The organism is Kitasatospora sp. NPDC088548 (assembly GCF_044753005.1).
GTDB lineage: Bacteria > Actinomycetota > Actinomycetes > Streptomycetales > Streptomycetaceae > Kitasatospora.
On sequence record NZ_JBIVMI010000011.1, the window covers coordinates 121,887 to 179,365 of the forward strand.

Below are 57,479 nucleotides of genomic sequence, written 5' to 3' on the forward strand. Positions count from 1 at the left end.
GGGGGGTGGGGGTTGGGGTGGTGGCGGTGGGGGGGGTTTTTGGGGGGGGGGGGCCGCCGGCGGGGGCGCCCCGCGGGGGGGGGGGGGGGGGGGGGGGGGCCCCCCCCCCCCCCCCCCCCCCCCGCCGCGCTACCTCATCAGGGCGGCGAGCAGCGGCCGGAAGTGCTCGAAGCCGGGCGTCCCGGCGTCCGCCTCCTTGGCCTGCTCGTCCCAGCGGCGGACGGCGACCGCGTCCGCCGCGCCCGGCAGGGCGGCGAAGGCGGCGGCCTGTTCCGCGCTCATCGGGCCGCCCTGCACCCGGAGGGTGTACTCGGAGGCCTCCGACAGCTTGGCGCGGTAGCCGGGCTCGACCGCGCAGAGGTAGCGCTTGGCGGCCACGTGCAGCCGGACCGGCTCCGTCACCTCCGGGCCGAACCACCGCTCCAGCCACCGGGCCCCGGTGTCGCTGTGCCGGTTGTCCTGACCCAGCATCAGATCCCGTCCGTGCAGCGCCCCCTGGAAGTGGCCCACGTCGTGCAGCAGCGCGGCGGCGACCAGGTGCGGGGCGGCCCCGGCGGCCTCGGCCAGCGCACCCGCCTGGAGCATGTGCTCGGCCATGGTGACCGCCTCGCCCAGGTACTCCCCGGCGCCCTCGCCGGCGAACAGCCCGGCGAGCTCGTCCAGCGCGGCGGCCTGCCGGTCCAGCACCGCGAGGGTGCTCGTCAGCGAGTCCAGGTCGGCGTAGCAGCCCTGGAGGTGGCGCGAACCGTCCTGCTCGAAGGCGGTCCTGGCGTGCAGCAGACGGACGTTGTCGAAGATCAGGCAGTCGCCCCGGTCGAGCCGGAACTCCAGCCGCAGCTCGGGCCGCAGGGTGATCGCGGCGAACCGCCGGTACGCCGCGTAGAAGGCGTCCAGCTCCTCGGCGGGCCCGCGCAGGGTGCCGATCGAACGGTTGTTGAACCGCACCTCCCGGATCCGGCCGAGCGGGTCCACACCGATCAGCGGCCGGTCGGCGCGCAGCTCGGTGGCGCGGTCGCGGAAGACGAACGGGACGGGCGTGCGGGTCAGGACGGCGAAGTCCTCCGGCGCCTCGGCCCGCAGGACGGCCGCCGCCTTGAAGCCGTCCACCAGCCCGGAGTCGCCGCCCGGCGCGGAGTTGTCCAGGCAGTGCAGCAGCTGGAGGGTGGGCACCGGGTCCCGGTACGGGTTGTCGGTGTGCGGGGCGATCGCGACGCTGGTGAAGGCCAGGTTGTTCGGGTCCGGCTCCACGCGGACGTCGAACAGCTCGCCGTAGTTGGTCACCCGCACATACCCGAAGGTCCCGGCGACCGCGAGCACCTGCCGCTCGACCGCCGGCACCCCGCGCAGCACCGCGAAGCCCGACCGCCGTACGGCGCCGAGCACCGCGGCCCGCTCGGCCGGATCGGCCAGGTAGGCCTCCCACGACGCCTCCGGGACGCCGTGCCGGAAGTCGGCCGCCGTCCAGGGCCGCTTGTCCGCCTCGGTCCGGCCGTCGCCCCCGCCCTGCTGCTCCAGCCACTCCAGCGGGTAGCGGGACCGGTGCCCGTCCGACCAGAGCACCTCCAGGCCGCCGTCGGACTCGGTGCGCGCGGCGATCGCGAGACCGTCCGGCAGGTCGGTGATCTGGAACAGCTTCTGCCCGTTGCGCTGGTCGCGGCACTCGGCACAGGGGCAGTTGTCGCGCAGCCAGTACGGCGACAGCTGGGACATGGGGTCTCCTCCTCGGCGACTGGCAAAGTTGTATAGCCAACTTCGCCTCGGTGGGAGCCTGCCGGGCGCCGGTGAGGTCCGGGTGCCGGGCAGATGAACGATCCGCGAACTGTCCGGCGTCCGGAGAGACAGGACCCCCGGGCCATCGGCCCGGGGGTCCTGTCAGAGCCCGACCGGGGTGACCCGGCCGCCGCGGAGCCCGGTCAGGTCATCCGCGCCGGAAGCCGGCGGGCCGCTGATGACCGCCGCCCGGTCCTGCCGAGCCGAACCTTCCTCACTCGGGCGAGTGGCCGGCCTGCCAGGCCGCCTCCGCCGCCGCCAGGGCCGGGCCGGCGTCCGCGCCGGTGGCCTCGGCCAGGGCGGTCAGGCAGGCCCGGACGGTGGGCAGGGTGGCCGCGGCGCCGTAGTGGTTGACGCGGAGCATCTCGGCGGCCAGCGCGCCGCCGCCCGGCTGGACGGGGAGGGCCGGGTCGAGGCGGGCGGCGAGCTCGGCGGCGTGCAGGCCGGGCGGGGTGCGCAGGGTGGTGGCGACCGGGGCCGCGTCCTCGTCGCGGAGGACGAACGGGGTGAGGGTGCCGAGGGCGCGGACGCCCGCGCGGGTGGCGGAGGCGGCGGCGCGGTGGCGGGCGATCACGGCGGGCAGGCCGTCGGTGCTGATCCGGTCCAGGCAGGCGCCGAGTGCCAGCATCTCCAACTGGGCGGGGGCGTGCGGGAGTACGGCGCGGCCGGCGTCCGTCCAGCGCTCCTTCCAGTCCAGCAGCGAGAGGTAGGAGCGGCGCGGCGCGGCCGGGTTGGCGGCGATCCGCTCCCAGGCGCGCTCGGAGACCGAGACGGCGGAGACCCCGGCCGGGCCGCCCATCGCCTTCTGCCCGCCGATCACGCACAGGTCGATGCCCCAGGCGTCGGTGAGCAGCGGCTCGGCGGCCACCGAGGCGACGGCGTCCAGCATCAGCAGCGCGCCGTGCTCGCGGACGGCGGCGGCGATCCCGGCGACCGGGTTGGTGTTGCCGGTGGCGGCCTCGGCGTGGACGAGGGAGACGAAGTCGATCGCCGGGTGCTCCCGGAGGGCGGCGGCGACCTGCTCGGCGGTGACCGCGCTGTCGAACGGCACGGCGAGGTCCACGACCTCGGCCCCGCAGTCGCGCAGCCAGTTGCCGAAGGTCTGGCCGTACGGGCCGGTGACGATGTTCAGCGCGGTGGAGCCCGGGTGCGCGGCGCTCCGGATCGCGGCCTCCAGCGGCAGCAGCGCCTCACCCTGGGTGACGATCACGTCGGCTTCGGTGTGCAGCAGCGCGGCCACCTGGTCCTCGATCGCCGCGAAGTCGGCGGCACTGAGCGGGGGCAGGTCGAGGAAGGGGCTCACGGTGGCGGCCGGCCTTTCGGGGATGGTGGTGACGGGTGAACACGGGCGGTACGGGCGGGAACGAGTCTGCACCATTGTCACTGCTTACAGGGAACGGCCTCCTCGGTAGAGTGCGGCCATGAGCGATGGTGCGGTGCTGCACGTCAGGGGACGGGTACTGGTCGGCCCGGAGGACGTCCGGGACGAACTCTGGGTGGTGGACGGGAAGGTGACCTTCGTCCGCCCGCTCGTCGCGGGGGACGTCCGGACGGTGACCGGCTGGGTGCTGCCCGGTCTGGTGGACGCGCACTGCCATGTCGGCCTGGACGCGCACGGCGCGGTGGACGCGGCCACCAGCGAGAAGCAGGCGCTCGCCGACCGTGACGCCGGCACCCTGCTGATCCGCGACGCCGGTTCGGCCGCCGACACCCGCTGGATCGACGACCGCGCGGACCTGCCCCGGATCATCCGGGCCGGCCGCCACATCGCCCGGACCCGCCGCTACATCCGCAACTACGCGCACGAGATCGAGCCCGGCGACCTCACCGCGTACGTCCGCGCCGAGGCCAGGCGCGGCGACGGCTGGGTGAAGCTGGTCGGCGACTGGATCGACCGTGACCGCGGCGACCTCGCCGCCTGCTGGCCGGGCGACGCGCTGGCCGAGGCGATCGCGGCGGCGCACGAGGAGGGTGCCCGGGTCACCGCGCACTGCTTCGCCGCCGAGTCGCTGCCCGATCTGCTGGCGGCCGGCATCGACTGCGTCGAGCACGCCACCGGGCTCACCGAGGAGTTGATCCCGGTCTTCGCCGAGCGCGGGGTGGCGATCGTCCCGACCCTGGTCAACATCGCCACCTTCCCGGGCCTCGCGGCCGGCGGCGAGGCCAAGTTCCCGGCCTGGTCCGCGCACATGCGCCGGCTGCACGCGCGCCGGTACGACACCGTCGGCGCGGCGCACGACGCGGGCATCCCGGTCTACGTCGGCACGGACGCGGGCGGCTCGCTGGCCCACGGCCTGGTCGCCGAGGAGGTGGCCGAGCTGGTGAAGGCGGGGCTCACCCCGGCCGAGGCGCTGTCGGCGGCCAGTTGGGGGGCGCGGGAGTGGCTGGGCCGGCCCGGGCTGGAGGAGGGCGCGTCGGCGGACTTCGTGGTGTACGACGAGGACCCGCGCGCGGACGTCCGGGTGCTGGCGGACCCGCGGGTGGTGGTGCTGAGGGGGCGTCCGGTGGGGTGATCCTCTCCGCGCCCCCCGTCATGATCCTTTCGGTGGCGTGCAGGGGAACGACCTGTCGGTGTAGGCCGATAGGGTGGCGCCCATGGCACCGCGTCCACTGAACGAGATCGTCGAGCCCGGTTGGGCCACCGCCCTGGAGCCGGTCGCCGGGCGGGTCGCCGCCATGGGCGACTTCCTGCGCACGGAGCTGGCCGCCGGCCGCACGTACCTGCCCTCCGGGCCGAACGTCCTGCGCGCCTTTCAGCAGCCCTTCGCCTCGGTGCGGGTGCTGATCGTCGGGCAGGACCCGTACCCGACGCCCGGGCACGCCGTCGGGCTCAGTTTCTCGGTGGGGCCCGAGGTGCGGCCGATCCCGGCCAGCCTGATCAACATCTTCCAGGAGTACGGCAACGACCTCGGCCTGCCGCAGCCGTCCAACGGCGACCTCACGCCGTGGACGCAGCAGGGCGTGCTGCTGCTGAACCGGGCCCTGACCACGGCTCCGCGCAAGCCCGCCGCGCACCGGGGCAAGGGCTGGGAGGAGGTCACCGAGCAGGCGATCCGGGCGCTGGTGGCCCGCGGCGGCCCGCTGGTCGCGATCCTCTGGGGGCGCGACGCCCGCAATCTGCGCCCGCTGCTGGGGGAGGTGCCGGCGATCGAGTCCGCGCACCCGAGCCCGTACTCGGCGAACGGCGGCTTCTTCGGCTCGCGGCCGTTCAGCCGGGCCAATGAGCTGCTGGTGCGGCAGGGGGCGCAGCCGGTGGACTGGCGGCTGCCGTAGCGCGTCGGCGGGGGCCGGCACTGAGCGTCAACCTGGATTCTCACTCGAACGAGTGAAATGACTTTCTGTGTGACTCATGTGACGGATTGTTCGAGAAGACTGGCGGCTCGTCGTTCGGAGCGCCGACCCCTTTCCCCGCCCTGTCGTGGGTGACGTCGGAGGCGCGCTCCACCGCATCGCCATCCGTGGGGGTACCGCCATGTCTTCTTCGCGTTCCGTCTCCTTCTCCGCCTCCGTCGCCGCCGGGGTGGTGGTCCCGGCCCTGCTCGCCGCGCCGTTCGCGCACGCTGCCGAGCCCACCGCCCCGGCGGCTGCCAAACCCGGCAGGGCGCGCGCCGTCACCGCCGAACTCGACCTGCACGTCAGCCTGTTGAACAAGACGGTGGACGTCCCGGTGAACGTCGCGCTCAACAAGGTCGAGACCCCGGCCCAGCGCGACGGCTCGGTGCTCACCGCCACGGTGGACGGCGTCGACCAGCGGGGGCCGATCACCCTGGTCAAGGCCGACATCGGCAAGTCGGTGACCAGGGCCGACGCCAAGGGCGCCACCGCCTCCGTCCAGCTGGTCAACGCCGACGTGCACGCACCCGGCCTGCCGCTCACCACCCTGCTCGGCCTGGAGGCGCTCAGCTCCGAGGTCACCTGTCCGGTCGACGGGCAGCCCACGGCGAACGTCACCGCGCCCGCCCGGCTCACCGTCCTCGGCAAGCCGGTCACCCTCAGCCTGTACGGTCCGACCGCGGTGGACGTCCCGCTGGTCGGCAGCGTCTCGGTCGAGTTCTCCAAGCGCACCACCACCTCCACCACCGCCGCCGCCTCCGCACTGGAGGTGCGGGTCGAGGTGAACCCGCTCAACCTGAACGTCGCCAAGGTGACCGGGAAGATCACCGTCGCCTCGGTGAGCTGCGAGAAGCCGACCGCCCCGCCCGCCTCCGCCACCCCGACGGCGACCCCGACCGTCCAGCCCGTCGCGGACGGCACCGCGACGACCGCCGTCACAGCGGCCACCACCCCGGCCGCCACCCGCCCGGCCACCGTCCCGCAGGCCGCCACCGGGGCCGCCGCGGCCCCCGGGGAGCATCTGGCCGCCACCGGCGGCAGCGACGCCACCGGCCCGCTGGCCGCCGGAGCCGCCGCCCTGGTCGCGGGCGGCGGCTGCGCCCTCTGGGCCACCCGCCGCCGCCGGGCCGCCCACGCCCGCCGCCGCTGACGCCACCGGCACCGGCGCCGCGGTGCGGGGGTGCCCGGCGGCGGCACTCTCGCACCGTGACCGCACCAATGCGGACGGTTGGTTCACCTGCGTGTTACATGAGAGGAACAACCGGGAAACGGCGGCTTGCAACGCTACGCGGGCACCCACCACTCAGTTTGCGAGGTTCACCGCCGTGGCAATCAAGGCCGAGTACATCTGGATCGACGGCACGAAGCCGACCGCCAAGCTCCGCTCCAAGACTCGGGTCCTGCCGAACGCCGACAAGATCCCCACCTGGGGCTTCGACGGTTCCTCCACCAACCAGGCCAAGGGCCACGCCTCGGACCGCGTGCTCGACCCGGTCAGGGTCGTGCCGGACCCGATCCGCGGCGGCGACAACATCCTCGTCCTCTGCGAGGTGCTGGAGACCGACGGCACCCCGCACGAGTCCAACACCCGCGCGCTGCTCCGCTCCGTGGCCGAGCAGTACGCCGCGCAGGAGTCGATCTTCGGCATCGAGCAGGAGTACACCTTCTTCAAGGGCGCCCGCCCGCTCGGCTTCCCCGACGGCGGCTTCCCGGCCCCGCAGGGCGGCTACTACTGCGGCGTCGGCGCCGAGGAGGTCTTCGGCCGCGAGATCGTCGAACTGCACCTCGACCGCTGCATCGACGCCGGCCTGGCCATCTGCGGCATCAACGCCGAGGTCATGCCCGGCCAGTGGGAGTTCCAGATCGGCCCGGTCGACGCGCTGACCGCCTCGGACGACATGTGGATCGCCCGCTACCTGCTCTACCGCACCGCCGAGGAGTTCGGCATCGACGCCACCCTCGACGCCAAGCCGGTCCGCGGCGACTGGAACGGCGCGGGCGCGCACACCAACTTCTCCACCAAGGCGATGCGCGAGGGCTACGACGCGATCATCACCGCCTGCGAGTCGCTCGGTGCCTCCCAGGAGACGGTGCTGGAGCACGTCAGCCAGTACGGTGACGACATCCAGTCCCGCCTGACCGGCAAGCACGAGACCGCCCCGTGGAACGTCTACAGCTACGGCGTCTCCGACCGCGGCGCCTCGGTCCGCATCCCGTGGCAGGTCGAGGTGGACCAGAAGGGCTACATCGAGGACCGCCGCCCGAACGCCAACGTCGACCCCTACGTCGTCACCCGGCTCCTGATCAACACCTGCTGCGCCGCCCTGGAGAAGGCCGGCCAGGTCTGATCCGCCCCGCTCCGCCACGGCCGCCGGCCTTCCCCACGGGGAGGGCCGGCGGCCGTGTTCGTGCCGGGCCGGGCCGTGTTCGCGCTGGGCCGGGTCGTTCCGGGCCGGGTCGGGCATAATCGCCTGCATGACCGCTCCCGCCCGCCACCCCCTCGTGCGCCGTCTGCACGTGGACCTGGTGCGGGTCTGCGCGGCCGCCTGTCGTCCCTGAACCGTCCTTCGAGTTCACCCTTCAGGCACGCATGCCCGGCACAGGAGCGTACGCCCATGTCCCTCACCTTCCACTGGTTCCTCCCCACCAACGGCGACAGCCGGCACGTCGTCGGCGGCGGGCACGGCTCGACGCCCGGGACGGCCGGGTCGGACCGGCCGCCGAGCGTCGCCTACCTGGGACAGATAGCCCGCAGCGCCGAACAGCTGGGCTTCGAGGGGGTGCTGACGCCGACCGGCGCGTGGTGCGAGGACGCCTGGCTGACGACGGCGATGCTGACCCAGGTCACCGATCGGCTCAAGTACCTGGTGGCGTTCCGGCCCGGGCAGCTCAGCCCGACGCTGGCCGCGCAGATGGCGGCGACCTACCAACGGCAGTCCGGCGGACGGCTGCTGCTCAACGTGGTGACCGGCGGCGAGTCGGCCGAGCAGCGGGCGTACGGGGACTTCCTGGACAAGGACGCGCGCTACGCCAGGACCGGGGAGTTCCTCTCCATCACCCGGCGGCTCTGGGCGGGGGAGACCGTCGACCACGACGGCCCCCATCTGCGCGTCGAGCGCGCCACGTTGAACCGGCTGCCCGACCCGGTGCCGCCCGTCTACTTCGGCGGCTCCTCCCCGGCGGCCGGCGAGATCGCCGCCCGGTACGCCGACGTCTACCTGACCTGGGGCGAACCGCCCGGCCAGGTACGGGAGAAGATCGCCTGGATCCGTGAACTCGCCGCCGCCCGGGGCCGGGTGGTCCGCTTCGGCATCCGTCTGCACGTCATCACCCGGGACACCTCCGCGCAGGCCTGGGCCGAGACGGAGCGGCTGCTCGCCGCGATGGACCCGGGACGCATCCGCGCGACCCAACGGGCCCTCGCCGAAAGCGAGTCGGAGGGCCAGCGGCGGATGCTCGCGCTGCACGGCGGCTCGGCGGAACGGCTGGAGATCCACCCCGGCCTGTGGGCGGGCATCGGCCTGCTGCGCGGTGGCGCGGGCACGGCACTGGTCGGCAGCCACCGCGAGGTCGCCGACCTCGTCACCGAGTACCACGAGCTGGGCATCGACGAGTTCGTGCTCTCCGGGATGCCGCACCTGGAGGAGGCGTACTGGTTCGGCGAGGGCGTGCTGCCGCTGCTGGCCGCCCGCAACCTGTGGAGCCGGCCGTGACCGACGCCTTCCACCCCGACCTGCCGCCCGCCGCCGCCTCCAGTGTCCACCACATCCCGGCCGGGAACCTCGACGCGGGCACCGCCCAGACCGGCGGCATGCGCCGCTTCGCCGCCGTCAGTGGTGCGAGCGTCGGCGCCGAACGCCTCTGGATGGGGCAGACCCACGTCGCCCCCGCCACCTCCTCCGGCGACCACCACCACGGCGACTCCGAGACGGCGATCTACGTGGTCAGCGGTCGGCCCGAGTTCGTCTTCCTGCGGGAGGACGGCGCGGAGGAGCGGATCCGCACCGCTCCCGGCGACTACGTCTTCATCCCGCCCTTCGTCCCCCACCGGGAGGAGAACCCGGACGGGGAGGAGGCCGTGGTCGTCATCGCCCGCTCCACCCAGGAGGCGATCGTGGTCAACCTGCCCGCCCTGTACGTCCACCGGCCGCAGGGGTAGCGCTCCGCCGCCCGGCGGAGTGCTACCCCTGGCGCGGCGGCGAGGGCCGTCCACCAGACCTCCCGCCTACGAGCCGGCCCTCCGGCGGGACCTCGATTCGTCATGGACTCCCGGGTGTGTCCAGTTCCAGGCGCCGGGCGTCGCGTTCGGGGCGGATGGCGATGAGGGCGAGTGTTCCCGCCACCGTCATCACGAGGCCGGCGATGAGGAATGCGGTGCGGTAGCCCGAGGCGGGATCGTCCGCGGTGTCGAGGAGGCGGCCGGTGAGGAAGGGCGCGAGGAGGCCGGGGAGGGTGCCGGTGGCGGCGACGATACCGAAGAGGGCGCCTCGCTGGGCGGTGGGGACGACCTCGGCGGCGGTCATGTAGTGCAGGGGGATCGCGATGGCGACGGTGCCGAAGGCGAGCGCGATCAGGAGCAGGCGGGGAAGGGCGGCGTCGGCGAGCGGGAGGGCGGCCATCGCGCAGCCCGCCACGCAGACCGCGCTGCCCTGAGCGGCGCCGCTCGACCAACGGCTCGACACGCCACGGGACTTGAGCGCGTCCATGAGCGGGGAGACGGCCAGCAGCAGAACGAGGCTGAAGGCGGAGACGGCGCTGATGGTGGTGGCGGCGGCCTTCGGGCTCATCCCGAGTTCGGTTCGGAGGTAGGCGGGAAGCCATGACTGGCTGAGGGAGAGGGCCCACGCGGCACCGAAGGCACTGGAGATGCTGCCCAGCACGGTGCCGGTGGTCAGCAACCGGCGGTAGGGGAGCCTGGCCCCCGGCGTGCCACCCGTGACAGGAGTGGTGCGGGCGTGGTCGAACGGGCCGTCGTGGCCCACCCGCCACCAGAGCAGGCCCCAGATCGCGCTGACGACGGCGAGCGCGGCGAAGGCCGCCCGCCAGCCGAATCCGGTGATGACCCAGGTGAGGACGGGCGCCGCGATGAGCGTGCCGAGGGCCGCACCGCCGATCTGCAGGGCCGAGGGCAGGCCGCGGCGGTTCGGGGGAAACCACTTGTACAGCGCGTGCATGGACATGGACGCGGCGGGGCCCTCCGCGGCGCCGAGGAGGGCGCGGCCGGCGATCAGCGCGGGCACGGTGGCGGCGAGCAGGACCGGCAGCTGTGCGACGGCCCACAGCATGGTCATGGCGAACAGGAGCGTTCGGCTGGATATCCGGGTGGAGAGGAAGCCGACGACGAGGCCGGAGAGGCTGAAGAGCAGGGAGAAGGAGCTGGAGACCAGGCCGTAGGTGCTGTTGTCGATGTGCAGCTCGTCCATGATCGGGAGGGCGGCGAGACCCAGGACGGACTTGTCGGCGAAGTTGATGACCATGAAGGTCACGATCATGGCGGTGATCAGCCAGGCGCGACGGCGGTCGTACGGGGGATCGGTGGCCACGGCGTCGGTCCGGCCGAGCGGGGGAGCGGTGGGGTGGGGTGCCATGGGTGACTCCTGCGGGTGGGGGTGGAGCAGGGGGTCGTGATGCCGACGGGCCACCGTGGTCGGGCCGGGCGGCCCCGGACAGTGAGGGGGCAGAGTTCCGGGGAGGCGGGCTTGCGTGTGTCGGGGCCGCCGGGCGTACGGGTGTACGCCCGGCGGCCTCTGCTTCCCGGGGTGGGGAGTGCCCGGTCAGACAAGTGCCTTGACGATGGCGTTCTTGTGGATCTCGGTGGTTCCGGTGACGATCCGGAACATCCGCAGGGTGCGGAAGATCTGCTCGACCTCGTGACCGCGGGTCAGACCGGCCTTGCCGTGGATCTGGACGGCCTGGTCCGCGACGCGGAAGCACGCCTCGGAGGTGAACAGCTTGCACATGTTGGCCTCCACCGCGATGTTCGCGCCGAGGTCGGCGCGGGCGGCGGTGGCCGTGACCATGGAGCGGGCCGCGTAGATGTCGGTGGCCATCTCGGCGAGCTTGTGCTGGATGGCCTGGAGCGCGAGCAGCGGTTGCCCGAACGCGACCCGGCTCTTGGAGTGGGCCACGGAGAGGTCCCAGGCGCGCCGGGCGGCGCCGATCAGCGAGGGGCAGTGGAGCAGCCGGTTGAGGGTGATGCGGCCGATGCCGATGCGCAGGCCCTGGCCGATCTCGCCGAGCAGGTTGGCCGCCGGGACGCGGCAGTCCTCGAGGAGCAGGTCTCCTTCCATCTGCTGGCCGGACATGGGGACTTCTCCGTCGAGGACCTGGCAGCCGGGGCTGTCGAGGTCGACCAGGAAGGCGCTGTACGCCTCGTCCGTGCCGGCCATGCGGGCGACGACGATCGCGAAGTCGGCGAAGGGGGCGGCGGAGCTGAAGACCTTGTGCCCGTTGAGGACGTAGCTGTCGCCGTCGGGGACGGCCGTGGTGGTCATGCGCCGCACGTCGGAGCCGGCGTCCTGCTCGGTGAGGGAGAAGCAGCAGGCGCGTTCGCCGCGGATCACCGGCAGGAGGTAGCGCTCCAGCTGGTATTCGGTGGCGTACTTCACGATGGCGCCCACCCGCAGCGGCCCGCCCAGGTCTCCGAGGACGGAGTGCGACAGGGCGGCTCCGGAGGCGGTCAGTTCCTCCTTCAGGGCGCACAGTTCGGTGAAGCCCAGGCCCTGGCCGCCGAGTTCGGGCGGCAGGCTGATGCCGTAGAAGCCGAGTTCGCCGCTGCGCTTCCAGACGCGTTCGAGGGTGGCGCGGTCGAGCCTGCTCTCGGGGGTGATGCCGTGCTCGCGTTCGTAGGGGATGAGTTCGTCGGCGAGGTAGCCGCGCAGCCGGACGACGAGGTCCTGGAGGCGGGGGTTGTCCTCGTAGGAGGGTTCGAGGGTGTAGGGCATGGGTGCGGTTCCTGTTCCTGGGGGTGCGTCAGGCGGGCTCGGAGGGTCAGTGGACGCGGCGCTCGGCGCCCGCCCAGTACGGCTCGCGGATCGCGCGGCGGTCGATCTTGCCGTTGGGGTTGTGGGGCAGGGCCGCGACGAAGTCGACGGAGCGGGGCTTCTTCATGCGGGCCAGCCGTTCGGCACAGAACCCGACGAGTTGCGTCTCGGTGAGCACGGCGCCGGCGCGGGGGACGACCACGGCCTTGACGGCCTCGCCCCACCGGTCGTCCGGGACGCCGACGACGGCGGCCTCGTAGACGTCCGGGTGCTGGTGAAGGACGGATTCCACCTCGACGGCGTAGATGTTGAACCCGCCGGAGATGATCATGTCCTTCTTGCGGTCGACGATGAAGACGTAGCCGTCGGACCGGCGGCGGGCGAGGTCTCCGGTGAGGAACCAGCCGTCGCGGAAGGATTCGGCGGTCAGCGCCGGCTCGTTGTGGTAGCCGGGGACGACATCGGGGCCGCGGACGGCGATCTCGCCGATCCCGCCGTCGGGCACCTGCGCGCCCGCCTCGTCGACGATCCGGACGTCGGCCTCGGCGAGCGGGCGCCCGCAGGACAGGAGCAGTTCCTCGTCCTCGCCGTCGATCGCCCGCCGATGGTCCTCGGTGGAGAGGAACAGGACCCCGGAGGTGGTCTCCCCGCAGCCGTATCCCTGGGAGAGCACGGGCCCGAACAGGTCCCAGGCGGCGCGGATGCGGGCCGGTGACATGGGCGCGGCGCCGTAGATCAGCTGACGCAGGCTGGAGAGGTCGTAGTCGCGGGCGTTCGGGAGCGCGAGCACCGTGTTGACCATGGTCGGTACGACGAAGGCGTGGGTGGCGCGCTCCCGCTGGACGGTGGCGAGGAACTCCTCGGCGTCCCAGCGCGGCAGGACGACCGCGCAGCCGCCGGCGAAGAAGACGCCCATCAGCGGCATGCCGGAGGCGTGGGTCACGGGGCCGGCGAGGATCTGCCGCTCTCCCGGGCCGATCCGGGTGTCCGCGTTCATCACCGACTTGCGTATCAGCGCCAGCCGGTTGCCGTACGTCTGGACCGCCGCCTTGAGCCGGCCCGTGGAGCCGGAGGTGAAGTGCAGGACGGCGATGTCCCTCTCGTCGCAGTCGACGTCGACGGCCCCGCCGGCGGCGTCGGCCAGCGTGTCCGCGTAGCCCGGGCCCAGATCGCCGGGACCGTCGTAGCCGAGGACGGTCTTCACCTCCGTGCCGGGCACCGCCGCGCGGGCCGTGTCCAGATGGCCGGCGTCGGTGAGCAGGACCCGGGCTTCGGACTCGCGGAGCAGATGGGCCACTTCGGCGTCGCCGAGGCGCGCGTTGACAGGTGCGCGGGCCAGTCCGGCCTTGTACAGCGCCACTTCGGTGACGACGAGTTCGGCACGATTGGCCGCGAGCGTCGCGACCCGGTCACCCCTGTTCAGCCCCAGCTCGCGCAGCGCGGTCGCGAGCCGGTCGCTGTGGTCGTCGAGTTCCGCGTAGGTCAGCCGGACAGGCCCGCAGACCACGGCTTCGGCGTCGGGGTGATGGCCGGCCGCCCGGCGCACGTATCGCCCGAGATTCATCGCACCTCCACAGAGATTCCGAACTCTTTGTTCGGTAACTAGTTTGGTGTCCGGCAACCTAAGGGCAGCGTTAGGGTCGGGTCAACGGTCCGGACCAGAAGGAAACGATGTGGACATGAAGCCAGCGGGAGACCGCCGCGTTCGCCGGACACGCGCCGCGTTGCGCCGAGCCCTGGTGGAACTCGCCCTGGAGAAGGGGTTCCAGGCGATCACGGTCGAGGAGATCACCGAGCGCGCGGACGTCGGCCGCGCCACCTTCTACGCGCACTGCCGGGACAAGGAGGACCTGCTCGTCGGCATCGTCCGCGACCTCGCCGAAGACCGCGAGCGCCTCCTGCCGGCGGTCCGGCAGGCGCACGCCCAGGGCTTCACCGGACTGCCGGTGAAGTACATCTTCGAGCACGCCGCGCAGGAACGGCCGGTCTACCAGGTGATCCTGCGGGGGGAGGGCGACGGGCGGGCGCTGCGCGAGTTCACCGAGCTCATCCGTGCGCACGCCGAGGCCGCGTTCCGTGAGCGGGTCGCACAGCTCGGAGTGACGCCGCGGATCCCGCTCGACCTCGTCGCGCGGGCCTGGACCGGCGAGCTCATCGGCGTGCTGGCCTGGTGGGTGGAGAGCGACACCGGCTACAGCGCCGCCGACATCACCGCCCACCTGCGCGACCTGTCCGTCTACGGGCGGGTGTGGGCCACGGGGCTGGCGCCCTCGGATGCTCCGGGGGCCCTGGACCTGGTGCCGTAGGGCCCGCTCATCTCACCGCACCCTTCCGTCTCTCACCGCACCCTGCCGTCCCTGGTCGATTTACCAGACGCGATGTACGGTAACGAGCCCGGAAGGCACGCATGAGAAGAGCGGAGCTGCCGCATGCCCGTCATGCCCCCACTGTCCGACCTCGCCTGGGCCCGCGGATTCACGGACCCGTCCTGGGCCCGCCGCCATACGACGTCCGGCCGGGAGACCGTTCCCAGCCGTGGTGTCTGGCGGGGCCGAGGCCCGGCCCGGGACCTGCCCGGCGCACCGTCCGGCGCGCTCGACGGTCTCGCCTTCGCCGGGCCGCAGGGCCGTACGCTGACACTCGCGCGGCTGCTCGCCGAGGCCGAGACCGACGCCCTGCTCGTCCTGCACCGGGGCAGCGTCGTCCACGAGCAGTACCTGCACGGCTACGAGCCCCACGTACCCCACTTCAACGCCTCGGCCGCCAAGTCCTACCTGGGCCTGCTGGCGGCCGTCCTCGTCCACGAAGGACGGCTCGACCGCGACGCCGAGGTCTCGACGTACGTCCCCGAACTCGCCGGCACCGCCTTCGGCGACGCCACGGTCGACCACCTGCTCCACATGGGCACCCGGATGAGCTACGCGGGGCGACCCTACGACAAGGCGCTGGAGGCCCAGCGCTACTTCGCCGTCCTGGCACCCCAGCTGCGGCCCTTCGGCTACAGCGGACCGGCCACCATCCGCGAACACCTCGCGACGGCCCGGGCGACCGGCGAACCCGGCACCGGCTTCCGCTACGAGAACGGCAACGTCGAAGCCCTCGCCGAAGTCCTGCGCCGCGTCACCGGCACCACCACCTCGGCGCACCTGTCCGACACGATCTGGACCCGGATCGGCGCCGAGGAGGACGCCTACTACATCCTCGACGCCGAGGGGAACGAGTCCGCCTGCGGCGGATTCAGCGCCACCGCGCGCGACGTGGCCAGGCTCGGCGAGATGATCCGCTGCGGCGGCGCCGTCGGCGACCGCCAGGTCATTCCCGAGGCCGTCGCGTCAACCATCGTGTCGGGCGTCCCGGACGGCTGTCCCCGCCGGGTCCGCTTCCCCGCCGCACCCCCCGACGCGCCGGCCACCCTCTCCTACCACGACCTGTGGTGGATCCCCAACGACCCGTACGGCTCCTTCATGGCGAGCGGCATCCACGGCCAGCGGCTCTTCATCTCCCCCGCACTCGACCTGGTCATCGTCCACTACGCCTCCCAGGTCGTCTCCCCGGCCGTCCCCCAGGTCCCCCTCGTCCAGGCGTTCCTGACGATCGGAATCCACCTGAACTCCTAGGGCCCAAAGGTGCGTTCGGTCCCGACCGCTCAGCGGTCGGGACCTTCGAGCCGCTCCGGAACACCGGCCACCTCGCGGCACCGGGCCGCCCGCAGGAACCGGTCGCCCGGCCGGAGGCCCACCGGACGAAGCGGCAGCCGGAAAACGGGTGGCCGGAGGCGGGGCGGCGGGGTCAGGATGCGGGGCATGCCGCCACCACTGCTCCTCCTCGACGTCGACGGTCCGCTGAATCCGTATGCCGCGAAGCCGCACAAGCGGCCGGAGGGGTACCTCACCCACCGGGTGAAGCCGGACTCCTGGGTGTCCCGGTTCCCGCGCGGGCCCGCCGAGTACGTGCGGCCGTTGCGGTTGTGGCTCAACCCGGTGCACGGGCCGGAGCTGCTCGCGCTGCCGTACGAGCTGGTCTGGGCCACCACCTGGATGGACGAGGCGAATGCCTGGATCGCACCGCTGCTCGGGCTGCCGCAGCTGCCGTTCGTGGACTGGCCGGAGCCGCACCGGGAGGATCCGGACGGGCTGCACTGGAAGACCAGATGCCTCGTCGCCCGGGCGGCCGGGCGGCCGTTCGCCTGGGTGGACGACGAGTTGGGGCCGCAGGACACCGCGTGGACAGCGGCCCACCACCCGGGCCGCGCCCTCACCCTCCGCATCGATCCCAGACTCGGCCTGCGGGAGGGCGACTTCGCGACGCTGAAGGAGTGGGCGGCGGTATGAGGGTGGGGGGACACCCGCGGGCCGCTGCCGCGCAGCACGGCCGCGCCGCGGGTGCTCGCCGAGCGGAACCGGCTGGTGCCGCCGGAGGGCATGGCGCCGATGCCCCGCGCCGGTGTCTGTGCGCGAGTGGTGGCCGCCGGGCGGGTGGCGGTGGGGGCGCGGTCAGTCTGTGCTGAGGACGCCGGCCAGGGCGGTGAGGAACCGGTCGGTCGTCTCCTCGTCCCGGACGGCGATGCGCAGCCAGTCCGGGCCGAGGCCGGGGAAGGTGTCGCCCCGGCGGACGGCGAAGCCGGCGTCCCGCAGGCGCTCGCGGACGACGGCCGCGCCGGGCAGCCGGATCAGCACGAAGGAGGCGGCCGGCTCGCCGTGCACCCGGACGGACGGGAACGCGGCGAGCCCCTTCAGCAGGTGGTCCCGGTGGACGCCCAGTTCGGCGGCGGCCCGCTCGGCCTCGGCGAGGGCGGCGGGGGCACTGCACACCTCGGCGGCGGCCAGGGCGGGGGTGGAGACCGGCCAGAGCGGCTGGGCGGCGCCGAGGGCGGCGATCAGCGGCGCCGGGCCGAGGGCGTAGCCGATCCGCAGGCCGGCCAGGCCCCAGGTCTTGGTGAGGCTGCGCAGGACGACCACCTGGCCGGGCAGGTCCCGGACGGCGGCGAGGGATTCGCGCTCGCCGGGCACGGTGTCCATGAACGCCTCGTCCACCACCAGGGTCCGGCCGGGCCGGGCGAGGGCGGCGACGGCGGCGGCCGGGTGCAGGACGGAGGTCGGGTTGGTCGGGTTGCCGAGCACGACCAGGTCCGCGGTGGGAGGCACGGATCCCAGCCGGAAGCCGTCCGAGGGAGCGAGCAGCACCCGGTCCACCTCGTGCCCGGCGTCCCGCAGCGCCGCCTCGGGCTCGGTGAACTGCGGGTGCACCACGACGATATGACGTGCCGCCAGGACGCGGGCCAGCAGCACGAACGCCTCCGCCGCGCCCGAGGTCAGCAGCACCTCCTCCACCGGCCGGCCGTGCCGGGCGGCGACGGCGGCCCGGGCGGCGGTCTGGTCGGGGTAGGCGGCGAGACCTCCGAGGGTCGCCGCGAGGTGCTCGCGCAGCCACGACGGGGGCGTGCCGGTCCGGACGTTGACGGCGAGGTCGACCAGACCGAGCCCGTCGGTGCGCACCTCGGCGTCGCCGTGGTGGCGGAGGTCGGGCCCAGCGGTGGTCATGAGAGGTCTCCTACGGGGGGAACGGGGGGAGGGGGCGGAAGGGGCAGACCGGGGACGCGGTGCAGCTCGTACGGCCCGGGCGGCGGCGTGTACGAGGCGCCGTCCCCGAGCGCGACCAGGGCGACGGCCTGCCGCTGCGAGGCGAGTGCGACGGCGAGCTCCGCACAGCCGTCCGGGACGGCGGACCGCCGTGTTCCCGGCCGCAGCAGTCCGGCGATCCGCTCGACCGCGCCGGGTTCGCCGACCACCACCGTCGCGCGCCGCAGCTCCGCCAGGGCACGGGGGACGAGCAGGTCGTGCTCCCCGGGGCCCAGGCCGACGACGGCGAGCCGGCCGCGCACCGCGGCGCGGGCCACCGCGACCGTCGCCGTCGCCGACTTGCGTTTGGCGACGACGAGCTCGCCACCCGGCGCACTCGCCAGCGCGGCGGCCTCCGCCACGCTCATGGTGCCGACCGCGCTGCCGACGGCGGCGGACGGGTTCGGCACCGCGACGGCCGCCAGCGTGTCGGCCGGGTGCTCGTCCACCGGCAGGCCCATCCGGGCGGAGGCCCAGCGGACGGCGGGGTGGTCGCCCTTGCCGTCCAGGGTCGCGAGCCGGGCGACGGAGCGGCTGGACAGTCCGGCCTCCAGCAGCGTCCGGCGGATGAGCCGGGCCACCTCCGGGGGTTCGGTCGCCTGGCGGGCGCCGATCCCGATGACCAGGTCTCTGCGGCGCGGGAGGGGCGGCAGGCCGCCGGGGCGGGCCGGGAGCGCGGTGGGGCGGCCGGGTGCTTCCGTCGCGTCGGCGAGCGGGTCGGCCGCGGGCCCGTCGGTGACCACCGGCCAGATGCCGAGGACGGCCGCCACCTCCCCGGCCAGCTCGTCGGCGCCCCCGTCGCCGCCCGCGCCCCCGTCGGCCGCCGCACCCCCGTCAGCGCCTCCGCCCGCTCCCCCGGGACCCCCGGTCAGCGAGACGGTGAAGCGGCGTTCGAGATCGACGCAGACCACGGCGGGCCGCTCCGACAGGCCGGGGGCCGCGTCGAGGAGCAGTCGCACGACGAGACCGACGGGCGCGAAGCAGACCAGTCTCCGGCCGCCGCCCAGCGCGAGGTCCAGGATCTCCCGAGGGTCCCCGTCCGCGTCGCGCCCGGCCGGGACGACCACGCTGCCGTCCGGCCAGGCCGCGTGCAGCTCCTCGGCGAGCGGGCGGCCCGCCGCGGTCACGGCGACCAGACCGATCACGTTCCGCTCCCTAGCGCGACGGGCTTGACGGGCTTCGCGGGACGCCCCGCGAGAGGCCCCGCGAGAGGCCCCGCGAGGCCCCGGGACAAAGCCGCGCAGAGGAGGCGGCGCCCGTGGAATCCCACCACGGCGGCGACGGACGGGTCAATCGGGACGGCTGTGACAGCCACCGCGGACGGCATCGCCGTGTTCGTCTGTTCTTCACCTTCCTTGTGCGGTACACGACACCGCCGCGCTCCTACTGTTTGCGGCGCTCCAACCCCGGAAATCCCGAACCCGGAAGTCCCGACGCACGGAGGACGACACCACCATGCCCTTCGCACGATTCCGCGCCACCGAGAAGACCACCGAAGAGACCGCCGAGAAGACCGCCGAACGAGCCACCGGAGGAACCGCCGAGGCGGCCCCCCGCCGCACGCTCACCGCCCTCGTGGCCGGCCTCGGCCTGGTCGCCGGCTCGCTCGGCCTCTGGGCGGCCACCGGCAGCACCGCGCAGGCCGCCACCCTGCCCGCGCCCGACCACGTGGTGGTCGTCGTCCTGGAGAACCACGCCTACTCGCAGGTCGTCGGCAGCTCCAGCGCGCCGTACATCAACGGCACCCTCAAGGCGGGCGGGGCCACCCTCACCCAGTCCTACGGGCTCACCCACCCCAGCGAGCCCAACTACTACATGCTGTTCTCCGGCGCCACCCAGGGCCGTACGGACGACAGCTGCGTGCCGGTCGGCTCGCTCTCCGCCCCCAACCTGGGCTCCGAGCTGATCGCCGCCGGCCAGACCTGGGCCAGCTACAACGAGGGCCTGCCGAGCCAGGGTTCGACCACCTGCAGCAGCGGCAACTACGCCCAGAAGCACAACCCGTGGTTCGGCTTCAACAACGTGCCGACCAGCAGCGCGTACACCTTCGCGCAGTTCCCGGCCGACTACACCACGCTGCCGAAGGTCTCCTTCGTCGTGCCCGACCTCTGCAACGACATGCACGACTGCTCGGTCTCCACCGGCGACACCTGGGTCAAGAACAAGCTCGGCGCGTACGCGGCCTGGGCCCAGAGCCACAACAGCCTCCTCGTGCTCACCTTCGACGAGGACAACAAGCTCTCCGGCAACCGTATCCCGACCCTCTTCTACGGCGCGCACGTCACGCCCGGCAGCACCACCGCCACCACCTACAACCACTACAACGTGCTGCGCACCCTGGAGGACCTCGCCGGGCTGAGCAGCCACGCGGGCAACGCCGCCTCCGCCGCCACCATCACCGGCATCTGGAACTGACGCCCGTGTACGTCGCGGAATCCCGCGGTTCCAAGGCCCCCTCCGCCCCGGCCGACCGGCCGGGGCGGAGGGGGGCCGCCGCCGTGCCCGGCACCGTGCTGGTCCTGGGCACCGTCAGCCTGGTCACCGACGTCTCCTCCGAGATGGTCAGCGCCGTCCTGCCGCTCTACCTGCTCACCGGGCTCGGCCTCTCCCCGCTCGGCTTCGGCCTGCTGGACGGCATCCAGAACGGGTTCAGCGCGCTGGTCCGGCTGGCCGGCGGCCATCTCGCCGACCGGCGCGGCGCGGACGGCGCGGCCCGGCACAAGGCGGTCGCGGCGGTCGGCTACGGCCTGTCGGCGCTCTGCAAACCGCTGCTGCTGCTCGTCCACACCGTGCCGCTGATCGGTGCCGTGCTCGCCGTCGACCGCACCGGCAAGGGTCTGCGCACCGCGCCCCGGGACGCGATGATCTCGCTGGCGACCCAACCCGAGCACCGGGGGCGGGCGTTCGGCGTCCACCGGGCGATGGACACGGCGGGCGCGCTGCTCGGACCGCTCACCGCGTTCCTGGTGCTGCGCCTCGCCGGCGGCCCGCTGCTCGCCGACGGCGGCGAACGGCACGGCTACGACGCGGTGTTCGCGGTCAGTGCCTGTGTGGCGGTGCTCGGGGTGCTGGTCCTGCTGCTGTTCGTGCCGAACCGGCAGCAGGCTGACGCAGCGTCAACTACCGCTCCCTCGCTGCGTGAAGGCCTCGCCCTGCTGCGGAGGCCCGCGCTGCGCCGGCTGGCGCTCTGCGCGGTGCTGCTCGGGCTGACCACCGTCAGTGACTCCTTCCTCTATCTGCTGGTGCAGCGCAGGCTAGGCCTCGCCACCGACCTCTTCCCGCTGCTGCCGCTCGGCACGGCCGCCGCCTTCCTGCTGCTCGCCGTCCCGCTCGGGGCGCTCGCCGACCGGATCGGCCGCCGCCGGCTCTTCCTGGCCGGGCACGGCCTCCTGCTGCTCGCGTACGGGCTGCTGCTCTCGCCGCTGGACGGGCTGCCCGCGGTGCTCGGCGTGCTGGTGCTGCACGGCGCGTTCTACGCGGCGACCGACGGTGTGCTCGCCGCCGCCGCGGCCGACGCGGTGCCGGCCGAACAGCGCGGCGCCGGGCTCGCCCTGGTCGGCACCGGGCAGGCGCTCGCCCGGTTCGCCTGCTCGCTGGTGTTCGGTGCCCTGTGGAGCGCGGTGGGCGGCACCGCCGCGCTGGCCTGGTCGGCGGTCGCGCTGGCCGGGTGCGTGCTCGGGGCGGCCTTCGTGCTCCGTGACGCCCGGCCCGGCGCCGGATCCGACTCCGAGGTGCTCTCATGACCCGACTCCCCGGCCGTACCAGGGTGCTGATCCTGCTGGTGGCCGTCCTGCTGCTCGGCGCGGTCGGCACCGGCGCCGTGCTGTACGCCGCCGACCGCTCGGCCCGCCGGGACCAGGCGCAGCCCGGCGGGCCGGTCGTCACCACCGGCCCGGTCTCGCTCGGCCGACCCTCCGACGGACGGCAGCTGGTGTTCCGCAACCTCGCCTGGGGGCCGCACCGCGACGAGCTCGCCACCGTCCCCGCCGACCACCCCGACGGCCCGCGCACCGCCTCCGGCGTCCAGTGCCTGCGCTTCTACGCGGCGGCCGGGACGGGCGTCTGCCTCCAGGCCGAGCGCGGGACGCTGCAGGACAGCTACCGGGCCGTCCTGCTCGACGACCACCTGCGCGAACTCCGCTCCTTCCCGGCCGCCGGCATCCCGACCCGTTCCCGGGTCTCACCCTCCGGCCACCTCGCCGCCTGGACGGTCTTCGTCAGCGGGGATTCCTACGCGGGTACCGACTTCTCCACCCGGACCTCGATCGTCGACGTCCGCGACGGGAACCTCCGGGACAACCTGGAGACCTTCGACGTGATCAAGGACGGCCGCCCGTACCAGGCGCACGACGTCAACATCTGGGGGGTCACCTTCGCCGACGACGACCTCTTCTACGCCACCCTGGCCACCGGCGGCCAGACCTACCTCGTCCGCGGCGACCTCGCCGCCCGCCGCCTCACCACCCTCCACCAGAACGTCGAGTGCCCCTCGCTCTCCCCGGACGGCACCCGGATCGCGTACAAGCGGCGCGTCCCCGGCCTGCCCGAGGACGCGCCCTGGCGGCTCTACGTGCTCGACCTCGCCACCATGACCGAGACCGCCACCGCCGAGCAGCGCAGCATCGACGACCAGGCGGTCTGGTCGGACGCCTCGACCCTGCTCTACGCGCTTCCCGGCGACTTCGGGGCGGATCTGTGGACCGTTCCGGCGGACGGAACCGGGCAGTCCCGGCGGGTGCTCGAAGCGGCGGTGGCTCCGGCCTACCCCGGCTGACCGGGCCGATCGGTACGACCCGGAACTTCGAGCGGCCGGTCCACGTCGAGCACTGCGAGAGCGATGCGAGAACATGGCGGCCGGGCCGACGGCACGGTGAGTGCCTCGGGCGTGCCGACAGGGCGGGGGATCGGGAGCGGTGAAGGAAGCGGAACGGCCGGGCGGAGCGCGCACGGGCGGGCTGTCGGGAGGGGCGCCGGGCGAGCGGATGCCCAGCGACTCCTGGCCGGCGCTGCACGGGCGCCCGGTGCTGCGGCGCACGGTCGCGGTGGGGCTGGTGCTCTGCGTGGCGGTCGCGGCGGCGCTGATGGTCCGGGGCGTCAACGCGCTGACGCTCGGCCGGGAGACGCCCGAGACCGACCGCGACCGCGCCGAACTGCTGGCCGGCCTGCATCCGTCCCAGCACCCGGGCGCGGGGCCGTACTACGTGCCCGTCGGGGCGGTGTACACGCGCACCGCGGACGGCGTTCCGGTGGCCTATCTGCACTACCGGCTCGGCGGCGGCCGGAACGTCGGGGTCGGCGACTTCCTGCGGACCTACGACCTGCCCGCCCCCGGCCCCAGCGCGCCGCTGCCGCCCGACCTGGCGGAGGCCCTCGGCGGCGACGAACCGGCCGAGGCGCCGGAACTGCCGGAGCCGCGGACCGACCTGCCGTCGTCCGCCCCCGACGCCCCGCCGGACCCGGCGCCCACGGCGGCGGTACCGGCGGCCGCGCCCGGCAGCGCGTCCGACACCGGGCCCGTCGTCTCCCCGGCCCCGCCCGGCCTCCAGGCCGAGGGCGCGGGCCCGAGCGAGTGCGCGGGCGAGGACGGCGACGGGAGGGGGGACGAGGAGACGGAGCCGTGCGGGGCGACGCAGACCCCCGCCCCGGCCACGCCCGAGCCCGAGCCCGTCCCGGCTCCGACCGCGACTCCCACCCCGACCCCCACCCCGGCACCCCCGGACGCCCGCCCGACCACCGGCCGCCGGATCTACGTCGCCACCGTCCCCGGAGGCCTGCCGGGCGCCGCCGACATCTACGTCCGCGCCACCGGCTGAGGGGGACCCTTCCCTCAACCCGACCCGAGGACCGGCGGCTGCCACCCGAGGACCGGCAACGCCTGGCGCAGCAGGCCGCCGATGGAGATCACTCGGTAGCTGAAACGGGCTGCTCAGGACACATCGCGATCGATGGTGAACGCCATGACGCTTCCGGGCTGGAGAGGGAACGGGAGCTGGATCAGGCCGGCCGAGTTGTTGAACGGCGCGGGGAAGGTGGCCCGGACGCTGGCACCGTGGGCAGCGCCGAGCGCGCTGATCTCCGACGCGTTGATACTCAGGCGGGTCGGCCTGAGCGCCGGGTCGATGACGAGCCGGTACTCGGCGTCGGTGACATGGCGGAACACCTGAGCCTGGACACGGATCCTTCGATCGTTGCCCACGTACTTGCGCGCGGTGATGCTCAACTCGACGAGATGACCCACTGTTACCTGAGCGTCGTGCGGTACCGAGAACTGGTCGATCCTGGCTCTTCCCCCGGAGACTGTCTCGTGAGTCGGAGGCTTGCGCTCCAAGTCCCTGTTGTCCACGCGGACCGCCCCGATGGTGAAAATTTCGGGGTCGTCCGGGTCCAGGTTGTCGTCGATCATCCAACGCAACAGGCACTCCGGTCCAGTGAAACCATCCAGACCGGCGTCATCGTTGGAGGCCAGGCACGCGATGGTCACCGTCTTGGGGAGGGTCTCGATCCGGTAGGAGATTCGGAAGCTCTGATAGACGTAGTCGGGGTGAGAGTCGCCTGTCGGCGGAGGTGAGAGCAGACAGTCGTATCGATAGGCGGACAGTGCCCCGGAGAACAGCGGATCGCGCACCGGGCCGAGGACGTCCTGCATGCCGCGAAGCACCGCGCTGTCCACCTGCTCGGTGGTCTCGCGTACCGTGAGCGATCCGATCGCCAGGGTCACCACTGCCGCCGACACGAAGGCGCCGCCGATGAGGCTGAGGACGGTGGCGAGAACCTGTTGGTGGGTCAGCAGTGAAGCGGCCACGACACACACCAGGCCCGTGGTCAGCGCCAGGACGTTGACCAGCACCAGGACCTTGCGTAGTTGTTGCTCCCGCGACACAGCCATGTGCGACCCCCGCAGGCAGCGTCAGAGCGTTGCCCCGTCTGTGATGATTCGGACGATCCGATCGGAGAGTTCCCCGATCTCCTGCGCCGTGCGAACGTTATCTGACTGACCATCCGTCAGAAAGACCATGGCGATGGGGGTGTACGGATGCAGAACGATGCCGGCATCGTTGACCACGCCTCGAAGACTGCCGGTCTTGTGCCGAACCGGGACGTCATCGTCCAGGCGGGAGGGAATCCTGTCGTTCCGCAGGTAGTTGACCAGGTAGCGGCGGAGCGGCTCCAAATGGGGCTTCTGGTCGATGTACTCGATCAACCGCATCATGTCCTCTGCGGTCGTGGTGTTGGCGCGTCCCAGCGGCCCGAGCTCCCGCTCGGAGAAGCCGACCGGAAAGACCGTCGAGTTCAACCGAAGGTTCTTGATCGCGGAGTCGATCCGGTCCTGCCCCAGTACCGAGCGGATGTGCTCGGCTGCCGGGTTATCGCTCGTCACCAGGGAGAGCCCGCACAACTCCCGAATGGTGACGGTCGAATCGGGATCGAACGCCTGTAGCACGCTCGGGTACATCGTGCTGGGCAGATCGCCGATCCGGACGCGTGCGTCCAGATCGAGGTCGCCATGCTCGCCCGACTCGAAGAGGGCGACTCCCAGAATCATCTTCGCGAGGCTTGCCGCGGGCAGTACACGGTCTGCCTGGTGCGCGACGGTGAGTTGGGGGTCACCGAGGGCCTTGACCAGGACGCTGCGCACCCCCGCGCCGTTGCCGCCCTGCGCGAACTCCTCGATCTGCGCGGCAATCGCAGCGCGCACTCCCTCGGAACCGACCATCAGGGCCATCCGTTTCTCCCGTAGCGGTTGGTTCAGGCTAACAGTCACCTACCCGGCTGTCGGCCTCACTCACCCTGCTGGACGGGGGAAGTGAAGGACTGTCAAGTCGCCGAGAGGGAGGGGAGAGTCGAGTCCTGAGGTCCTCGAAGCGGCTCCGCTCCATCGCCGTGCGCCCCGACCGTACCTGCCTGGACTGCGGCAAACCGGCTTCGTGGTCGCGGTACTCGACTGCAGCCTCGTTGAGGACGATCACCTGAGCCGGACCATCCCGGGACCCTAACCGTGCGCGGCGGCCGCCGCCGTGAACGAGGCGGCCAGCTGTGGCGATCCGGCCCAGTGCAGGTGCAGGTAGGAGGCGTGCACCTGGCCCGCCCCCGTACCCGGGCCCGCGAAGCCCTCGGTGCGCGGGCCGGTCGGCAGCCGCCAGCCCCAGGCCGGCCGCTCGCCCGCGCCGGGCTCGCAGACCGTGCGGTGGAACTCGTGCCCCCGTACCCGGGTGCCGGCCGGGCCGAGCGGCGAGTCGTGCAGCGCCACCGCCTCCCGGTAGCCGAGGGTGAGCCGCTCGGTCATCCGGGCCGCGGTGTCCAGCACGCCGCACATCGGCAGGCCGTCCAGCTCCCGTCCCAGGTACAGCAGTCCGGCGCACTCGGCGGCGATCGGCGCACCCGAGGCGGCGAACGCGGCGATCGCCCCGCGCAGCGCGGTGTTGCCGCTCAGCTCGCGGACGTACAGCTCGGGGAAGCCGCCGCCGATCACCAGCCCCGCCGTGCCCTCGGGCAGCGCGTCGGCGTGCAGCGGGTCGAACGGCACCACCTCGGCGCCGGTGGCGGTCAGCAGTTCGGCGTTCTCGGCGTACGAGAAGGAGAACGCGGCGCCACCGGCCACCGCGATCCGGGGCGTGCCGGGCACCGGCGCCACCTCGGCGGCCGGGTCCCACGGCGCGTCGTCCAGCGGGGGAGCGGTCCGGGCCAGTGCCAGAACCGCGTCCAGATCGACCGACCGGCCGATCAGTTCGCCCATGTCCGCGACGGCCCGCAGGGCCTCGGCCGAGCGCTCCACGGCCGGGATCAGGCCGAGGTGGCGGGACGGCGTGGCGACCGCCGCCGAGCGGCGCACCGCGCCCAGCACGGGCACGCCGGAGCCCTCCTCCAGGGCCTCGCGCAGCAGGTGCTCGTGCCGGTCGGAGGCGACCCGGTTGAGGATCACCCCGGCGAGGCGGACCTCCGGGTCCCAGGAGGCGAAGCCGTGCACCAGCGCGGCCACCGAGCGGGACTGCGAGGAGGCGTCGACCACCAGCACCACGGGCGCCCGCAGCAGCTTGGCGACGTGCGCGGTGGACGCCAGCTCCCCGCGCCCGGAGGCCCCGTCGAAGAGCCCCATCACGCCCTCGACCACCGCCACGTCCGCCCCGGCCGCGCCGTGCAGGAAGAGCGGCGCGATCCGCTCCGGCCCGCACATGAAGGCGTCCAGGTTGCGGCCCGGGCGGCCGGCGGCCAGGCCGTGGTAGCCCGGGTCGATGTAGTCCGGGCCCACCTTGTGCGGCGAGACCGCCAGCCCGCGGGCGGCGAGCGCCGCGATCAGGCCGGTGGCGACGGTGGTCTTGCCCGAGCCGGAGGACGGCGCGGCGACGACGAGACGGGGAATGTTCACGTACCTGCGACTACCACTCGATACCGCGCTGGCCCTTGCGGCCGGCGTCCATGGGGTGCTTGACCTTGGTCATCTCGGTGACCAGGTCGGCGACTTCGGTCAGCGCCTCGGGCGCGTACCGGCCGGTGATGACCACGTGCTGGCTGCCCGGGCGGTCCCTCAGCACCGTCAGCACCTCGTCCACGTCGATCCATCCCCAGTGCATCGGGTAGGTGAACTCGTCCAGCACGTAGAAGCGGTAGGTCTCGGCGGCCAGGTCGCGCTTGACCTGCTCCCAGCCCTCCTTGGCCGCCGCCTCGCTGTCCATCTCCATCTTGGCGGAGCGCTGTACCCAGGACCAGCCCTCGCCCATCTTGTGCCAGGCCACCGTGCCGCCCTCGCCGGAGGCGCCGAGGACGCGCAGCGCGTTCTCCTCGCCGACCTTCCACTTGGCGGACTTGACGAACTGGAACACCCCGACCGGCCAGCCCTGGTTCCAGGCCCGCAGCGCCATGCCGAACGCGGCCGTGGACTTGCCCTTGCCGGGGCCGGTGTGCACGGCGGTGATCGGCAGCGTACGGCGCTGACGGGTCGTCAGGCCGTCGTCGGGGACGTTCTCGGGCACTCCCTTGGGCATGGGGTTCAGGCCGCCTTTCGCATCGTGGTTGCACGGTTGTCGCGGACGAGCGAGGCCACGCCTTCGGCCCGCAGCTCGTCCAAGGTAACGGCGGAGGCGCCGAGCCGGGCGGCCAGCGTCCGGGCGAGGCCGAGCCGGACGGGGCCGGTCTCGCAGTCCAGCACCACGCTCGCCACGCCCTGGGCGGCGAACAGGGCGGCCGCGCGGTGGGACTGCGCGACGGCGTCCCGGGCGCCGGTGGCGCGGCCGTCGGTCACCACGACCAGCAGCGGACGGCGGTCGGGGTCGCGCATCCGCTCCACCCGCAGCACCTCGTGCGCGCGCAGCAGCCCGGCCGCCAGCGGGGTGCGTCCGCCGGTGGGCAGCGACTCCAGCCGGGCGGCGCCGACCTCGACCGAGGAGGTGGGGGGCAGCGCCAGCTCGGCGGACGCGCCCCGGAAGGTGATCATGCCGATCTTGTCGCGCCGCTGGTAGGCGTCCATCAGCAGCGAGAGCACGGCGCCCTTGACGGCGGTCATCCGCTGCCGGGCCGCCATCGAGCCGGAGGCGTCCACCAGGAACAGCACCAGGTTGGACTCCCGGCCCTGGCGGACCTGTTCGCGGAAGTCGTCCTTGTGCAGCACCAGCGCGCGGGACGCCCGCCCGCGCGCCGCCTGGTGCGGCGCGGCGGCCTGCAGGGTGGCGCTCAGGTGCAGCCGGGCCAGCCGCCCCTGCGGGCGCCGGGCGCGGATGGTGTGGCCGCCGTCGGTCTCGGCGGGGGAGCGGCGGCCCTGGGCCCCGCGCCCGGTGCCGTCCACCTTGAACAGCCTGGTCCGGTACGGCTCCCCGGCGGCCACCGGCGCGGACTCGCGCGCGGGGGCGGGGTGCTGTGCGGGCACGGGCGCCTGCTCGGGCGTCTGCTCCGGGGCCGGTCCGGGTTCGGGGGCGGGGGCCTCGGCGCCGGGTGCGTCCGGGCCGGTCGGCCCGGTCGGCTCGGGTGCGCCGCCACCGCCGTCGGGGCCGCCCCCGTCCGGACCGCCGTCCGGGTCGGGTCCGTCGCCCTCGGGGCCGCCCTCGGGCCCGTCCTCCGGCTGCGGCTCGGGCTGCGACGCGGGCTCGGGCTCCGGGTCGGCGTGTTCCTCCAGGGTCCGGTCGAGCTGCTCGTCGTCCAGGCCGGGCGCGTCGAACGGGTTGCGCCGGCGGCGGTGCGGCAGGGCCAGCCGGGCGGCCTTGCGGACGTCCTCCTCCAGCACCTCCGTCCGGCCCGCCCAGGCGGCCAGCGCGACGGCGGTACGGGCCATCACGATGTCCGCCCGCAGCCCGTCCACCTCGAACGCCGCGCAGACGGCGGTGATCTGACGCAGCGCCACATCGGCCAGTTCGACCTTGGGCAGCAAATCCCGTGCGGTGGTGATCCGTTCGGCGAGCGCCCGCTCGTCCTCGGCGAACCGGGCGGCGAACCCGGCCGGGTCGGCGTCGTACGCCAGGCGGCGGCGGACCACCTCGGCGCGCTCCGCCGGGTCGCGGGTGGCGGCGATCTCCACGGTCAGGCCGAACCGGTCGAGCAGCTGCGGGCGCAGCTCGCCCTCCTCCGGGTTCATCGTGCCGACCAGCAGGAACCGGGCCGCGTGCCGCACCGAGACGCCCTCGCGCTCCACGTAGGAGCGGCCCATCGCGGCGGCGTCCAGCAGCAGGTCCACCACGTGGTCCTGGAGCAGGTTGACCTCGTCGATGTAGAGCACGCCCCGGTGCGCCCGCGCCAGCAGCCCCGGCTCGTACGCCTTGACGCCCTCGGCGAGCGCCCGTTCGAGGTCCAGCGAGCCGACGATCCGGTCCTCGGAGACGCCGACCGGCAGCTCGACCAGCTGGGCCGGACGGCCGGAGGCCGTGGCGCCGGCGTGCGCGCCGTCCGGGCACTGCGGGTCGGGCGCGGCCGGGTCGCAGGCGAAGCGGCAGCCGTCGACGGTGGCGATGGACGGCAGCAGGCCGGCCAGCGCGCGCACCATGGTCGACTTGGCGGTGCCCTTCTCGCCGCGCACCAGCACGCCGCCGACGGCCGGGGAGACCGCGTTGAGCAGCAGTCCGAGCCGCAGGTCGGCCATACCGACGATCGCGGTGAAGGGGTAGCGGACGTCACTCATGCCTTGTCGGCCTCCTCAGGCGCTCCGGGCGGCAGGAACGGCAGCGACCCCGCGGCCGGCACCCCGCCCTCGATCAGCTTCCACAGCGCGTCGGTGTCCGCGTGCTCCTCGATCAGGTCCCCCAGCCGGTCCAGCCGGGCCTCGCGCGCCGCGGCGAACGAGGTGTCCGGCGCGGGAACGAACGCCCGGCCAGCCAACTCGGCGGTCTCGCGCAGCAGTTCGCGACGGAACCCGTCGTTCTCCAGTGCGCCGTGCCAGGTCGTGCCCCAGACCGCGCCCACCCGGCAGCCGTCCAGAGCGCGGCCCCGGCCGTCGGAGAAGAAGGGGTCTCCCCCCTCGACGGCCACCACACCGTGATGGATCTCGTACCCCTCGACCCGCTGCCCGTACGCCTCGCCGACCGGACGGCCGAGCACCTTCGCGGCCCCGAACCGGACACGCGTCGGCAGCAGCCCGAGCCCGGCCACCTCGCCGGCCCCGGACTCGACCTCGTCCACGATGCCGCGCGCCAGCATCTGGTAGCCGCCGCAGACACCGAGAACCGGCCGCCCGGCGGCGGCCCGTGCCTTCAGGGCCGGCTCCAGACCACGTTCGCGCAGCCAGGCCAGGTCGGCGACGGTGGCCCGGGTGCCGGGCAGGATCACCAGGTCGGCGTCGGCCAGCTCCTCGGGCCGGGTGGCCCAGCGGACCAGCACCCCGGGCTCCTGCGCCAGCGCGTCCACGTCGGTGAAGTTGGACAGCCTCGGGAAGCGCACCACGGCCACCCGCAGCACGTCCGCGCCGACCGGCCCGCGGCCCTCGGCGCGGTCCACCACGGTGGACAGGTCCAGCGAGTCCTCGGCGTCCAGCCAGAGCCCGGGCAGCATCGGCAGGGTGCCGAGCACCGGGCGGCCGGTCAGCCGGTCCAGCATCTCCAGCCCGGGCGCCAGCAGCCGGGCGTCGCCCCGGAACTTGTTGACGAACCAGCCCGTCACATGGCGCTGGTCCTCGGCGGACAGCAGCGCCAGCGTCCCGTACATGGCGGCGAACACCCCGCCGCGGTCGATGTCCCCGACCACCACCACCGGCAGCCCGGCGGCGGTGGCCAGACCCATGTTGGCGATGTCCCGGTCGCGCAGATTGATCTCGGCGGGCGACCCGGCCCCCTCGCAGACCACCACGTCGTAGCGGCTGCGCAGGTCCGCCAGGCACTCCAGGGCCCGCTCCAGCAGCACCGGCTTGCGCTCGCGGTAGTCCAGCGCGCCCACCTCGGCGACCGGGCGGCCGAGCAGCACGACCTGGCTGCGGCCGTCCGCGCCCGGCTTGAGCAGCACCGGGTTCATCGCCGCCTCGGGCTCCACCCGGGCCGCCTGCGCCTGCATCGCCTGGGCGCGGCCGATCTCGGCGCCGCCGGCGGTGACGAAGGAGTTCAGCGACATGTTCTGCGCCTTGAACGGCGCCACCCGGACACCCTGCCGGGCCAGCCAGCGGCAGATGCCCGCGGTGACCACGGTCTTGCCGGCGTCCGAGGTCGTCCCGGCGACCAGCAGTGCGTTGCTCATGCGCTCCTCCTCTTCTTCCGTCCCAGGACGGTCCGGCTTCCTGTGGCGGCCCGGACCGCCGCGTGCCCGGCGACGGCCGTGCCCAGGGCCAGCAGGCCCACCCGGCGGGAGAGCCGGCAGGCCCGCTCGATGTCCTCCACCGTCACCGGCCGCAGCTCGCCGCCCAGCACCGGCCGGTGCTCCACCCGCTCCCCGTACGCGAGGGTGCCGCCCAGCCGCACGCCGACCGCGCCCGCGAACGCGGACTCGGCCTGGCCCGCGTTGGGGCTCGGGTGCGCGGAGCCGTCCCGGCGCCAGATCCGCCAGGCCGTCCGGGGTTCGGGCGCGGCGGCCACGGTGAGCAGCGCGGTCAGCCGGGCGCCCGGCCAGCCCGCCACGTCGTCCAGCCGGGCCGAGGCCCAGCCGAACCGGGCGTAGCGCGGCGAGCGGTGGCCGACCATCGCGTCCAGCGTGTTGACGGCGCGGAACGCCAGTAGCCCGGGCGTGCCCGCGAGCGCGCCCCAGACCAGGGCGTTCACCACGGCGTCGGCGGTGTTCTCGGCGACCGACTCGACCACCGCGCGGGCGATCTGCTGTTCGTCCAGCGCGCTCGGGTCGCGCCCGCACAGATGCGGCAGCCGTTCCCGGGCCGCCGTCAGATCGCCCGCGGCGAGCGAGCGGCCGATGGTCCTGGCCTCCCGGGTGAGCGAGGTGCCGCCGAGCACCGTCCAGGTCGCGGCGGCGGTCAGCGCGGCGCGGCCGAGCGGCCGCCGGCCCAGGGCGCGTTCGGCGGCCACCGCCCCGGCCGCGACGGTGCCCACGCAGAGCGCGGTGTAGGCGGTGCCGGCGGCGCGGTCGTCGCGCCAGAGCGTCTTCTCCAGCCGGCCCGCCGCGCTGCCGAAGGCGGCCACCGGGTGGCCGCGCCGGGGATCGGCGAAGCGGGCGTCGGCGAGATGTCCCGCGACGGCGCCCAGCGCGAAGGCGGCCGCGCGGGTCAGCGGGCGCACGGCGAAGGGCGGCAGAGGGGGCGGGCGGTCGGGGCAGCCTGCATCGCGTGCGTGTCCTCACTCAGGGTCCGCGCCCTGGATCGACGTACCGGCGGCGAGAGTCTCCTGGCTTCCGGGTCCGACACACCCCCGGAGCCTCCAGCGGCTTCTGACGGCCCGCCGATGGGCCCCTCCTGCCTGTTGGCGGGCAAGGAGGGAATTGATCCGAGCGTGCTCCCCGGTGACAGTGGCGGGACCGCGCCGGACTCGCACCGGCTTCCTCTGCATGCCTCCGTTTGGCTGAAGGATCCCATCACGCGGCCGAACCGGGAGTCAACCAAGGTCACGGAGGGGTTGGTCACACGGCCCGCCCGCGCGCCGCCTCCGCGGGTCGGTGTCGCGGGGGTGCGGAGAGGGCGCGATCGCCCGGCCGCAGGTGGAGGCCGCGGCCCCCGCTGTCCCGTCCGGCGTGACACCCGGTCGGCCCATGCCCGGTGGCCCCGGTCCGGTCCCGCGAGTGGACTGGTGGGTGCCCAGTCCGCGATCAACAGAGCGGGGAGCGATATGCGTTGGGGAACCGCGGCCGCCGTGGCGGCCGCCGCCGTCGGCACCGGGGCCGCCGTACTGCTGGCCGGGCGCAGGGCCGTCCAGCGGATGCTCCACCCGGCGGCCGTTTCCCGGCCGCAGGCGGGCCCCGTCACGGTGCGGAGCCTGGCCGTCGGGCGGGCCACCTTCACCCGCAGCCCGGAGAGCACCCGCCCCGGCCGCTGGGCCGTCGAGTGGGACGAGGGCGGCCACGCGGTGGTCGACGAGATCCTGCACGCCGACGAACAGGGCGTCACCCGCCGACTGGTCCGCGCCGACCGGGGCGCCCTGACGCCCGGCACCGAGGTCCGCTTCACCCCCCGGGTCCACCTCGGCGACCCGACCGGCGCGCTCGGCCTGCCCTACGCCGAGACCGCCGCCGAGGGCGAGCTGGGCGCCCTGCCCGCCTGGCGGCTCGACGGCAAACGCGGCACCTGGGTGATCCTGGTGCACGGCCCGGGCGCCGACCGGCAGCAGACGCTCCCGGTGCTGCCCGTGCTGCACCGTCTCGGTCTGCCCGCCCTCGCCGTCACCTACCGGGGAGACCGGGGCGCGCCGGCCGCGCCGGACGGCCTCGACGACTTCGGCGAGACCGAGTGGCGGGACGTCGAGGCGGCAGTGCGGCTGGCCCTGGACAGCGGCGCCGGCCGGGTCGTGCTGCACGGCTGGTCGCTCGGCGCCACGATGGTGCTGCAGACCGCCGCCCGGTCCGCCTGGACCTCGGCGATCAGCGGCCTGGTACTGGACTCCCCGGTGCTCGACCGGCCGGTCTTCGCCCGCCGGGGCGCCACCCGGGCCGGGTTCGGCCGTACGGCCGCCGGGCCGGGCGCGCTCGCCGCCGAGGGCCGGACCGGGGTGGACCTGGCCGACTTCGCGCGGCTCGCCGAGGGCACCGACCTGCGGGTGCCCACCATGGTGCTGCACAGCCCCGACGACCCGGTGGCGCCCTGGCGGGCCGCCGCCCGGCTCGCCGACCGCCGCTTCGACCTGGTCAGCCTCCAGGCCTTCCCCGGCGCCGACCACGCCGCCCTCTGGAACGCCGACCCCGACCGCTATGAAGAGCTGTTGCGCCGCTGGCTCACGCCGTTGCTCTGACGACGGCTCCGGCCGGCCGTCCGGCAGCTCCCTCCGGCCCGGCCGGCCGACCGCTCTGACCTGGCGTGTTCGCGTCATGCAGATCCGGCCAGGCGGTTTGGCCTCTGTTGCCCGATCTTGTCGACCCGCCGCGACCGCCCTTCCGGAGTCCGTGGCCAACCGGATGTGACAGAAGGCCGGTACAAGGGGAAGACTGCTCGACGTGACGTCTCGGAACCCGCGCGACCGTGATGCCCCGCTCCCGCCGACGATCGGTACCGGTGCGACGGTGACCCGTCTCCCCGGAACGGCCCACCGCCCCGCCGGCATCAGGCCGGGCGCTCCCGGCGTACCCCGCCGACGAGGCCCCGCACCCGCTCCCGGCCGAGGCCGGGTCCCCGTACCGGAGGGCTTCCCGGCCCCCGCCGAGCTCGCTCCGCTGGCCCGTCGGATGCTCGTCGACGCCGTCCGGATCGCCCGCTGGGCCGGCGAACTCTCCGAGGTCGACAAGCGCGGCGAACTGCTCCCCGAGGACGCCCGCGCCGCCGGCCGGGCACTCGCCATGACGGTGGGCGCCGCGGCCCGGGCCTGGGGCCAGGCCCTGCTGGTCGGCCTGGTCGAGGCCAGGGACGGCGGCGCCGCCCCCGGCTGGCGCCTGCACGCCTGGGAGCACGACGACGAGGCCGTGGTCCGCGGCTGGTCGGCGCTGTTCGACGCCTGGACGCTGCTCGCCCCCGTCCCGCCCGCCGCGCTGCGCGGCGTCTTCGCGGTGCTCGCCGGGCAGGCCGTCGACCAGGCGCCGCAGCTGCTCTCCTTCCTGCACCTGGTGGCCGGCCCGGTCGCCGACAGCGAACTGCTGGAGCTGCTGCGCCGGGGCCTGGACGAGCGCCGGGTCGGCGGTGGCGCCGGTGCGCTGGGCCTCTCGCCCATCCCGCACGCCGCCTCCGCCGTGTCCGCCGTCCGCGGCACCTGCCGCGAGCCGCAGATCGACACCCCGGCCGCGCCGTCCGACGTCGCCGCCGTCCTGGACTGGATGCTGGACGGCCTGGCCGCCGTCGGCGCCGTGGTCCGCCGGGACGAGGCCGCCGAACTCTCGCCGCTCGGGCACTGGGCGGTGCGGGCCAAGCTGGAGGAGATCTGCACCGTCGCGCAGACCGCCGCCGGCCACATCGAGCAGAGCGCCTTCGAACTGCTCAACGCCTGCGCCGACTACTCGCCGGGCCCGGCCCGGGCCGAGTTCCGCGCCTGGGTCGCCGCCCGTCCGGCCGACCGGGCCGTGGCCGAGCTGCTGGACGCCGCCCAGGGCGACGACGCGCTGGTCCGCGGCCTGGCCTTCGAGGCGCTCCGGGTGGCCGGCAGCACCGCCGAACAGGCCGTCCGCGCCGCGGTGGACGAGCCGGTGCTGCGCCCGTACGCGCTGCTCTGGCTGGCCGAGCAGTCGGACGAGGGGGTCTCCCCGGCCGATGTGCTGGGCGCGGAGGACGCCGCCTGGCTCTGGGTGGACACCGCCGCCGCCGTACTCGACCACGGGGAGACGGATCTGCTGGTCGGCCATGTCGAGGGCGCCTCGGCGGGTGACCCGGTCCGGCTGTTCGCCCGCGCCAGGCAGTCCGGGCACCCCCGGGCCGCCTCGGTGCTGACCGCCGTCTCCGGTGTCCACCCGGACCCGGGCGTGGCCCGCGCGGCCCGCCGTTCGGCGTTCAGCGTCCACCGCGGCGGGGCGTAACCCGGCCGGCGGTCCCCAGGCTCCAGGGCTCAGGGCCCAGGACATGACGGAGGGCCCGGATCCAGTGGATCCGGGCCCTCCGTCATGCGGTCGCGCGTGCGGCCGGTCAGCCGATCCGGGACTCCGCGCGGCGGGCGCGGACGTCGCCGACCTTCTGGCCCACCTTGCGGCGGATGACCAGCAGCGGAGCCATCGCGGCCAGCGTGATCTGGGCGAAGGCGCCGATGTGCAGCAGCATGTCGCCGCCGGGCAGGCCGGTCGCCCAGGCCGCCAGGCAGCCGATCGAGACCACGATCCAGCAGAGCGTGGCGGTGGCCAGCAGCCCCTGCGGCTTCGGGTACTCGATGCGGCTCATCATCAGGTACGCGGTGCCCGCGATGGCCAGCAGGCCGGGCAGGAACGGCGGGTCCAGCAGCACGATGGCGATCACCGTCATGGCGCCCATCGGGCAGGGCATGCCCTGGAACACCCCCGGGCGCATCTTCACGGCCGAGAAGCGGGCCAGCCGCAGCACCACCGACAGCAGGACCGTCAGTGCGATCAGGGCGGAGAGCCGGCTGTCGGAGCCCGGCGAGACCATGCCCCAGACCGCGACGAAGTAGGCCGGCGCGATGCCGAAGCTGATCAGGTCGGCCAGGTTGTCGAGTTCGGCCCCGAGGGCGGAGGAGCGCAGCTTGCGCGCCACCAGCCCGTCGAAGAGGTCGCACATCGAGCCGATCAGCAGCAGCGTCACCGCGGTGGCGGCGCTGTGCCGGTCCGGAGCGACGTCCGGGTTGGTGATGTGCGGGACCAGGACCCCGGTGGTGATCGAGTAGATCGCCAGGAAGCCGCAGACGGCGTTCCCCAGGGTCAGGAAGTCGGCGGTGGACAGGTGCTGCGGAGAACGCGGAGCACGCAGCTCGCGGTCGCGCGCCCAGCGGCGGCGGCGCAGAACCGTCTCCTCGTCGTCCAGGCCGACGATCGTCTCAGGATCAGTCACGGTCAAGGCGCGTCACCCCGGCTGTGGTCTTCTGGCCGACCTCGACGCCGACCTCGACGCCGGCCGGCAGGTAGGTGTCGACCCGGGACCCGAACCGGATCAGACCGATCCGATCGCCCTGCTCGACCTTGGTTCCGGCCTCGACGTACGGCACGATCCGGCGGGCCACGGCCCCCGCGATCTGCACCATCTCGATGTCGCCGAGCTCGGTGTCGAAGTGCCAGACGACCCGCTCGTTCTGGTCGCTGTCCTTGTTGAACGCGGGCACGAAGCCGCCCGCCACGTGCTCGACCGACGTGACCGTGCCCGGCAGCGGCGCGCGGTTCACGTGGACGTTGAGCGGGCTCATGAAGATCGCGACCCGGGTGCGGCCGTCCGGCCAGGCGTCGATGCTCTGCACCACGCCGTCGGCGGGGGAGATCACTCTGCCCGTGCCGATCTCACGCTCGGGGTCGCGGAAGAACCACAGCATGCCCGCGCCGAGCGCGCAGGCGGGTACCGCCGCCAGGGCCCACTTGCCGCTGCGCCGGGTGAGCGCGGTGGTCACGGCGGCCGTGGCGAGGGTGGGGACGAACCAGGGGGTGGCTCCGCGCGCGATGGTCACGCGGGGTCGCCGACCGGCCGTCGGAGCGGCGAGGGCATCGCCTTCCGGGACGGAGGTGTGAGGGGACGGGCTGATGGGCATCGAAGACCTTTGTCGCGGGGGATCATGGCCGCTGGACGGGGGCCACCGCGGGGATCGAGTAATAAAGGGACGGCTGCTGTCCCGGTGGATGCTATCGGGAGCACACGGTGGGTGGGCAACCCGCCTGCTCGTTCATGTGTCCTGTGCGCGGCGTTCGCGCGCCTTCTGTGTGTACGACCGTAGCTCGCCCCGGTCCGGTTCCCAAGGGTCCTGACGAGGCCGGTGACTCTTGTCTCAACGGGCGTCCCGGAGGAACCGGGGACCGCCAAGGGCGTGTCGCGGACGCGCGGAAGCGGCCGCCGGGCGTGTGACAGCAGTTGTACGCCCTGCGGCCGCTTCCGGAAGGCCGTGCCGGACTCCCGGCGGACCAGGCCGGGGTTCCTGGTGGCACGGCGCGGTGCCGGGACGGGCCCGCACGCCCGTCGACCGGCCGTCACCGGGTCGGTTGAGTCGCCTGCCCGGGGAGACCCCCGCTCGGCGCGTCCCCCGCCCGGGGGTCACTCCGCGATGCGGTACTCCTCCAGCAGCCGGCGTCCGATGATCATCTTCTGGATCTCCGCAGTACCTTCACCGATGAGCAGCATCGGGGCCTCCCGGTAGAGGCGCTCGATCTCGTACTCCTTGGAGAAACCGTAGCCGCCGTGGATGCGGAAGGCGTCCTCGACGACCTCCTTGCAGTACTCGGAGGCGAGGTACTTGGCCATCCCCGCCTCCAGGTCGTTGCGCTCGCCGCCGTCCTTCTTCCGGGCGGCCATCACCATCATCTGGTGGGCGGCCTCCACCTTGGTGGCCATCTCGGCGAGCTTGAACTGGATCGCCTGGTGCTCGGCGATCTTCTTGCCGAAGGTGGAGCGCTGCTGGGCGTAGGAGACGCCCAGCTCGAAGGCGCGGCGGGCGACGCCGCAGCCGCGGGCGGCCACGTTGACCCGGCCGACCTCGACGCCGTCCATCATCTGGTAGAAGCCCCGGCCCGGGACGCCGCCGAGGACGCGGTCGGCCGGGACGCGGACGTCCTGCAGCACCAGCTCGGTGGTGTCGACGCCCTTGTATCCCATCTTCTCGATCTTCCCGGGCACGGTCAGGCCGGGGACGGACGGGTTCGGGCCGAAGCCCGCCGTCTTCTCGATCAGGAAGGTGGTCATGTTCTTGTACGGGGTGCTGCCGCCCTCGTCGGTCTTGCAGAGCACCGCGACCAGGGTGGAGGTGCCGCCGTTGGTGAGCCACATCTTCTGGCCGTTGAGGACGTAGCAGTCGCCGTCCCGGACCCCCTTGGTGGAGATCGCGGAAACGTCGGAGCCGAGGCCCGGTTCGGACATCGAGAAGGCGCCGCGGATCTCGCCGGCCGCCATTTTCGGCAGAAAGTAGTCCTTCTGCTCCTGGGTGCCGTGCGCGTTGATCATGTGCGCGACGATGAAGTGGGTGTTGACGATTCCGGATACCGACATCCAGCCGCGGGCGATCTCCTCCACCACCAGGGCGTAGGTCAGCAGCGACTCCCCGAGGCCGCCGTACTCCTCGGGGATGGTGAGGCCGAAGAGGCCGAGCTGCCTCATCCCCTCGACGATGGCGGTCGGGTACTCGTCCCGGTGCTCCAGCTCGGTCGCGACCGGAATGATCTCCTTGTCGACGAAATCCCGCACGGTGGCGAGGATGTCCCGCTGGATCTCGGTGAGGCCGTTGGTCTGTGCGAGGCGTCCCATCGTGCGGCTCCTGTGGAGAAGAGGAAGAGGGTGGGGGTGAGGGCGGAAGAGCGGGGGGGGGGATTGCCGGGGGCCCCGCCGGCGTGGCTGCGGCAGCAGGGCCCCCGTACCGGGGTGGGGTTCGGCCGATGACGGCGGCCTACCCGTCCGGGGTCCTAGGGCTGCGGGGTGGGGCGCCCGGGCTGTTCGCCCCCGCGCTCCTTGGTGTAGGTCTCGGTCGGCACCATCACCTTGCGGCGGAAGACGCAGACGACGGTGCCGTCCTGCTTGTAGCCCTTGGTCTCGACGTGGACGATGCCCCGGTCGCCCTTGGACTTGGACGGCCACTTGTCGAGCACGGTCGTCTCGCCGTAGACGGTGTCGCCGTGGAAGGTCGGCGCGATGTGCCGCAGCGACTCGACCTCCAGGTTGGCGATGGCCTTCCCTGAGACGTCCGGGACGGACATGCCGAGCAGCAGGGAGTAGACGTAGTTGCCCACCACGACGTTCTTGCCGAAGTCCGTCGTCTTCTCGGCGTAGTTGGTGTCCAGGTGGAGCGGGTGGTGGTTCATGGTGAGCAGACAGAAGAGGTGGTCGTCGTACTCGGTGACCGTCTTGCCGGGCCAGTGCTTGTAGACCGCGCCGACCTCGAACTCCTCGTAGGTGCGTCCGAACTGCATGATCAGGGCTCCTGGGGGTCAGGCCTGCGGGGGCTCGAACGTGGAGGTGCGCTTGAGACCGGCGGCGCGGCCCTTGCCGGCGATGACCAGTGCCATCTTCCGGCTGGCCTCGTCGATCATCTCGTCGCCGAGCATCGCGGAGCCCTTGGCGCCGCCCTCCTCGGAGGTGCACCAGTCGTAGGCGTCGAGGATCAGCTCGGCGTGGTCGTAGTCCTCCTGCGCGGGCGAGAAGATCTCGTTCGCGGCGGCGACCTGGTCGGGGTGGAGTACCCACTTGCCGTCGAAGCCGAGCGCGGCGGCGCGGCCGGCCACCTCGCGGTAGCCCTCCTGGTTGCGGATCTGGAGGTAGGGGCCGTCGATTGCCTGGAGGTCGTTGGCCCGGGCGGCCATCAGGATGCGCATCAGGATGTAGTGGTAGGCGTCGGCCGGGTAGCCGGCCGGCTGCTCGCCGACCACCAGGGACTTCATGTTGATCGAGGCCATGAAGTCGGCCGGGCCGAAGATGATCGTCTCCAGCCGGGGCGAGGCCGTGGCGATGGCGTCGACGTTGATCAGGCCCTTGGCGTTCTCGATCTGCGCCTCGATGCCGATCCGGCCGACCTCGAAGCCCATGGTCTTCTCGATCTGGGTGAGCAGCAGATCGAGGGCCCTGACCTGCTCGGCGTCCTGGACCTTCGGCAGCATGATGCAGTCGAGGTTCGGGCCGGCGCCCTCGACGACGGTGATCACGTCGCGGTACGTCCAGTGGGTGGTCCAGTCGTTCACGCGGACGACGCGGGTCTTGCCGCCCCAGTCGCCGTTGTTCAGCGCGTCGACGATGGAGTGCCGGGCGCTCTCCTTGACCAGCGGGGCGCAGGCGTCCTCGAGGTCGAGGAAGACCTGGTCGGCGGGCAGGCCCTGGGCCTTCTCCAGGAAGCGCGGGTTGCTGCCCGGTACCGCGAGGCAGGAGCGGCGGGGGCGGAGCCGGTCGAAGGCGGCGGCGGGCGTCGGGCTGGCGTTGCTCATGAGGGCGGGTCAGTTCCTTCCGGGGGTCAGCTGGTGGTCGCGGCGGGCTCGGGCGTCCACGGCTGGAGCCTGTTGGCCAGCCGGATCTCATCCACGATCCGGCCGATGATGGTCGTGATGCCGAAGTCCTTCGGGGTGAACACGGCGGCGACGCCGGCGGCCTTGAGGGCCTCGCCGTCCGCTGCCGGGATGATGCCACCCACGATCACCGGGACATCCTCCACCCCGGCGCGGCGCAGCCGCCGCAGTACGTCGGGAACCAGCTCGGTGTGGGCGCCGGAGAGGATCGACAGGCCCACGCAGTGCACGTCCTCGGCGACGGCGGCGGAGACGATCTGCTCGGGTGTCAGCCGGATGCCCTGGTAGACCACCTCGAACCCGGCGTCCCGGGCGCGGACGGCGATCTGCTCGGCGCCGTTGGAGTGCCCGTCCAGCCCGGGTTTGCCGACCAGCAGCCGCAGCTTGCCGGCGCCGAGCTCGGCGGCCGTCGCGGCCACCGCGGCGCGGACCGCGGCCAGCTCGCCGCCCGGCTCGGCCGCGACCGCGACCGGGGCGCCGCCGACGCCGGTGGGCGCGCGGTACTCGCCGAAGACCTCGCGCAGGGCGAAGGCCCACTCGCCGGTGGTGACCCCGGCCCGGGCGCAGTCGAGCGTCGGCGCCATCAGGTTGGCGTCGGTGGCGGCGACGGCCTTGAGCTCCTCCAGCGCCCGCTGGGCGGCGGCCTCGTCGCGCCGGGCGCGCCAGTCCTCCAGCGCGGCGAGCACGGACTGCTCGGCGGCCGGGTCGACCACCATGATCGCGGTGTCGAGGTCGGCCGTGAGCGGGCTCTCCTCGGTGGTGTCGAAGCAGTTGACCCCGACGATCTTGTCCTCGCCGGACTCGATCCTGGCCCGGCGGGCGGCGTGCGAGGCGACCAGGCTGGACTTGAGGTAGCCGGACTCGACGGCCGGGATGATGCCCCGGTTGCCCGCCCGGGCGCCCATCTCCAGCACCTTGGCGATCTCGGCCTCGGCGCCGGCCAGCAGCTCGGCGGTCTTGGCCTCGACCACCTCGGAGCCGTTGAAGAGGTCCCCGTACTCCAGCAGGTCGGACTCGTAGGCGAGCACCTGCTGGATTCGCAGCGACCACTGCTGGTCCCAGGGGCGGGGCAGGCCGAGCGCCTCGTTCCACGCGGGCAGCTGGACGGCCCGGGCGCGGGCGTCCTTGGAGAGCGTGACGGCGAGCATCTCCAGCACGATCCGCTGGACGTTGTTCTCCGGCTGGGCCTCGGTCAGGCCCAGCGAGTTGACCTGGACGCCGTAGCGGAAGCGGCGCTGCTTGGCGTCCTGGATGCCGTAGCGCTCCAGCGTGACCTTCTCCCAGAGCCGGGCGAAGGCGCGCATCTTGCACATCTCCTCGACGAAGCGCACGCCGGCGTTGACGAAGAAGGAGATCCGGGCGACCACCTCGCCCATCCGCTCGGCCGGCACCTGGCCGGAGTCGCGGACCGCGTCCAGCACCGAGATGGCGGTGCACATCGCGTAGGCGATCTCCTGGACCGGGGTGGCACCGGCCTCCTGGAGGTGGTAGCTGCAGATGTTGATCGGGTTCCACTTGGGGAGGCGCCCGACCGTGTAGGCGATCATGTCGGTGATCAGGCGCACCGAGGGGCCCGGCGGGAAGACGTGCGTCCCCCGCGAGAGGTACTCCTTGACGATGTCGTTCTGGGTGGTGCCGGTGAGCCCGGAGATGTCGGCGCCCTGCTCCTCGGCGACCACCTGGTAGAGCGCCAGCAGCCACATCGCGGTGGCGTTGATCGTCATCGAGGTGTTGGTCCGGTCGAGCGGGATGCCCTCGAACAGGGTGCGCATGTCCCCGACGTGGCCGACCGGGACGCCGACCCGGCCGACCTCGCCGCGGGCGAGGACGTGGTCGGAGTCGTAGCCGGTCTGGGTCGGCAGGTCGAAGGCGACGGAGAGACCGGTCTGACCCTTCGCCAGGTTCCGCCGGTAGAGGGCGTTGGAGTCGCTCGCGGTGGAGTGGCCGGCGTAGGTCCGCATCAGCCAGGGGCGGTCGCGGTCTGCCATCAGAGGCCCCGGCTCGGCTCTGCCGCCCGCTCGGAGACCTCGCGGAACAGGTTGATGGCCGGCAGGTGCTTCGCGCGCAGCTCGGCGTCGCGCACGCCCAGGCCCTCGGCGGGGGCGAGGCAGAGCACGCCGACCTTGCCCTGGTGCTTGTTGTGGTGGACGTCGAGGGCGGCCTGGCCGGTCTGCTCCAGCGGGTAGACCTTGGACAGCGTCGGGTGGATCTTCCCCTTGGCGATCAGGCGGTTGGCCTCCCAGGCCTCGCGGTAGTTGGCGAAGTGCGAGCCGACGATGCGCTTGAGCGACATCCACAGGTACCGGTTGTCGTACGAGTGCATGTAGCCGGAGGTGGAGGCGCAGGTGACGATGGTGCCGCCCTTGCGGGTGACGTAGACGCTCGCGCCGAAGGTCTCGCGGCCGGGGTGCTCGAAGACGATGTCCACGTCCTCGCCGCCGGTCAGCTCGCGGATCCGCCCGCCGAGGCGCTTCCACTCGCGCGGGTCCTGGGTGTTCTCGTCCTTCCAGAACCGGTAGCCCTCGGCGGAGCGGTCGATGATCGCCTCGGCGCCCATCGCCCGGCAGATCTCGGCCTTCTGGTCGTTGGAGACCACACAGATCGGGGTGGCGCCGCCGGCCAGCGCGTACTGGGTGGCGTACGAGCCGAGGCCGCCGCTGGCGCCCCAGATCAGCACGTTGTCGCCCTGCTTCAGGCCCGCGCCGTTCTGCGAGACCAGCTGGCGGTAGGCGGTGGAGTTGACCAGACCGGGGGAGGCGGCCTCCTCCCAGGTCAGGTGGGCGGGCTTGGGCATCAGCTGGTTGGTCTTCACCAGGGCCAGCTGGGCCAGGCCGCCGAAGTTGGTCTCGAAGCCCCAGATCCGCTGCTCCGGGTCCATCATCGTGTCGTTGTGGCCGTCGGAGGACTCCAGCTCGACCGAGAGGCAGTGGGCGACCACCTCGTCGCCCGGCTTCCAGGCGTTGACCCCGGCGCCGGTGCGCAGGACCACGCCCGCGAGGTCCGAGCCGACCACGTGGTAGGGCAGGTCGTGGCGCCTGGTGAGCGGCGAGAGGCGGCCGTAGCGCTCCAGGAAGCCGAAGGTGGAGACCGGTTCGAAGATCGAGCTCCACACCGTGTTGTAGTTCACGGCGCTGGCCATGACGGCGACCAGCGCCTCGCCGGGGCCCAGCTCGGGCAGGGCGACCTCGTCGAGGTGGAGGGACGTGCGGGGGTCCTTGTCGCGGCTGTCGAGGCCCGCGAACATCTGCTCCTCGTCCTTGTGGAGCGTCACCGCCCGGTAGGACTCCGGCAGTCTGAGCGCGGCGAAGTCCGCGGACGTGCTGTCGGAGCTGAGGATCGCGTCGAGGATTTCCTTCATGGCTGCCTCCGAAGGCGTACCTGTGCCGAGGGAGCACAGGGCGTCTGGGGGAGCCGGGAGCGGACACCGGCTTCGCTGAGGTGGGTGGTGGGTGGTCTGGCGGGGTGGGCCTGGCGTGCGCCCGGCTGGTGCCTGGCGTAGGGCAGAGCTCCCGGGGTGTGGGAACGCCGGACGACGGCGCGCCGAGGTGGGAGCCGCGGCGCCGCGACTGGTGGGTAACAAGGTAGTGGCACCCTGTGCCACGCGTAAAGACACCGGGTGTCATCAATTCGGGTGAACCGGATCCGTGTTCGACCGGGTGCCCGCAGACGCGGAAGGGGCCCGCGCCGACCCTCCGGCGCGGGCCCCCAAAGCCCTGTGAAACCGCTTCGACCTGCGAAGACGCTACTGCTCAGGCCTCCTTGGCGCTGATCAGCGCAGCCCTGATGCTGTCCACCACCACGTCCAGCGGGGCGTCCGTCCTGGCCACTGTGATGAGCACCTCACCTCCGGGGCTGGCACTCAGTGCGCTCCGGGCCGCCGTCTCCAGCGGCGTCACACTGGCACCGGGTGCCACCAGCGACCCACGCCGTCGCGGGCCGGGCTCCGAGGCGGCCCAGAAGGTCCGCCGGATCACCTCGAAGGAGTGGTCCAGCTGCGCCTCCACGTCCCCCCGCCCGCCGGCCCGCAGCCAGCGCCGCAGCACGTGGTTGTGCGCCGCCACGACCGCCGCCGCCGAGACCTCGGCCAGCATCGAGTCGTCCTCACCGCCGCGCTGCCAGCCCGACGGGATGGACTCGCGGGTGTCGAACCGCCCCAGCAGATAGCGGGTGAACAACCGCTCGTACCGGGCCACCACCGCGATCTCCCGCTCGCGCAGCGCCGGGACCTGACGGATCAGCTGGTACCGCGCGACCGACACCGAGGGGGTGGAGGCGTACATCCGCAGCACCTCCTTGATGCCCCGGCAGACCACGTCCAGCGGGTGCTCCTCGGGCTCGGCGCTGGCCAGCAGGTCGGCCACCCGGACCAGGGTGTCGTCGTGGTCCGGGAAGATCGCCTCCTCCTTGGACCGGAAGTACCGGAAGAAGGTGCGTCGGGCCACCCCGGCGGCCGCCGCGATCTGATCGACCGTGGTCTCCTCGTAGCCCTGCGAGGCGAACAGCTCCATCGCCGCCGTCGCCAGGTCCTGGCGCATCTGCTGGCGCTGCGCGGCCGCCCGGCGGCTGCCCGGGCCGGTGTCGGGGACGGCGGGGCCGGACCCGGCCGGCCGGTCGGCGCCGCGCGGTACGGCGGCGTGCTGTGGGGAGGCTGACTGAACCCGATCCATGTCCGGAACGCTACACGTCCCCGACGCCGGGGTGGCCGGCCTTCCCCGGCGCACCGGCGGAACCGGGCCGGTCACGGCCGGTCTCGGCCATCGGGCGGCCACCGCCCCGGGGCTCCAGCCGGGCGGCGGGGACCCGTGCGGCACCGCGCCGCGGGGCCCGGCGCCCCCGGTCGACGGCGCGGTCACCGGCGCGCGTGGTCGCGGAAGCCGCGGCCGGTCTTGCGGCCCAGGCAGCCGGCCGCCACCAGGTGCTCCAGCAGTGGCGCCGCCGCCAGACCCGGCTCGCGGAACTCCTGGTGCAGCACCTGCTCGATGGTCAGCGAGACGTCCAGGCCGACCACGTCCAGCAGTTCGAACGGACCCATCGGATAGCCGCAGCCCAGCTTCATCGCGGTGTCGATGTCGTCCACCGTCGCGTAGTGCTCCTGCAGCATCCGCACCGCGTCGTTCAGGTACGGGAAGAGCAGCGCGTTCACGATGAACCCGGCCCGGTCGCCGCACTCCACGGGGTGCTTGCGCACCGCCGCGCACAGCTCCAGCACGGTCGTGGTGACGTCCGGCGCGGTCAGCACCGTGGAGACCACCTCGACCAGCCGCATCGCCGGCGCCGGGTTGAAGAAGTGCATCCCGATCACGTCCTGCGGCCGCGAGGTGGCCGTGGCGCAGCTGATCACCGGCAGCGAGGAGGTGGTGGTGGCGAGCACCGCGCCGGGCTTGACGATCTTGTCCAGGGTGGCGAACAGCTCGCGCTTGACCGCCAGGTCCTCGGCCACCGCCTCGACCACCAGGTCCACCCCGGCCAGCTCGGTGTACCGGTCGACCGGTGTCACCAGCGCCAGCGCCGCGTCCCGCTGGTCCGCCGTCAGCCGGCCCCGGGAGACCGAGCGCTCCAGCGACCCGGCGAGCCGCGCCTTGGCCCGGTCGGCCTTCTCCTGGCCGCGGGCGGCCAGCAGCACCGGGTACCCGGCCTTGGCGAACACCTCGGCGATGCCGGTGGCCATGGTGCCCGAGCCGCAGACTCCGACGTCGCGCACCTCCCGGCCCGGCACCCGCGCCGCGGTGCCGGCGGTCGCCGCGTCGACCGTCCTGGACGAGCCCGGCGCCTCGTAGGTGTAGAAGCCGCGGCCGGTCTTGCGGCCCAGCAGCCCGGCCGCCACCAGCTGGCCGAGGATCGGCGCGGGCGCGTGCAGCCGGTCCCTGGACTGCTCGTACATCGCCTCCAGCACGGTGCGGGCGGTGTCCACGCCGATCAGGTCGAGCAGCGCCAGCGGGCCCATCGGCAGGCCGCAGCCGAGCCGCATCGCGGCGTCGATGTCCTCCCGGGTGGCGTACCGGGACTCGTACATCGCGGCGGCCTGGTTCAGATAGGCGAAGAGCAGCCCGTTCACCACGAAGCCGGCCCGGTCGCCCGCCGCCACCGGCTCCTTGCCCAGGTCGCGGGAGAACGCGGCGGCGTCCTCGGCCACCTGCGGGGCGGTCAGCACGGTGCGGACCACCTCGACCAGCTTCATGGTGTGCACCGGGTTGAAGAAGTGCAGCCCCAGCACCCGCTCCGGGCGGGTGGTGGCGGCGGCGATCCGGGTCACCGACAGGGCGGTGGTGCCGGTGGCCAGCACCGTCTCCGCCGGGCAGATCCGGTCCAGTGCGGCGAACAGCTCCCGCTTCAGCTCCAGTTGCTCGGGGACCTCCTCGATCACCAGGTCCGCCGCCGCGGCGGCCTCCAGCGCGTGGCCCACCGAGATCAGCGCGAGCAGCGCGGCCCGCTCCTCGGCGGTGATCCGCGCACGGGCCACCGCGTGGGCGGTCGCCTCCTCGATCCGGGCCAGCGCCCGGGCGGCCGAGTCCGCGGTGGCCTCGATGCCGATCACCCGGCGGCCGCTCTTCGCGGCCGCGACCGCGACACCGGCACCCATCGTGCCGAGGCCGACCACGGCGACCGTGGGAAAGGGACGCTCCATCTGTCCTGACTCCTTGTCATGAAGGGCCCGCGCGCTCCGGCGGGCGCGCCGCCGCGCCCGTACACCGGGGACGGCCGCCGCCGGAGGAGGGTTCGCGCGCGGGGCTGGGGAGATGACGGTTGCGGCCCACCGGCGCAGCCGCCGGTCCGCTCCGGCCGTGCCGCGGGTGTGCCGTGGTACTCAGGCGCTCAAAGGTGAAGGAAGCGGCGCTGATACGAGGAGGAAACCCGGCCCGCCGCCCATCGCGGCACGGACCGGTGAAAGACGCACCGCCCGCCGCCGCCCGTACCGCACGATCCCGCGCGCCGGCCGACGACCCCGCCGGTGCGGCTCCCGAAGCCCGGCGGTGGTGCGTGCGGACACTGTAGCGAAGCTACTCGCCAGTAGGAAGGGGGTGGGGGGACCGAACCGGAAATCCGTTCGGCGTCGGGCGGGGGCTTCGCTAGGGTGGCGGTGCGGGGGCGGCTCCGCGGCGTGCTTCCTTCTCCTCTCATCTCTTACAATGAACCCGAGTGCGCCCACTCTCCGCCCCCGCTTCGTCATATCCCCGGGGGACACCAGTGAAGAAGCAGAGCACCGCCACGCCCGACACCGGTCTGGACGCCTACCTGCTGCGCCGGCACGGGGCGGTCGTGGTCGCCGCCGGGGCGGCCCCGGGAGAGCCGGACCCCTCCAACGCGTCGGGGCTGATCGCCCTGGAGGCCGACCTCGCGCAGCGCGGCTTCCTGCTGACCGGGCCGCTGCGCGCCGCGCTCGGACGGCTCCGCCCGGCCGCCCTGGCCGACGCCGGAGCGGAACTGCTGCGCCGGATCGACGCCCTGCTCGGCGCCGACCGCAAGCACCAGCCGCTGTTCCGCCGCTTCCCGGAGACGGTCCCGGCCCACGCGCACGCCACCTACTCCGCGCACATCCGCGCCTTCCTGCTCAACCAGCCGAACCAGCCCTGCTCCTGGTGCGACCGCACCGGCGCCGAGGCCGGCATCGGCGCCCTCGCGCCCTGTGCCCACCTGCTCTGCGACGACTGCTACCAGGACGCCGAGGCCCTCTGGCCGCGCGGGGCGCGATGCCTGCTCTGCAGCACCCCGGTCGACGGGGAACGCCACCTCCCGCTGGACGCCAAGGCCGTCCGCAACGCAGCCCGCGAGCACCCCCGCGACAGCCTGCTGCGCCCGCTGCGCCTCGCCGAGGGCGCCGACCCGGCCGCCGTGGCCGCCGCCGAACTGGCCCGGCTGCTCGGGCGCCGCACCCCGCTCGACCCGCAGGACCGCGAAGACCTCGCCCTGCTGCTCGACCACGCCCCCTCCGATCCGGCCGACTGGCTGCCCGTCGACATCCCCGTCCGGGAGAGCCGCGCGAGCGTCCTGGCCGCCCTGCTCCACCGCGACCAGGCCACCGCCCGCCCACTGCTCGCCGACCGCCTCACCATCGCCACCGACGTACTGCGGCTGATCTGGGCCTGGTCCGGCGCCGAGCCCGACCTGCTGCCCGCCACCGCCAAGGGCCTGCGGCTGCGCAACCTGCCCCGCCCGCTCCGCCGCGAACTGCTCGCCGCCCTCGACGCGTTGCCGCTCGGCACCCTGGCCGAGGACCTCGGCCGCCACCGGTTCGCCTGGCTGCGGGCCGGCGAACTGCTGCACCCCTACGAGCACCGGGCCCGCTTCCCGTACGCCGCCGCCGCGTTCGCCGTGCTCCGGCAGAGCGACCTCGACCTGCACGGCCTCGGCGCCGAACTGCGCGACGCGCCCGCGCCGCTGCGGGTCGCCGAGACCCCGGGCGGCCACACCAGGCTGGCCGTCACCACCTTCGCGGGCCGGGTCGAACAGGCCCTCGCCGTCGGTGACGTGCCCGCCGCCGTCCGGCTGCTGACCGCCCGCCCGGGCGAGCTGGTCCGCCGACTGCACCACCTGCTGCGGGTGCACGCCACCTGGAGCCCGGCCGAACCGCTGCCCGCCGCGCTCGCCGGGGCGCTGCCGGGCGCGCTGCGCAAGGTCGCGCCCGGCCCGCTGCTCGGCGCGTACGGTCGGCTGCGCGCCGCGCGTGAACTCGGCGAGCGCCGGCTGTACTTCCCGCGCGGCCGGGTCTCGCTGGCCCACGCCCGCGACGACTGGGGCACCGTCGTCCCGGCCGCCCTCAGCGCACCGGTCTGCGCCCTGATCGAGGCCGAACTGCTGCGCCGGGCGGGTGCGCACGAGCGCCTCGACCTCGCGGTGCTGGACGAGGGCCTGGCCGACCTGGTCGTCCCGTTCGCCGAACGGGCCAGCGCCAAAACGCTGGTGGCGCTGCCGCGCGGCAGCGTGCAGCGGCTCCCGGACGGCCGGCGGGTGCGGCTCTTCCTGCACTGGATGCAGACCCCGCGCCAACGCGTCGACCTGGATCTGTCGGTCGCCCTCTACGACGACCAGTGGCGGTTCGTCGGCCTCTGTGACTACACCCACCTGGTGCACGGCCCGCGCGCGGCGGTGCACTCGGGCGACCTCACCTCGGCCCCGCCGCCGCACGGCGCCACCGAGTTCGTCGACCTCGACCTGCTCGTGCTGGCCGCGGCCGGGGCGCGCTACGCGGTGACGATCGTCTTCAGCTACAACGACATCCCCTTCGAGGACCTCACCGACGCCTTCGCCGGTTTCCTGGACCTTGACGCCACCGAGACCGCGAAGTACCGCCGGAGCAGCTTCCGGCCGAAGGACGTCCGCCAGCGCCTCGACCTGGCCGGCGACGCCAGGGTCTGTGTCCCGATGATCGTCGACCTGACCCAGCGCGAGTACGTCTGGACGGACCTCAACACCAGTGCCTCGGGCGGCTTCCACAACGTCTGGCGGCACCGGGACCGGATCGGCGTGCTCGCCGCCGACGTGCTGGCGCACTTCGCCGGGGGCTCCCGCGCCACGCTCTGGGACCTCGCCTGCGCCACCGCCGCCGCCCGTACCGACGAGGTCCTGGTCCGCGGCCGCACCGGCACCGCGCTGAGCGCCTACCGCCGGGCCGGGGGCGAGCCGGTGGCGGCCTTCGCCGAGCGGCTGCGCGCCCGGCACGAGCCCGACGACCGGACCGACGGGCCGGCCGACGACACCGTCCGGCTGCTCGCCGAACGGCTCACCGGCGCCCGGGCGTTCACCGCGCTGGTGCACGCCGATGTGCCCGTCCCCGCAGGCCTCACCGGCGCCGCCTACCGGCTGTACCCGGGCCCGTCGGACGCCGCGCCCGACACCGTGGAGCGGCTCACCGCAGGGGACTTGGTGGCCCTGTTCAACCCGGACGAGTGAACGGGCGGACAGGCGTCCACTCCAATCACCCGATAGAGGAATTCCCCGGGGTCAACGGGCCCGGCAGCATGGGGGCATGAGCACCGGAACCGTTGCCGCGGGCCCCGCCGAGCCGCCCGCCACCGGCCTCGGCGGCCACCTCGGCGCCGTCGCCCTGCCGCCGCGCGCCGAGCGCGGCGAGCGGGCGGAGGCGGCCACCGAGCGGCTGCGCGTGGCCGGGGTGGACGCGGTGGCCGTCACCTGGGTGGACAACGCGGGCATCACCCGGGTGAAGGCCGTCCCGCTCGGTGGGCTGGTGCACGCCGCGCAGTGGGGCGTCGGCACCGCGCCCTGCTTCGACGTCTTCCTGGCCGACGACACGATCACCACCAGCCGGATCATCGGCGGCCCGACGGGTGATCTGCGGCTCTACCCGGCCCTCGACCGGATCGTCCCGCTGGCCGCCCAGCCCGGCTGGGCCTGGGCGCCGGGGGAGAGGTACACGCAGACGGGGGACCCGCACCCCGGGTGCCAGCGGCTGTTCGCCCGCCGGATGGAGGCCGCCGCGGCCGCGCGCGGCCTGAGTCTCAAGGCCGGCATCGAGGTCGAGTGGGTGGTCGCCCGCGCCGGAGCGCCCCAGGAGGGCCTGCGCTACCCGACGGACGGCCCGGCCTACGGCATGCACCGCCTGACCGACCTCTCCGACTACCTCGGGGACGTGCTGCGCGCCCTCGGCGAGCAGGGCCTGACGGTGCTGCAGATCCACCCCGAGTACTCCCCGGGCCAGTTCGAGGTGTCGGTCGCCCCCGAGGGCCCGGTCGGCGCGGCCGACGCCTCCGTGCTGGTCCGGCACACCGTGCGGGCCGTCTCCGCCCGGCACGGCCTGCGGGTCTCCTTCGCTCCCGTGGTCGAGCCCGGCGCGGTCGGCAACGGCGGCCACCTCCACCTCAGCCTCTGGCGCGACGGGCGGAACCTCGGCCGGGGCGGCGCCGGACCGCACGGGCTGACGGTGGAGGCCGAGGGCTTCCTCGCCGGGGTGCTCGGCGCGCTGCCCGAGCTGCTGGTGCTCGGCTCCTCCAGCCCCGCCGGCTATCTGCGGCTGGTGCCCTCGCACTGGGCCGGCGCCTACCAGTGCTGGGGTCTGGAGAACCGCGAGGCCGCCCTGCGGCTGATCACCGGCTCCTCCGGCGAGCGGGCCACCGCGGCCAACGCCGAGGTCAAGTGCTTCGACGCCACCGCCAATCCGTACCTGGCGGTCGGCGCGGTGCTCGCCACCGGCCTCGCAGGGCTGGACCAACGGCTCGCGCTGCCACCGGAGTTCACCGGTGATCCGGCCGAGGCCGCGCCCGGCACGGTGCCCCGGCTGCCCGCGAGCCCGGCCGAGGCGATCGCGGCGTACGAGAAGTCGGCGGTGCTCCGCGAGGCGCTCGGTGAGCCGCTGTACGAGGCGGTGCTGGCCGTCCGCCGGGCCGAGAGCGAGCAGTACGCCGCGGCCACCCCCGAGCAGCTGGCCGCGGCCACCCGCTGGCGGTACTGACCTGTGGACTCGCTGGATGTCCCGGCGTTGCTCGACCACCACTGCCACAGCGTGGCGGTGGCCGATCTGGCCGACGACGCCCTGGCCGGGCTGCTCACCGAGTCCGACCGGCCGCCCGCCCCCGGCACCTCGCCGTTCGACAGCGCACTCGGCCTGGCGGTCCGGCGCTGGTGCCCGCCCGCGCTCGGGCTGCCCTGCCACGCCCCGGCCGCCGACTACCTGGCCCGGCGGCGCGAGCTCGGCGCTCCCGAGGCCGCCCGGCGGCTGCTCGCGGCCGCCGCGCTGGACACCTGCCTGGTGGACACCGGGCTGACCACGGCGGCCGGCCACCAGCTGCTCCCGCTCAGCGAGTTCGCCGAGGTGGCCGGCGCCCGGGTGCGCGAGGTGGTGCGGCTGGAGTCGGTGGCCCAGGCGGTCTCGGCGACGGCGCAGGCCTGGCCGCTCGCGGTACGGGAGGCGCTGGCGGCGGCCGCCGCCGGTGCGGTGGCGGTCAAGTCGGTGCTCGCCTACCGGTACGGTCTCGCGGTGCCCGCCGAGCGGCCCGCCCCGACGGCGGTGGTCGCCGCCGCGGGGGAGTGGCTGCGGGCGGGGCGCGGCCGGCTGACCGATCCGGTGCTGCTGCACCACCTGCTCTGGACGGCCCTGGAGGTCTGCGCGGACCTCGGTCTGCCGCTCCAACTGCACACCGGCTTCGGCGATCCGGACCTCACCCTGCACCGGGCCGACCCGTCCCTGCTGACCGACTTCGTCCGGGCCGCCGAGCCGAGCGGCGTCCCGCTGGTGCTGCTGCACGGCTATCCGTACCACCGGCAGGCGGCCTGGCTGGCCCAGGCGTTCCCCCGGGTCTACACCGATCTCGGGCTGACGGCCTCCTACGTCGGGCCGCGCGCGGCGGCGGTGCTCGGCGAGATGCTGGAGCTGGCACCGTTCGGCAAACTGTTGTTCTCCACCGACGCCTACGGGCTGCCGGAGCTGTACCTGGTCGGCGCGGCCCAGTTCCGGCACGGCCTGGGTGCCCTGCTGGCCGGCTGGCGGGCCGACGGCGCCTGCTCGGCGGCGGACGCGCAGCGCCTCGCCCGGCAGGTCGCCGCGGACAACGCCCGTTGCCTGTACGGCCTTTGAGTCGGTCGGCGGTTCCCGAGCAGCCGTCCGTCCGGGGCTGACTCCCCCCTCTCGACACGCCCGGGCTCATGTGATTGACAGTCCGATGGTCTGAACCTTTCGTCGCGGCCGTCAACAGCGGAGTCTTAACTTCCGCAGATGGCCGACTTGTGACGATTAGATGTCTACCTCTTGCGGATTGCAACGCTTGTTCACTAGCGTCCCGATCATTCCAGTGCACCTGCCAACCGCAGCTGCATGACGACTCGGGAGGGCCAACCCCTATGAGTGTTCCTCGGATCAGCCGGACCCGGTACGCCGCGGTGGGCCTCGTTCTCGCCACCGCCGGCGCCCTCGCGCTGCCGGCAGGCACCGCCGTCGCGGCCGCCGGGGCCGAGCCGACGACCGGGCCTCTGCTCAGCTACGTCGTCAACACCAAGGCCAACCACGGCCAGGTGCAGAAGGTCGAGAAGGCCGTCAGCGCGCTCGGCGGCACGGTGGTCTACTCGTACGAGCAGATCGGTGTGGTGATCGCCCGCTCGAACGACACCCAGTTCGCCGCCAAGCTGCGGCAGGCGAAGGGCGTCGAGTCGGTCGGTGCCAGCCGTACCAAGGGCATCACCGCCGCCGACTCGCAGAAGGCCGAGGTGGCCGCCGAGCCGACCGCCGCGCCCGCCCCCGGCCAGGAGCCCCTTGAGGCCAACCAGTGGGACATGCGCCAGATCGGTGCGGACAAGGCGCACAAGATATCCCTCGGCAGCCGCAACGTCACCGTCGGCGTGCTGGACTCCGGCATCGACGCGCTGCACGAGGACCTGGCACCCAACGTGGACGCCTCGCAGTCGGTCTCCTGCATCGACGGCGGCAAGCCGAACACCGACTGGAACGCCTGGCAGCCGACCAGCAGCGACCACGGCACCCACGTGGCCGGCACCATCGCCGCCGCCAAGAACGGCAAGGGCGTCGTCGGTGTGGCCCCGAACGTCAAGCTGGCCGCGGTCAAGGTCGTCGACGAGGGCGGCTTCATCTACCCGGAGTACGCCATCTGCGGCTTCGTCTGGGCCGGTGAGCACAAGTTCAAGGTCACCAACAACAGCTACTACGTCGACCCGTGGATGTTCAACTGCCAGAACGACGCGGACCAGGCGGCGATCACCACCGCCGTCCGCCGCGCGGTCGAGTTCTCGCAGCGCAAGGGCGTCCTGAACGTGGCCGCCGCGGGCAACGAGAACATCGACCTGGCGCACAAGACCACCGACGTCAGCAGCCCGGACGACACCACCCCCGGCACCCGTCCGATCACCAAGGACTGCCTCAACCTGCCGACCGAGCTGGACGGCGTCATCGCCGTCTCCTCGGTGGGCGTCAAGGGCGACAAGTCCTACTACTCCAGCTACGGCAAGCACAAGGTGACCGTGGCCGCCCCGGGCGGTGACCGGCTTTACCAGATCCCGGACACCCCGGACAAGAACGGCCGCATCCTCTCCACCATCCCCGGTGGCAAGTACGGCTACATGCAGGGCACCTCGATGGCCTCCCCGCACACCGCCGGCGTGGTCGCGCTGCTCGCCAGCACCCACCCGTGGGCGAACCCGGAGGAGCTCACCGAGCTGCTGACCAACCAGGCCGAGTCGCACGCCTGCCCGTCGGCCCCGTTCAACCCGGGTGGCACCGGCGTCTACGCCGCCACCTGTGAGGGCGGCGCGAACGACAACGGCTTCTACGGCGCGGGCATCATCAACGCCGAGAAGGCGGTCCAGTGGTGGCGGTGACGCCCTGAGGCGCTCACGTGCCGACCGGCTCGCACGCTGACCGGCCGACCGGCCGTCCGCCGGACCGGCTGAACCAACAGTGAGGTGGGGAGCGGGACCCAGGTCCCGTTCCCCACCTTCTTGCTACCCCCGGGTCATTCGACGTGCTGGTTCCAGGCCGTCTCGACGGACGGCTTTCCATGCAGGTCGGGGACCTCCTGGAGCCAGGCGGGCCGGCCGGCCCTGGCCCGGGCGGTCCGCCGGAGGTCGGCCTCGCGCAGCTGCTCGGGCGTGGCGAAGCCGTCCGGCAGCCACGCGGAGGAGAGCGCCGCGCGCGCGGCCAGATGCGCGACGTACGCCTGGCGCAGCGCGTCCACCGAGTCGAAGCCCGGCTCGTCCGCCAGCCACTCGTCGGGGACGACCGCCAGCACCTCCGTCAGCAGCCCGGCGGTGACCAGCGGGCCGAGCTGTTCGTCGGCCAGCCGGACGTCCGGGGAGTAACCGCCGAGGGCGTGGGAGCTGAGGTCGTACCGCTTGCCGACGGCGGCCTCGGCGGTGGACCAGCGGTGGTGGAAGATCAGCGCGGCGCCGTTGTCGATCAGCCAGAGCCGCCGGTGCCAGACCATCAGGTTGGGGTTGTGCACGGTGCGGTCGACATTGCCGGTGAGGGCGTCCAGCCAGACCACCCGGCCGGCCTCGGCCGGGTCCACCGGGATCATGCCGGGCCTGAAGTCGCGGGCGCCGGGCAGCAGGTCCATCCCGAGGTTCAGACCGCCGCTGGCTCTGAGGATGTCCTGGACCTCGGTGTCGGGTTCGCTCTCGGCGACCGCGGGGTCGAAGTCGACCAGCCGCAGCTCGGGCACCCGCAGACCGAGCCGCCGGGCGAGCTCCCCGACGATCACCTCGGCCACCAGCGCCTTGCGGCCCTGCGCGGCGCCGGTGAACTTGACCACATAGGTACCCAGGTCGTCGGTCTCCACGACGCCGGGCACCGAGCCGCCGGCCCGCAGCGGGTCGACGTAGCGCGTTGCTGTCACCTGATCGAGCACACCGGCCACCATAGCCGGTGGCCCGGCCCGGCGGACCGCCCTACCCCCGGTGGTACCGGCCCGCCGGCCCCGCCCCACCGGTGGCCCGGCCCGGCAGAGCGGACCGGGGGCTCACGACCGCCCTGAGCCCCGGGCGGTCGTACGGCGCCCGCTGTGGTTGGCTTGCCGGTGAAACCGGACGTACCAGACGAGGAGAACACGGTCATGGGACAGGTGCTGGCCACCACCGAGCGGGTCTACGACGCGGCCCCGGAGCGGGTGTACGAGGCGCTGGCCGACTACCAGGTGACCCGCCCCAAGCTGCTGCCCGGGCAGTACAGCGAGTACGAGGTGCGGGCGGGCGGCACCGGCGCGGGCACCCAGGTGCACTGGAGGCTCCAGGCCACCGAGAAGCGGGTGCGGGACTGCCTGTTCACCGTGTCGGCGCCGAAGCCCGACCAGTTGGTGGAGAAGGACGCCAACTCCAGCATGGTGATCACCTGGACGGTCTCGGTGGCCGGCGAGGGCCGGTCGAAGGTCACCGTCTCGGCCACCTGGCAGGGCGCGAGCGGTATCGGCGGTTTCTTCGAGCGGACCTTCGCTCCGAAGGGTCTGAACCGGATCCACGACCAGGTACTGGCGAACCTCGCCGCCGAGGTCCGCTGAATCATCGGCGTCCGCCGGAATCCGCGGGGTCTGCCCGATCCGCGGAGCCGGCGGCGCCACCCGGCTCCGCCGGATCCGTGGAGTCCGGCCCCTGGCGGGTGAATTCGTAAGGGAATTCGGCGATTTCGACCACCCGTGCGAGCCTCGAGCCGTACGGGTGGACGGCCGCCCCCTGGGAGTGGCGAGGGCCCTCCGGCGCGGTGGAGCGACCCTAGGCTCGCCGCCGTGCATATGACGATCCTTCACATTTCCCAGCCCGTCGACGGTGGAGTGGCCCGCGTGGTCACCGATCTGGTCCGGGGTCAGCGCGAGGCCGGCCACCGGGTGCTGGTGGCCTGTCCGCGAGGCGGCCGGCTGGCCGGGGAGGCCGCCGCCGCCGGCGCGCTGGTCCAGGACTGGCCGGCCCGCCGCTCGCCAGGACCGGCCACCGCCGCCGAGGCCTGGAGACTGCGCCGGATCGTCCGGGCGGCCGCGCCCGACATGGTCCATCTGCACAGTTCCAAGGCCGGGCTCGCGGGCCGGCTGGCCATTCGCGGCACGGTGCCGACCGTCTTCCAGCCGCACGCCTGGTCGTTCGCGGCCGTGGACGGGGCGCTGGCCGCCGCCACCCTGCGCTGGGAGCGGTACGCGACCCGCTGGGCGCACCGGCTGCTCTGCGTCAGCGTTCAGGAGCGGGCCGACGGGGCGGCGGCGGGCCTGCACGCCGACTGGGCGGTGGTGCCCAACGG

45 protein-coding genes and 1 riboswitch (1 of these 46 only partly in view) are annotated in these 57,479 nt (G+C 73.7%); of the genes, 21 read left to right on the forward strand and 24 right to left on the reverse strand.

The window, feature by feature from the left end; translation table 11 throughout:
* Positions 1-129: 129 nt before the first annotated feature.
* Positions 130-1,710 carry a phosphonate degradation HD-domain oxygenase gene (locus tag ACIP82_RS16605; protein ID WP_400653920.1) on the reverse strand — a complete coding sequence of 527 codons (1,581 nt, stop codon included), beginning with the start codon at positions 1,708-1,710 and terminating at the stop codon, positions 130-132.
* A gap of 274 nt (positions 1,711-1,984) precedes the next feature.
* Positions 1,985-3,148 carry a pyridoxal-phosphate-dependent aminotransferase family protein gene (locus ACIP82_RS16610; RefSeq protein WP_400653921.1) on the reverse strand — a complete coding sequence of 388 codons (1,164 nt, stop codon included), beginning with the start codon at positions 3,146-3,148 and terminating at the stop codon, positions 1,985-1,987.
* Positions 3,149-3,191: 43 nt separating this feature from the next.
* Here ACIP82_RS16610 and ACIP82_RS16615 point away from each other — a divergent pair, with 43 nt between their 5' ends.
* From ACIP82_RS16615 to ACIP82_RS16640, 6 genes are all read left to right on the forward strand, one after another.
* On the forward strand, positions 3,192-4,283 hold the full coding sequence (locus ACIP82_RS16615; protein ID WP_400653923.1) for an amidohydrolase family protein: 1,092 nt from the start codon (positions 3,192-3,194) through the stop codon (positions 4,281-4,283).
* A gap of 82 nt (positions 4,284-4,365) precedes the next feature.
* Positions 4,366-5,043 (forward strand): uracil-DNA glycosylase, encoded by a 678-nt coding sequence (locus tag ACIP82_RS16620; RefSeq protein ID WP_363608006.1) that lies wholly within the window; start codon positions 4,366-4,368, stop codon positions 5,041-5,043.
* A 199-nt stretch (positions 5,044-5,242) separates the two neighbouring features.
* On the forward strand, positions 5,243-6,253 hold the full coding sequence (locus tag ACIP82_RS16625) for an SCO1860 family LAETG-anchored protein (RefSeq protein WP_400653926.1): 1,011 nt from the start codon (positions 5,243-5,245) through the stop codon (positions 6,251-6,253).
* 175 nt (positions 6,254-6,428) lie between these two features.
* On the forward strand, positions 6,429-7,451 hold the full coding sequence (glnII, locus tag ACIP82_RS16630) for a glutamine synthetase (RefSeq protein WP_400653928.1): 1,023 nt from the start codon (positions 6,429-6,431) through the stop codon (positions 7,449-7,451).
* Between the two features lie 267 nt (positions 7,452-7,718).
* Positions 7,719-8,816 carry an LLM class flavin-dependent oxidoreductase gene (locus ACIP82_RS16635; protein ID WP_400653930.1) on the forward strand — a complete coding sequence of 366 codons (1,098 nt, stop codon included), beginning with the start codon at positions 7,719-7,721 and terminating at the stop codon, positions 8,814-8,816.
* A complete protein-coding gene (locus ACIP82_RS16640) occupies positions 8,813-9,262 on the forward strand; it encodes a cupin domain-containing protein (protein ID WP_400653932.1) in 450 nt (149 codons plus the stop codon). Before ACIP82_RS16635 ends, ACIP82_RS16640 begins: the two co-directional genes overlap by 4 nt.
* A 100-nt stretch (positions 9,263-9,362) precedes the next feature.
* Here ACIP82_RS16640 and ACIP82_RS16645 read toward each other — a convergent pair whose 3' ends face one another.
* The 3 genes from ACIP82_RS16645 to ACIP82_RS16655 all read right to left on the reverse strand — a co-directional run bounded on the left by ACIP82_RS16645 (position 9,363) and on the right by ACIP82_RS16655 (position 13,650).
* A complete protein-coding gene (locus ACIP82_RS16645) occupies positions 9,363-10,691 on the reverse strand; it encodes an MFS transporter (protein WP_363607994.1) in 1,329 nt (442 codons plus the stop codon).
* Between the two features lie 186 nt (positions 10,692-10,877).
* Entirely contained in the window at positions 10,878-12,047 is a 1,170-nt protein-coding gene (locus tag ACIP82_RS16650; RefSeq protein WP_363607993.1) for an acyl-CoA dehydrogenase family protein, read from the reverse strand.
* Between the two features lie 46 nt (positions 12,048-12,093).
* Complete coding sequence (locus tag ACIP82_RS16655) at positions 12,094-13,650, reverse strand: long-chain fatty acid--CoA ligase (protein WP_400653935.1); 1,557 nt, start codon at positions 13,648-13,650, stop codon at positions 12,094-12,096.
* Between the two features lie 115 nt (positions 13,651-13,765).
* On the opposite strand from ACIP82_RS16655, the gene ACIP82_RS16660 reads away from it, so the two are divergent.
* From ACIP82_RS16660 to ACIP82_RS16670, 3 genes are all read left to right on the forward strand, one after another.
* Positions 13,766-14,392, forward strand: coding sequence for a TetR/AcrR family transcriptional regulator (locus ACIP82_RS16660; RefSeq protein ID WP_400653937.1), 627 nt, complete (start codon positions 13,766-13,768; stop codon positions 14,390-14,392).
* A gap of 123 nt (positions 14,393-14,515) precedes the next feature.
* Positions 14,516-15,703 carry a serine hydrolase domain-containing protein gene (locus ACIP82_RS16665; protein ID WP_400653939.1) on the forward strand — a complete coding sequence of 396 codons (1,188 nt, stop codon included), beginning with the start codon at positions 14,516-14,518 and terminating at the stop codon, positions 15,701-15,703.
* 186 nt (positions 15,704-15,889) lie between these two features.
* Positions 15,890-16,417: a hypothetical protein gene (locus ACIP82_RS16670; RefSeq protein ID WP_400653941.1), complete on the forward strand. Its 528-nt coding sequence runs from the start codon at positions 15,890-15,892 to the stop codon at positions 16,415-16,417.
* 162 nt (positions 16,418-16,579) lie between these two features.
* Here ACIP82_RS16670 and cobC read toward each other — a convergent pair whose 3' ends face one another.
* A complete protein-coding gene (cobC, locus tag ACIP82_RS16675) occupies positions 16,580-17,626 on the reverse strand; it encodes an Rv2231c family pyridoxal phosphate-dependent protein CobC (RefSeq protein WP_400653943.1) in 1,047 nt (348 codons plus the stop codon).
* On the reverse strand, positions 17,623-18,849 hold the full coding sequence (locus ACIP82_RS16680) for a cobalamin biosynthesis protein (RefSeq protein WP_400653945.1): 1,227 nt from the start codon (positions 18,847-18,849) through the stop codon (positions 17,623-17,625). The genes cobC and ACIP82_RS16680 overlap by 4 nt, the downstream gene beginning before the upstream one ends.
* A 310-nt stretch (positions 18,850-19,159) precedes the next feature.
* On the opposite strand from ACIP82_RS16680, the gene ACIP82_RS16685 reads away from it, so the two are divergent.
* The 4 genes from ACIP82_RS16685 (at position 19,160) to ACIP82_RS16700 (ending at position 23,517) form a co-directional block, all read left to right on the forward strand.
* Positions 19,160-20,119: an alkaline phosphatase family protein gene (locus tag ACIP82_RS16685; RefSeq protein WP_400653947.1), complete on the forward strand. Its 960-nt coding sequence runs from the start codon at positions 19,160-19,162 to the stop codon at positions 20,117-20,119.
* 5 nt (positions 20,120-20,124) lie between these two features.
* Positions 20,125-21,447 carry an MFS transporter gene (locus ACIP82_RS16690; protein ID WP_400653949.1) on the forward strand — a complete coding sequence of 441 codons (1,323 nt, stop codon included), beginning with the start codon at positions 20,125-20,127 and terminating at the stop codon, positions 21,445-21,447.
* Positions 21,444-22,478 carry a TolB family protein gene (locus ACIP82_RS16695; RefSeq protein WP_400653950.1) on the forward strand — a complete coding sequence of 345 codons (1,035 nt, stop codon included), beginning with the start codon at positions 21,444-21,446 and terminating at the stop codon, positions 22,476-22,478. The genes ACIP82_RS16690 and ACIP82_RS16695 overlap by 4 nt, the downstream gene beginning before the upstream one ends.
* 208 nt (positions 22,479-22,686) lie before the next feature.
* Positions 22,687-23,517 carry a hypothetical protein gene (locus tag ACIP82_RS16700; RefSeq protein ID WP_400653952.1) on the forward strand — a complete coding sequence of 277 codons (831 nt, stop codon included), beginning with the start codon at positions 22,687-22,689 and terminating at the stop codon, positions 23,515-23,517.
* A gap of 113 nt (positions 23,518-23,630) precedes the next feature.
* Here the strand turns inward: ACIP82_RS16700 and ACIP82_RS16705 are convergent, their stop codons facing one another.
* From ACIP82_RS16705 to ACIP82_RS16735, 7 genes are all read right to left on the reverse strand, one after another.
* Entirely contained in the window at positions 23,631-24,551 is a 921-nt protein-coding gene (locus ACIP82_RS16705; RefSeq protein ID WP_400653954.1) for a hypothetical protein, read from the reverse strand.
* Between the two features lie 60 nt (positions 24,552-24,611).
* Positions 24,612-25,427: a serine hydrolase gene (locus tag ACIP82_RS16710; RefSeq protein ID WP_400653956.1), complete on the reverse strand. Its 816-nt coding sequence runs from the start codon at positions 25,425-25,427 to the stop codon at positions 24,612-24,614.
* Between the two features lie 267 nt (positions 25,428-25,694).
* Positions 25,695-27,068: a cobyrinate a,c-diamide synthase gene (locus ACIP82_RS16715; RefSeq protein ID WP_400653958.1), complete on the reverse strand. Its 1,374-nt coding sequence runs from the start codon at positions 27,066-27,068 to the stop codon at positions 25,695-25,697.
* Positions 27,069-27,078: 10 nt separating this feature from the next.
* Positions 27,079-27,684 carry a cob(I)yrinic acid a,c-diamide adenosyltransferase gene (cobO, locus tag ACIP82_RS16720; RefSeq protein WP_400653960.1) on the reverse strand — a complete coding sequence of 202 codons (606 nt, stop codon included), beginning with the start codon at positions 27,682-27,684 and terminating at the stop codon, positions 27,079-27,081.
* 5 nt (positions 27,685-27,689) lie between these two features.
* On the reverse strand, positions 27,690-29,804 hold the full coding sequence (locus ACIP82_RS16725) for a putative cobaltochelatase (protein ID WP_400653962.1): 2,115 nt from the start codon (positions 29,802-29,804) through the stop codon (positions 27,690-27,692).
* Complete coding sequence (locus ACIP82_RS16730) at positions 29,801-31,345, reverse strand: cobyric acid synthase (protein WP_400653964.1); 1,545 nt, start codon at positions 31,343-31,345, stop codon at positions 29,801-29,803. The genes ACIP82_RS16725 and ACIP82_RS16730 overlap by 4 nt, the downstream gene beginning before the upstream one ends.
* Positions 31,342-32,331, reverse strand: coding sequence for a cobalamin biosynthesis protein (locus ACIP82_RS16735; protein ID WP_400653966.1), 990 nt, complete (start codon positions 32,329-32,331; stop codon positions 31,342-31,344). The genes ACIP82_RS16730 and ACIP82_RS16735 overlap by 4 nt, the downstream gene beginning before the upstream one ends.
* A 98-nt stretch (positions 32,332-32,429) precedes the next feature.
* A riboswitch (cobalamin riboswitch) is annotated at positions 32,430-32,594 on the reverse strand.
* Positions 32,595-32,874: 280 nt separating this feature from the next.
* On the opposite strand from ACIP82_RS16735, the gene ACIP82_RS16740 reads away from it, so the two are divergent.
* Both ACIP82_RS16740 and ACIP82_RS16745 read left to right on the forward strand, forming a co-directional pair.
* Positions 32,875-33,990 (forward strand): alpha/beta hydrolase family protein, encoded by a 1,116-nt coding sequence (locus ACIP82_RS16740; RefSeq protein ID WP_400653968.1) that lies wholly within the window; start codon positions 32,875-32,877, stop codon positions 33,988-33,990.
* A gap of 430 nt (positions 33,991-34,420) precedes the next feature.
* Positions 34,421-35,695: a hypothetical protein gene (locus ACIP82_RS16745; RefSeq protein ID WP_363607976.1), complete on the forward strand. Its 1,275-nt coding sequence runs from the start codon at positions 34,421-34,423 to the stop codon at positions 35,693-35,695.
* Between the two features lie 106 nt (positions 35,696-35,801).
* On the opposite strand, the gene ACIP82_RS16750 is transcribed toward ACIP82_RS16745, so the two are convergent.
* The 9 genes from ACIP82_RS16750 to ACIP82_RS16790 all read right to left on the reverse strand — a co-directional run bounded on the left by ACIP82_RS16750 (position 35,802) and on the right by ACIP82_RS16790 (position 47,426).
* Positions 35,802-36,680 carry a CDP-alcohol phosphatidyltransferase family protein gene (locus ACIP82_RS16750; RefSeq protein ID WP_400653970.1) on the reverse strand — a complete coding sequence of 293 codons (879 nt, stop codon included), beginning with the start codon at positions 36,678-36,680 and terminating at the stop codon, positions 35,802-35,804.
* A complete protein-coding gene (locus ACIP82_RS16755; protein WP_363607975.1) occupies positions 36,667-37,359 on the reverse strand; it encodes a phosphatidylserine decarboxylase in 693 nt (230 codons plus the stop codon). The genes ACIP82_RS16750 and ACIP82_RS16755 overlap by 14 nt, the downstream gene beginning before the upstream one ends.
* A gap of 497 nt (positions 37,360-37,856) precedes the next feature.
* Complete coding sequence (locus ACIP82_RS16760; protein WP_400653972.1) at positions 37,857-39,059, reverse strand: acyl-CoA dehydrogenase family protein; 1,203 nt, start codon at positions 39,057-39,059, stop codon at positions 37,857-37,859.
* Between the two features lie 155 nt (positions 39,060-39,214).
* The gene (locus ACIP82_RS16765) at positions 39,215-39,718 is read right to left on the reverse strand and encodes a MaoC family dehydratase (protein WP_400653974.1); all 504 of its coding nucleotides are present in this window, start codon (positions 39,716-39,718) and stop codon (positions 39,215-39,217) included.
* 18 nt (positions 39,719-39,736) lie between these two features.
* The gene (locus ACIP82_RS16770) at positions 39,737-40,723 is read right to left on the reverse strand and encodes an HpcH/HpaI aldolase/citrate lyase family protein (protein ID WP_400653976.1); all 987 of its coding nucleotides are present in this window, start codon (positions 40,721-40,723) and stop codon (positions 39,737-39,739) included.
* A gap of 26 nt (positions 40,724-40,749) precedes the next feature.
* Positions 40,750-42,789: a protein meaA gene (locus tag ACIP82_RS16775; protein ID WP_400653978.1), complete on the reverse strand. Its 2,040-nt coding sequence runs from the start codon at positions 42,787-42,789 to the stop codon at positions 40,750-40,752.
* Positions 42,789-44,159 carry a crotonyl-CoA carboxylase/reductase gene (gene ccrA / locus ACIP82_RS16780; RefSeq protein WP_363607970.1) on the reverse strand — a complete coding sequence of 457 codons (1,371 nt, stop codon included), beginning with the start codon at positions 44,157-44,159 and terminating at the stop codon, positions 42,789-42,791. Before ccrA ends, ACIP82_RS16775 begins: the two co-directional genes overlap by 1 nt.
* 391 nt (positions 44,160-44,550) lie before the next feature.
* Positions 44,551-45,468 carry a TetR family transcriptional regulator gene (locus tag ACIP82_RS16785; RefSeq protein WP_400653980.1) on the reverse strand — a complete coding sequence of 306 codons (918 nt, stop codon included), beginning with the start codon at positions 45,466-45,468 and terminating at the stop codon, positions 44,551-44,553.
* A gap of 182 nt (positions 45,469-45,650) precedes the next feature.
* Positions 45,651-47,426, reverse strand: coding sequence for a 3-hydroxybutyryl-CoA dehydrogenase (locus ACIP82_RS16790; protein WP_363607968.1), 1,776 nt, complete (start codon positions 47,424-47,426; stop codon positions 45,651-45,653).
* Positions 47,427-47,986: 560 nt separating this feature from the next.
* On the opposite strand from ACIP82_RS16790, the gene ACIP82_RS16795 reads away from it, so the two are divergent.
* The 4 genes from ACIP82_RS16795 to ACIP82_RS16810 all read left to right on the forward strand — a co-directional run bounded on the left by ACIP82_RS16795 (position 47,987) and on the right by ACIP82_RS16810 (position 55,078).
* Positions 47,987-50,689, forward strand: coding sequence for an MXAN_6230/SCO0854 family RING domain-containing protein (locus ACIP82_RS16795; protein WP_400653983.1), 2,703 nt, complete (start codon positions 47,987-47,989; stop codon positions 50,687-50,689).
* Positions 50,690-50,765: 76 nt separating this feature from the next.
* Complete coding sequence (locus ACIP82_RS16800; protein WP_400653985.1) at positions 50,766-52,205, forward strand: glutamine synthetase; 1,440 nt, start codon at positions 50,766-50,768, stop codon at positions 52,203-52,205.
* A 3-nt stretch (positions 52,206-52,208) separates the two neighbouring features.
* A complete protein-coding gene (locus ACIP82_RS16805; RefSeq protein ID WP_400653987.1) occupies positions 52,209-53,327 on the forward strand; it encodes an amidohydrolase family protein in 1,119 nt (372 codons plus the stop codon).
* A 263-nt stretch (positions 53,328-53,590) separates the two neighbouring features.
* Positions 53,591-55,078 carry a S8 family serine peptidase gene (locus tag ACIP82_RS16810; protein WP_363607964.1) on the forward strand — a complete coding sequence of 496 codons (1,488 nt, stop codon included), beginning with the start codon at positions 53,591-53,593 and terminating at the stop codon, positions 55,076-55,078.
* A 134-nt stretch (positions 55,079-55,212) separates the two neighbouring features.
* Here ACIP82_RS16810 and ACIP82_RS16815 read toward each other — a convergent pair whose 3' ends face one another.
* Positions 55,213-56,106, reverse strand: coding sequence for a HipA family kinase (locus ACIP82_RS16815; protein ID WP_363607963.1), 894 nt, complete (start codon positions 56,104-56,106; stop codon positions 55,213-55,215).
* 204 nt (positions 56,107-56,310) lie between these two features.
* On the opposite strand from ACIP82_RS16815, the gene ACIP82_RS16820 reads away from it, so the two are divergent.
* Together ACIP82_RS16820 and ACIP82_RS16825 are read left to right on the forward strand one after the other, a co-directional pair.
* The gene (locus ACIP82_RS16820) at positions 56,311-56,751 is read left to right on the forward strand and encodes an SRPBCC family protein (RefSeq protein WP_400653989.1); all 441 of its coding nucleotides are present in this window, start codon (positions 56,311-56,313) and stop codon (positions 56,749-56,751) included.
* Between the two features lie 279 nt (positions 56,752-57,030).
* Positions 57,031-57,479 carry the start of a glycosyltransferase gene (locus ACIP82_RS16825; RefSeq protein WP_400653991.1) on the forward strand. The gene runs 658 nt beyond the window's last position, so only the first 449 of its 1,107 coding nucleotides appear in the window; the start codon lies at positions 57,031-57,033; the stop codon falls past the right edge of the window.

Bases quoted from the DNA above. Each gene is read 5' to 3' on its own strand.
- ACIP82_RS16785 (WP_400653980.1), bottom strand. From the start codon at position 45,468: ATGGATCGGGTTCAGTCAGCCTCCCCACAGCACGCCGCCGTACCGCGC.
- ACIP82_RS16635 (WP_400653930.1), top strand. From the start codon at position 7,719: ATGTCCCTCACCTTCCACTGGTTCCTCCCCACCAACGGCGACAGCCGG.
- ACIP82_RS16810 (WP_363607964.1), top strand. From the start codon at position 53,591: ATGAGTGTTCCTCGGATCAGCCGGACCCGGTACGCCGCGGTGGGCCTC.
- ACIP82_RS16755 (WP_363607975.1), bottom strand. From the start codon at position 37,359: ATGCCCATCAGCCCGTCCCCTCACACCTCCGTCCCGGAAGGCGATGCC.
- ACIP82_RS16730 (WP_400653964.1), bottom strand. From the start codon at position 31,345: ATGAGCAACGCACTGCTGGTCGCCGGGACGACCTCGGACGCCGGCAAG.
- ACIP82_RS16685 (WP_400653947.1), top strand. From the start codon at position 19,160: ATGCCCTTCGCACGATTCCGCGCCACCGAGAAGACCACCGAAGAGACC.
- cobO (WP_400653960.1), bottom strand. From the start codon at position 27,684: ATGCCCAAGGGAGTGCCCGAGAACGTCCCCGACGACGGCCTGACGACC.
- ACIP82_RS16790 (WP_363607968.1), bottom strand. From the start codon at position 47,426: ATGGAGCGTCCCTTTCCCACGGTCGCCGTGGTCGGCCTCGGCACGATG.
- ACIP82_RS16770 (WP_400653976.1), bottom strand. From the start codon at position 40,723: ATGAGCAACGCCAGCCCGACGCCCGCCGCCGCCTTCGACCGGCTCCGC.
- ccrA (WP_363607970.1), bottom strand. From the start codon at position 44,159: ATGAAGGAAATCCTCGACGCGATCCTCAGCTCCGACAGCACGTCCGCG.
- ACIP82_RS16605 (WP_400653920.1), bottom strand. From the start codon at position 1,710: ATGTCCCAGCTGTCGCCGTACTGGCTGCGCGACAACTGCCCCTGTGCC.
- ACIP82_RS16645 (WP_363607994.1), bottom strand. From the start codon at position 10,691: ATGGCACCCCACCCCACCGCTCCCCCGCTCGGCCGGACCGACGCCGTG.
- ACIP82_RS16620 (WP_363608006.1), top strand. From the start codon at position 4,366: ATGGCACCGCGTCCACTGAACGAGATCGTCGAGCCCGGTTGGGCCACC.
- ACIP82_RS16710 (WP_400653956.1), bottom strand. From the start codon at position 25,427: ATGGCCCTGATGGTCGGTTCCGAGGGAGTGCGCGCTGCGATTGCCGCG.
- ACIP82_RS16625 (WP_400653926.1), top strand. From the start codon at position 5,243: ATGTCTTCTTCGCGTTCCGTCTCCTTCTCCGCCTCCGTCGCCGCCGGG.
- ACIP82_RS16745 (WP_363607976.1), top strand. From the start codon at position 34,421: ATGCTCGTCGACGCCGTCCGGATCGCCCGCTGGGCCGGCGAACTCTCC.
- cobC (WP_400653943.1), bottom strand. From the start codon at position 17,626: ATGACCACCGCTGGGCCCGACCTCCGCCACCACGGCGACGCCGAGGTG.
- ACIP82_RS16695 (WP_400653950.1), top strand. From the start codon at position 21,444: ATGACCCGACTCCCCGGCCGTACCAGGGTGCTGATCCTGCTGGTGGCC.
- ACIP82_RS16610 (WP_400653921.1), bottom strand. From the start codon at position 3,148: ATGGTGCAGACTCGTTCCCGCCCGTACCGCCCGTGTTCACCCGTCACC.
- ACIP82_RS16725 (WP_400653962.1), bottom strand. From the start codon at position 29,804: ATGAGTGACGTCCGCTACCCCTTCACCGCGATCGTCGGTATGGCCGAC.
- ACIP82_RS16765 (WP_400653974.1), bottom strand. From the start codon at position 39,718: ATGCAGTTCGGACGCACCTACGAGGAGTTCGAGGTCGGCGCGGTCTAC.
- ACIP82_RS16800 (WP_400653985.1), top strand. From the start codon at position 50,766: ATGAGCACCGGAACCGTTGCCGCGGGCCCCGCCGAGCCGCCCGCCACC.
- ACIP82_RS16740 (WP_400653968.1), top strand. From the start codon at position 32,875: ATGCGTTGGGGAACCGCGGCCGCCGTGGCGGCCGCCGCCGTCGGCACC.
- ACIP82_RS16700 (WP_400653952.1), top strand. From the start codon at position 22,687: ATGCCCAGCGACTCCTGGCCGGCGCTGCACGGGCGCCCGGTGCTGCGG.
- ACIP82_RS16760 (WP_400653972.1), bottom strand. From the start codon at position 39,059: ATGGGACGCCTCGCACAGACCAACGGCCTCACCGAGATCCAGCGGGAC.
- ACIP82_RS16660 (WP_400653937.1), top strand. From the start codon at position 13,766: ATGAAGCCAGCGGGAGACCGCCGCGTTCGCCGGACACGCGCCGCGTTG.
- ACIP82_RS16665 (WP_400653939.1), top strand. From the start codon at position 14,516: ATGCCCGTCATGCCCCCACTGTCCGACCTCGCCTGGGCCCGCGGATTC.
- ACIP82_RS16820 (WP_400653989.1), top strand. From the start codon at position 56,311: ATGGGACAGGTGCTGGCCACCACCGAGCGGGTCTACGACGCGGCCCCG.
- ACIP82_RS16650 (WP_363607993.1), bottom strand. From the start codon at position 12,047: ATGCCCTACACCCTCGAACCCTCCTACGAGGACAACCCCCGCCTCCAG.
- ACIP82_RS16670 (WP_400653941.1), top strand. From the start codon at position 15,890: ATGCCGCCACCACTGCTCCTCCTCGACGTCGACGGTCCGCTGAATCCG.
- ACIP82_RS16615 (WP_400653923.1), top strand. From the start codon at position 3,192: ATGAGCGATGGTGCGGTGCTGCACGTCAGGGGACGGGTACTGGTCGGC.
- ACIP82_RS16775 (WP_400653978.1), bottom strand. From the start codon at position 42,789: ATGGCAGACCGCGACCGCCCCTGGCTGATGCGGACCTACGCCGGCCAC.
- ACIP82_RS16655 (WP_400653935.1), bottom strand. From the start codon at position 13,650: ATGAATCTCGGGCGATACGTGCGCCGGGCGGCCGGCCATCACCCCGAC.